Genomic DNA, 57,671 nt, shown 5'->3' with positions numbered 1-57,671 from the left:
GCCATTCGTTAAATCGAATGTCATGGCATGCGCTGGTGGCAACTTACGATAGCCATCCAAGATGCAACGATCACCAGGGACATAACCAACGCCCAGATAGCAATCCAAAGCCTCGTGATTCATCCGTCGAGGTAATTGCGGATTCGCCAAGAGCGCTTTTAATTCAGAGGCAAAATAGATTGCCTGATCAGCCGCGTAATAGAACAGAGGCTTTTCTCCCGCTCTATCGCGGGCAAAAAAGAGTTGCTTGCGGTTGACGTCATAGATGGCAAACGCAAACATGCCATTGAGTCTAGAGAGACAATCGACGCCCCATTGGTGATAAGCCGCCAGCAGCACTTCAGTATCACTGGCTGACCGAAAGACGTAGCCCTCGCGCTTGAGCTCGCTCTGCAATGCTTTAAAGTTGTAGATCTCGCCATTAAAGGTGATCGCTAACCCCAATGTCGGGTCAACCATCGGCTGATGTCCCATGGGGGATAGATCGATAATGGCTAACCGGCGCTGAGCCAACCCCACCTGACCATTCTCGGCCCACCATTGCCCAGCATCATCTGGGCCCCGATGCACCATCGCGTCTCGGCCCACTGAGAGCCACGTCCGTTGCTGCAACGGGGCAACCGAGGCAACGCCCACTATCCCACACATAGCGCCCCCTTCGGCCTAGGCGAAGCAATGGTCATTTATAAATCCGCAAGGCACAGCCAATTGGCGGTGGGCGCAGGTAATACTTGTCAGCATTCAGCACTTTAGCGCTATCGGGTTGCAGACTAGCCACCAGTTCGCGAATCTCATCGTGCGATTTGTGATGCTGAAACTCATGTGAGCCATAGCAATCGAAGGTGTTTAAACAGCCGCTCTTGTAACGTCTTTTCAAGCGGGCAAGCCACCCTTCGCCCTCAATCACGGGCACGTCGCCTTGCACCACGATGCTGAGCTTTTCGAGTACCTCACCCAAGCCAGGTACTAAGCGCAGTATCGAAACGAACTTTGAATACGCCATGATGGTGCTGAAGGACCGCTTTGAAAGCAGCGCCCTCAATGGCTCATAAATCAGATGAAACCGCACCCAGCGAAAAGCACCTTCATCATTCAGTGCATAACAATTGAAAACAAATTCGCCCTTGGGCGCAACCAGCTCAAACAAAGCTTTAGCGGTTTTTTCAACAGACGGGGTGTGCTGGATGACGTTGTGGCAATAAACGATGCCATCGATCGAGGCCGAACGCAGCGGTGGTGCATCAATCGAGCACTGAATCACATCGACATTTTTCAGCGTGGCAAGATTACGTCTCACCACATCGTCTACTGAATGTGAGAGATCAAGCAAGATCACGTGCTTGGCGCCAAACTCGGCAAACCATTTGCTCTGCGAGCCACTACCGCCGCCTGCGTCAACAATCAGCTTGTCTTTGAACGCGTCGACGCTACCGAAGGTATTGGCGACGGTGTGAGATAGCCAGTTTGTTTTAAAGTCAATAAAATTGAAGTGGTTCCACTCATCGCCAAACGAATCAACCGTTTTAGACGAAACAAAGTTCGCAAACCGCGGGACGCCATCCACAATCGGGTACGCTTTGCCTTGCGCCGTGGTCAAGGTGCCAGTGATAACATTGCCCACGCTGTCGTAGACGGCGTTTTCTAGGGTAAGAGGCGCTTTTGTGATTGGCTCACAAATAAATTGAAGCAAATAAGGCGTCATTCGTACACCATTAACTGAATAATCCGCTCATTATAGATATATCGACAGCCATTGATGAACACACGCGTTAGCGCCTCTTCTTTCTTCGCTTGGCATGCAGACTGGTTGTTCAGGCAGCGTTATCTGATCGTCGTGCTCTTTTTGTTGGGTCGCTACGCGTTATATGCCACGCTAGGGGTCTGGTCAGAGGATTTCTGGGAGCACAGTGCGGTGGTTCGCGAGTTGATGACCCATCTTTGGCATCCTCAGCACCCTCAAATTACGCTTAACGTGCCACACGCGTTTTTTTCACCGTATTCGCTGTTGGTGGCACTCTTTGGCTTAGCGTTTCATCTCAGCTCAATCAGTGCGTTAGCCATTTTTGGCATGTTTAATTTAGCGTTGTTCAGCTATGGGCTATTGCGGTTCTGCAGACGCTACGACGAGCGCAAGGGCGCCACCATCGCGGCCTATACCTTGATTTTGAGCCTGTTTTTTTGGGGCGATCATCCTTGGCTCTTCAGCGGGTTCTATAACCTCAGTATCTTCAATGATGTATTGCCCTATCCGTCGACCTTTGCCCTGGGCTTGTCTTTGCTCGCGCTGTCGCTCAACAAACGGCCCTTGATCACCTCATCGTTGGTCAACAGTACTCTCATGGTAAGTATTTGCAGCCTCGTGTTGATTATTCACTCGCTCACTGCAATCTTCTTGCTGGTGGGTCTCAGTTGTCAGCAGATTTGCCATCAGAAGATCACGCTGCGTTCACTGACAACGCTTACGGTGATGACGTTCGGGTCGTTGGCTTTGTCGTTGTTGTGGCCTTATTTTTCAATGTTGCAACTCATCCGCGTGGGTGGCGATGCCTTTCACTTCGCTAACGAAGTCATGTATCTTGATGTCATTCACCGCGTTTGGCCAACCTTAATGGTGTCGCCCCTCATCGTGTGGCAAGCGCTAAAGGCCAAAAATCGTGACCTCGCCCTGATGTTGCTCGCACTCATCGCGATTTATGGGTTGGGCTATTTTTCAACCAAATATTCTTACGGTCGCACCATCGCTTTTGCCCTGTTGATTGCGAATCTTCTGTTGGCACAAGTGATCAATCAGTTCGAACAAATCGTCGATAAATCTCGATTTTCTCAGTGGTTCAAGGCACTTTGGCTTGTCGGGCTCGCTGCCATTTTTACGTTCTGGTTGCAGCAATCGACCAGCCGATTGTTGACGGTTTTCAACAGCATTTATTTAGGGCGACCCATCTCAAGTGCGATCACCTATCGGGATCTGAATTTTCTAGCGAAATATACCGATCAGTATGATCTGATTTTTGCCGATGTAGAGTCGAGTTGGATTATCCCGAGTATTGCTGGCAAAGTCGTCGGCACTGACCATCCCCTCGCCTTCGTGCCAGGTTGGTACGTCAGAAAATGGGATTTGATGCAGTTTTATACCGTTGAACAAGATCAAGCCTATCGGCAAATGATTCTTGAGCGATATCACCCAAAGTTTCTACTCATCAAAAAAGCCTTGGGTGCCGTTGCGATCAAAATTGCAGCAGAATTCTCTGATCGAGAAAAATACCCACTGGTGTATGAGGATGACAAGTTTGTACTTTTACGTCTCAACTGATCAGCTTTGATGTTTCAGTCGAGTTAAGACGTTACCCTCTTGACGAAAAGTTGTGTATTTTTTTCGATCAGAATATAGATGAAATAAGATAAAACATAGCTAATACTTACGGTGAGAAAAAATCCCACGGCCAACGCGAGCGGCCCGATACCTAACGCAATTAAGTTCAGATAATGAATCACGAGAAAGTGAATCAAGTAAATAGCGTAAGAACGTTGTCCTAGCATTTCGATCGGTTTAAACACCAGCCCGCTCTTAATTGCAGCGTATACGAAAGCAGCTAGGCTGAGAGTCACCAACAGAAAGTCAGCACCTCGGACATGATGGAAATATCTCGCAATCAATCCAACGCCTAACCACAGCACGAATAAACCAAGCTCAGTTCGTGTCATGTAAGCGCGAATTGCAAAGTACAAATAGCATCCAATAAAAAATATCGGGGCTTGATTCAAAAAATTTAGGTATAGAAACTCTTGAATGACGCCATCGTTGTAATGCGCAGAGAGCACTGCAGTTGCTGCATCTTTAAACCAAAACTCGTTTACCAACCAGATAGCAAAACCGATACAGATATAAAAAACTTTTCGATCTGCAATAGATCGAATAATCAAAGGAAACAATAGATAAAAAAGCATTTCAACTGCGATGGTCCATCCACCTGGCACGATGCTGCTAATATCCCCGGCCGAAAAACCGTGCAAAAAAAACGCCGTCAAGGCGACTTGTCGAAAACCAACCCCGTCTGGCGCTGACTGCGATGGGCTGGTGCCGTTAATAAGTAAATACGTGGGTATCGCCAACCAGAATAATGGCGCAATGCGAAACAACCTTCTGACGTAAAACTTAAAAACCGGCTGAGTCTCGCCGTTGCGCTGATTCCACATGTAACACATCGTCCAAGCGCTGACGAAAAAAAACAGCTGAACTCCAAACTTACCTAGCCCGAACGCAACATCAATCACTCGTATGTGCGATGGAAACCCCTGTATGCAATGCACGCCAATCACACCTAAGATCGCCCACCCTCTTAGAAAATCGAGCGTTCTGAGTCGCTCTGAGGAATTGACAGACTCTAGTCTCATCGTTTTTCGCAGCCAGTTATGCGTTGATCTTGTTGAGGATGTGCCCGGCACTTAAATTAAGCACGCTTTTGATCTATGTCTAAAGCGATGTTGTTACGCCTTGCAACTAAACCACAAATCATTAATGCGCCCACAACCGCGTAAGCAGCAATCACCCATCGAATTGAATGAGCGGTCAGCTGCGAGTAAATCGCAATCGGAAATCCCAGTATTAAGACGCGGTCATAATCTCGGCGAGTCAAAAATAGCAGATAGAACAGTGCAAATATTGATGCAAAGAAATCGTAAAAAACAACGCGAGGGTTGGTCAAAACAATCAAAATAATTAGAAGCAAAAGGAGGCTTCTTTGCTCCAACACAACGATGCGGCGCTTTGCCCAAACCATTAGTAAGACAAAGAGCGAGCCTACGCTAGAAATATGCAAAAGAAAGGCCCATTGATAACCCAAGCGTGGCCCCAATAAACGAAGCGTCGAAAACCCACCCAAGTCATCCTTTGTCAATAATTGATATTGCATCGCTCGAAGAAAATCAGCGTATTGATCTGGCAGCAGGATAGAGCCACTGAACCAAAGCAAAGCGACAACGCCACAGCACATTAAAGACAACGCAATCGCCTTTTTAACGTGATGTGCTAAAAAATAGAATAGTATATATGCCAAAAAATAGGGCTTTACGATAGAGAAGCAAATGAGCGAAAAGCCGTAAAGAAAAAGAACGAGCTTCCGATTTTGAGCGCTATAGTTGAACATTAAGCTGATCAGGATCAGGTGGAAATAAGCGCTGAAGTTGCCTGAGAGTAAAGCCTTCAGTGATACGCCTCCGAACGTGAGGGCCATGACAATAATGGCAGCTATCTTCAATACACCGTTTACCTGATCTGCTAAAAATCTGGTGGATTCAAATAAGAACCACAAGACAACGGCAAGATAACAACAGGCAAGAAATAGTTTCAGACTGACAAACTGGCCGATTAATGAGAGCGCAATCAATACGAACGGGTGGTATATGAACATCGACTGATCTTTTTGCCTGTACGGGCTAACACCGACGGCATAATCCCTCACCGCTTGGATAATTGGGGATAAATCCCAAAGTGGCGTTTCGACTAGATAAGATTGCAATGCCAACACCAACGAAATAAGCACACAAAGGGCCAGTGCAGACTTAATCAAATAATCTAGGCTTTCGCTCTTATTTTTTATCAACATATTTATCGTGTTAACACGAATGATCAATGGAAACGAACGGATTTAATGTGCAAGCCCTTCCTTGTGGGATTATCACTCTGCGCAAAATTACTTTCGGTGAAGCAGCGAGATAATTGAACGCGGGCATGCCAGGGTTGAACGCGGTCAGCAACAGCAAGCGCTGAGCGCTGGGTTTCAGGTAACGCAATCGATAGACTGAAATCATTGTCACGCAGCGCAGGGTAGGTCGTCGTCGCCACCACATGACCGTCGCTATCCATCAACGTCAATGTCGCACTCAACGGCAAGTCAAGCACATGCGGCTGGCTTTTATCAATCAACAGAGATAATCCCGTCGCGCTTTGTGGCAATTGAATCGTCAAGCTGCCTCGCATCCAGCCGTCTTCGGTTTTGTCAGTTTCTTTGAAGCACTCTGCCCCCTTCAAGAAAGGGTCGCTGGTGAAGGACTGAGCCACTTCGACCCAGGCAAAATAACAGAAGCAACTTGCGCTCAACAACACCATGGTTGCCGCTAATTGGTTAGATCTGGGGCGCAAGGCAACGTACTCAGTTGGCTGCGTTGACCTTGAGTGGGCATAAAGCAGCGCCACAAAGACTGCCAAGAACAAGAGGTTCTCACGGATGATCAGCGGATGCGAGTAAATGTTGCCAATGAAGATCGCGGCAATGGCAAAAGTCGCAGCCGACAAAGCTCGCCTGTCTTTGCTAGTGAACCAAGGCAAGGCAAAGATCAACACAAATCCGACCACCCCCGCCAAACCTAGCTCAGCCGCCGTTTGTAAGAAATAGTTGTGTGCGTTTTCGCCACCGGCGGACGAGATATAGGCCGGCACTGACGACAAGTGCAGAAAATTGCCCTGCCCGACCCCCATGAGCGGGAAGGCTTCAAACATGTTGATGGCTGTACTGAACAACTCAAGACGATACACCGACAGCCGGTTGAGTGTCTGAAAATTGATCTGCTTCAACGCGATGACTTCATCGATGATGACATTGAACCAGAGATGACCGGTCAACCCCAACACCGCAACCATAGCAACGCCGACCAATGAAACCACGGCGATGCGCCTTTTTATTTGCTGGTTCTCTTGCCTGAGCAATGCGTTGAAGATGACAAAGACGGTGAACAAAATCGCGAAGATAAAGGTCGCTCTTGACTTACTCAGCATCAACGCCACCCAACTGCTCAAACACGCAGCCAGAATAATGCGCCCCCAATACTTGGCTTGAGCCCTTTGCGTTGAAAACAGATAGCCGAAAAGACCAATTGCCCCAATCAGCATATGACCTGCGAAGGCGTGGATATCAGGCTCAAACCCAAAGGCGCCGTGCCCGATGGAATCTGTTCTGTACTGAAGCGCATACGCTGGCAGGCCAAAGCCTGTCATGGCTTGAAAAATCCCCCAGGCGGCAGACAACATCAATCCAATAACGACTGGCGTAAAAACGGCATCATCCTTTTGCCGACTCGCTTTGAGCGTGGTCAACAGGCAAATGATCAGCAACGTCCCCGCACAATAGACAATCAGATCCGCCAGCACGAGGTAATCGTTTCCGACCCCCATGTGTTTGAAGCGAAACAGGTTATTAAGAAACCCAGGCACATAAAAGACGGATGCGCCAAGCCAAAGATTACGGCTGATCGTGATGCCAGTCGAGACCGTGATCACGAAAATCGTTAGGCCCACAGGCCAAGGAGGCAACACCAACCACTGACGGAGATCTTCTTTTTTATAAATCGTTCGGACGAGTTGGCCGGCAAAGAGCCCGACCACCGCGTCAACACCGGGGTAGGCAATAAAGTATTTGACCCGTGGGTGAAGGATAAACTCTGCTTGAGTTGCTAAATTGGGCAACAACGGCAGCATGAGGATCAGCAAAAACGTCGACCATTTTCTGGACCAGATAGCCAACAGCAGAAAGGTGTAGAAGTAAAATAACGACGGCCCGCGATACACCTGTTGCGCCGAAACGAGGTAGCTGCCCAACACCACCAGTACCGCAAATAGCCCGGCAATCAACCCGAACCAGGATAAGCACCTTTGCAAACGAAACAGAATATTGACAGGCATCGTTTAGTGTTCAACCTCACCAAGTAACGAATCATTTTTGACCGTCGTAATCCAGTCGACGGTCACTTCTGCCGGGATGTAACCAGCGACCAGCTGCACCAGCAACCGTTTGATTTCAGCGACATCCTGACTGATCAATGCCTCGGTCAGTTCGGCAAGTTTGGGTTCAAGTTCTGCCCACGAGATAACCTCTTCTTTAGCCTGCATGATGCGTTCATGTCTCGTTGGGCTTGGGTCGTCACCGATCAGTAACTCTTCATACAGTTTTTCACCAGGCCGCAACCCAATAATCTGGATTTCAATATCGCCATCTGGGTTCTCTTCATCACGCAACTGCAGACCAGATAGTTCGATCATCCTTTTGGCAAGATCGAAGATTTTGACGGGCTGACCCATATCCAGCACGAAGACATCGCCGCCTTCTGCCATTGAGCCCGCTTGAATCACGAGCTGAGCGGCCTCTGGGATGGTCATGAAGTAACGCTCAATCTCTTTGTGCGTGAGCGTAATCGGCCCGCCGTCGCTGATCTGACGACGAAATTTCGGCACCACCGAACCCGATGAGCCCAATACGTTACCGAAGCGCACCATTGAAAACCGAGTCGTAAGGTCATCAACTTGTTTGCGACGACTGTCATCGAACGCCTGCAAAATCATCTCAGCCAGTCGTTTGCTCGCACCCATGATATTGGTGGGCCTGACGGCCTTGTCTGTGCTGATCAAAACAAAATCTTTCACCGTAAAATTCGCCGCCGTTTTAGCAAGCATCAACGTGCCGAACACATTGTTTCTGATCCCTTCGACGGGGTTGTGCTCAACTAGCGGCACATGCTTATAGGCCGCTGCGTGAAAAATCGTGTCTGGCCGCCAAGAACCAATAATGGTCTGCATGCGCGCTGCGTCGCAGACCGAACCCAGCAAAGGCACTAGGTTGGTTTGCTGCCTCTCGGTAAGGGTGATCAGCTCTTGATGAATGTTGTAGAGCACGAATTCGCTTTGCTCGACCAACAACAAAGTGGCTGGTTTGCCCAGCATAATTTGACGGCAAAGCTCACTACCGATTGAGCCCCCCGCCCCCGTCACCAAGACCACCTTGCCCGTAATGTTTTTCTCTAGAAGCGCGGCATCTGGCTCAACCGGATCTCGACCCAGCAAGTCTTCAATATCGAGCTCTCGCAGATCTGAGGTGCTGACCTTACCCTCGACCAATTCAGAGACGCTGGGCAAGGTGCGCACAGAAACCTTGGCCTGCAACATCTGATTGAGTATTTCGTTGCGCCGCTTTCGTGTGATTGAAGGTAACGCCAGAAGCACATCACTGATGTTCAAGGTGTTCACCAGGTTCAGCAGGTCGTCAGGCGGGTAAATGGTCAGGCCATTGAGCACCCTGCCTTGCAATTTTTCGTCATCATCAAGAAAACCCACCACTTGCATTTTGCTGGCGCTACCAAAGGCACCGGCCAACTGCCGTCCCGCGTCTCCTGCCCCATAAATCAGCACTTTGGATGAATCTGCTGTTTTAAGCTGGCTCTGGTAAAGCCCACCAAGCCAATAACGTGCCAGTGCTCGCGAGCCGCCGACGACCAATAACAGTAACAACGGCTGTATCAGCCCTACCGTTCGTGGCACGCCCTCTATCCCAACTGCAGTAAAAATAGCTGCGTAAAGAAGACCGTAAACGCCACAAGCTTGCGCAACTGTCATCAGCGCCGGCCAGCCTGAATATCTGAATATGGCGCGATAAAGACCGAATACGATGAAAATGGGGAGAGCAAAGAGCAAAGCGGCAATCACTGCACGAATAGGCGCACCTGATAAAGACACAAACTCGCCCAACCGCAGATAAAAAGCAAACCACACGGTGAGAACGCACACACTCGCATCCACCGACACGGCGACGAAGCGTTTTGTGCTTCGTGGCAACGTCAGAAGCGATTGCGCTGAACTGGCTAAAGCGTTTCTCATCTCGAGCGGTGTAAATGATTAATGAGAAACCCCGCGACGTTGTATGACTTTCACCACGGTGCCCCAAAGTATCTGTAAATCGAACCAGCAAGACTGCCGGTGCATATATTCGACATCAAATTTAACCTTTTCCGAGATTGGTAACTCATCACGACCATTAATTTGCGCCCAACCGGTCAACCCCGGCAACAGCCGATGCACGCCCGCCTCGGTACGTAGCTGAATCAGATCATCTTGATTGAACAAGGCAGGCCGGGGCCCCACAAAGCTCATATCCCCGATAATAATGCTCCAGAGTTGCGGCAATTCATCCAAACTAGACTTTCTAAGAAACGAACCGATCGGGGTCATTAGGCTGGTTGGATCCTGCAATAAATGCGTCGCGACCACCGGGGCATCCGTTTTCATGCTGCGAAACTTCGGCATATTGAACAATCGGTTGTTTTGACCGACACGGCTGCTCCAGTAAAGCGCGGGGCCTTTAGAAGTCAGTTTGACTGCCAAAGCGGTCAGCAAGACAGGGATCAACAGCACCAAGCCCAATGCACATCCCGCAAGCAAATCAAACAACCTTTTCAACTTGTACCCATCCCTCTATTCACGTCGCGCTGGTCGCTGTTCTTCGCAATGCTTCGTCTACCCCGATAGGCGGTTGCCACCCTAACAACTGTTTCGTTTTGCGGATGTCCAGTTGCAGACTCTGCGTTAAGCGTTGCAGACTGGTCTCTTGACCGGCAAGCTTAGCACCCAGACGCAGGATTGACACAGGGATGGGCAGTAGCCGGGCAGATTGCCCCGTCGCCCGTGCCAATCGCCTCAGTAGGCCCGCCGTCGAGAGATCTTCGTCATCGCTCACCAGAAACACCTGATTAGCCGCGGCCGGATGTTGGGTGCAAACCACCAGCAAGTCTATCAAGTTATCAATCCCGACCATGCTTCTGCGATTCGTGCTCACACTGGCCAAGGGCAGAGGCCACCCACTCGCGACCCAACGCATCAGGCGAGCGAAATTGGCTTTTACGCCTGGCCCGTACACCAATGGCGGTCGAATAATAACGACGTCCATCCCTGTCTGGGCGCCAAGATGCAACAAGCCCGCTTCTGCCTCGCGTTTTGACTGCCCGTAAGCGTCTTGCGGGGCGGGGGTCATCTCTGCTGTAAACGGTTGACCAGCGACAGTCTCTTCCCCGTTGACTTTAATTGAACTCAAAAAGATGAACCGCCGAACGCCTCGGTCGGCCGCAAGACGAGCAAGCGCCAACGTTGCATCGACGTTCACTGCACGGTACGCCGCCAAAGGATCGGTGGCCGCATCTTGCATGATGTGTACCCGCGCGGCGGTATGAATGACCGCTGAAACCCCTGTCAGCAGGTCATCCAGTTTGGCGCGAGACGTTAAATCAATGCCGACCACCGTCTCGACCCCAGTCACGGGTTGCAGCGGAGGCGTCCGACAACACGCCCGAGTCGGTATGCCACGTCGCGCGAGTGTGGCGACCAGCGCTGAGCCCACAAAACCATTAGCCCCCGTCACCAAAATCACGGTCTACGCTCGCTCGATGACACTGCAAGCATATCTTTAGCCAACAAATCCATGATGTTGCTGCGACGAAACTTCTCGATAAATCGATGCCGAGGCGTATCGCTAAAGGTCAACGTTGTAAAAGCGTCTACGGCTGCAGCGACATCACAAGGCTCGAACAGCGCAGCATTGGAGACTTCTTCTCTGATGAATTTGGCGGGATAACCGGACACGCCCGCCAGAATGGGCTTACCCAACGCCGCATACTCAAAAATCTTAGAGGGAAGCACCTTCTCAAAGGCAGGGTAATTATTCAGATGTAAAAACAAAACATCCGCCTTCAAATAGGCCGCGATCAGACTGCCGCGATTCATGGGCGGCACCAACTGGACGTTACTCACCCCCAACTGTTCAAGCGCGGAACGCAACTGCCTGGATCGACCGCCGTCGCCAATCACCGTCAACCGCGCTCTACCCTCAAGCGCCTTGGCCAAGCCGGGCACAATATGATGCAAGCCCTGCCCTTCGCCGATATTGCCCGCGTAGAGCACCTCAATCAACGGGTCAGAAGGCGGGCCTTCAGTCTTAAGCACCTTTTCTTCAACGTCGATTGCCAAAAACTCGTCGTCAATACCGTTGGTGAAACACGCGAAGGTCTGCCTCGGGTAGCGGGCACGAAAGTAAGGTAAGAACCCCGCTGAAACCAAATTTACTCGACGTGCCGGTTGGATCGTCTTTTTTTCGAGCCACGACAGCAGGGGGCCGATCCAGCGATGCAGCTTCGCCGACAACACGTCCTGTATGGTGTCAACAAAGATATCTCTGATATCCAGATAAAGCGGCGTCGAGTGTCGTCTCGCGATCCATGAGGCCAGACTGGCCGTCATCAGACGCGATGACGTCGCAACGATCAATTGGTAGTCTTGTTGCTTGCTGAGCCTGAGAGCGTGTCTTGCAAACACAATGAACGATTTTGATTGATCCAGCATGCCGCTTTCGTGCTGTGGCAAGGGGATGCGATGAATGGTGAGTCGGGGCTGCTCTTCTAACTCGCTCAAATTAGTCGATGCGGCATCCGAGTAGGTGACGTAACGATTGGGCAAGGTGGTGATGACATCGAGGTGGTCGTCAGGACCCATATTGTTGAGCAATGCCTCTACCAAGGCCGAGGCCCGGAATGAACCGGCACACAGATCTGGTTTGTAGTAGAAGCTCAGCAACAAAAGGCGCAAGATCACATCCCGAAAAACATTCAGTGCAAACCAACACCGCAAAAATCCAACGCATTCAAGGCCAGCAGCCGAGCTTTGCAGGCGGGATCGAGAAATTGCCGGTGTTTCACGAGCACGGCAATCACGTCGCCTTGAAGCAGGGCGTCATCGAGATCCATCAAAGCAAATCGCTCGTGCGATTCGATATTGGGCTCAACGGCACTCAACTCAACCCCTTCTTGTTGCAAGGCTGATGCCACTTGCACCGCCGGGGATTCACGCAAATCATCGATATCCGGTTTGAACGCTAACCCGAGGCAGACTAGTCTGGGCTCACGCCCTAATTCAGCGCGGCGAGCCCGAAGTCGCACTCTGATTTGCTCAATTACCCATTCAGTTTTGTCGTTATTGACTTCGCGCGCAGAGCGCATCAATCGTGCGTTGTCGGGATCTCGCGAAATGATGAACCACGGGTCAACCGCGATGCAATGGCCGCCGACGCCGGTGCCGGGTTGCAAGATATTGACGCGAGGATGTCGATTGGCAAGCTCAATGAGCTTCCAGACATCGATCCCTTGGTTGGCGCAAATGATTGATAGCTCGTTCGCAAACGCGATATTGACGTCACGAAAGCTATTTTCGGTCAGTTTGCACATCTCAGCCGTTTTCGCATCGGTCTCTAAAACGGCACCACGCACAAAGGTTTTGTAAAACTGCGAGACTGCTTGAGTGGCCTCGTGCGTTAAGCCGCCCACCACTCGGTCATTGGCCACCAACTCGGTCATGATTTTGCCGGGCAACACCCGCTCAGGGCAATAGGCGACTCGAATACCAGTGACATCGACGCCCGCATCCGCCAAGACCTTTGCGATCAGCTCAGTAGTCCCCACGGGCGATGTCGATTCAAGGATGACCAAATCCCCTCGCTTAAGAAAAGACGCGATACTGCCTGCCGCTTTGAGCACGTAATCGATATTAGGCTGAGGGATGTCGGCGCCTTCGTGAAACGGCGTGGGGACACAAATCATATAAATATCGCCTGGCTGCGGGGTCGTATAAGCTTTAAGCTTGCCTGAAAACACGGCCGCTCGCACGAACGCATCCAGATCGGGCTCGACAATATGTATCTCGCCCTTATTGATTGTCTCTACCGCGTGTTGGCTGACATCAACGCCAACGACCTCATACCCGTTGGTCGCCAATAAAGCAGCCGTCGGCAAACCGATGTAACCGAGTCCAACGACGCAAACTTTCTGTTTGTGCATTCAATCATGCCTTGATATTTAATCAGCAGCCCACTCTAAGCGGACCGCGATCGTGCCAACGTTCGACGAGATCCGTAAACAAGGGATTGTCACTGAATTGCCGAACTCTTCAGCATATTTAGCATCGATCAGCGCGCCAGATCCCGATTCAATGGCTAATTTTACAGATCTATTGTCCTCTAGCGTGAGGAGGTACGTCGTCGCAGAGGTGGCCGATACCTGCACGCGAGGGTGAAAGTGATAACGAGCCACCATTTCTCGGAAGCCGCCCGTCACTCGATCTGTCACCCGCAGGCTAGCCGCGGTCATATCCCACGTTCTCTCTGGCGTGGGCTGACCTGGCAAATGCCGATAACCCGTGTGCGCACAAGCAACCCGCACCTGATCGGCGGTTTGGTCAAGTCTTAGGTCAATCGGATAGGCTCGTCGTGCCGCCCGAAACCCGCCCCAAACCTCCGAAGAACTCAGCCCGTCAAGCTCTACCGTACTGTGCGCCGCGGTTTGACGCTCGCTCAAGCGTTCAGGGCCAAGGCCGTATCGGGATGTACCACCATTGACGACGATGCGCTGACCAAACAGCGATAACTCAAAAGACAAGGTATCCGCATTCGCGTGACTGGGTAAATAATCTGGGCCAATCGGTGCCACATCAAGCAGGGCGACCGCGCTAGGCGACTCGAGGCGAATATAGCCACTGATTGGCCAATGTTTAACGCTGACATACCGGTTCGTTGCGCCCCTGTCAGATCGATCCTGTCGTTCTGCCACGGGTAAACCAAGTCGTGCGGCATAGTCGGCTAACTCGGCGGGCATGGGCGTCACGTTGAACGCTGCGTCATTGAAAAGCCCGATCTGGCCATCGGGATGGGTCATCCCAACGAGCCATTCATGCATTTTCTGTGCGACATGTCGCCAAGTATCCGCCGTGGTTACATCAATTTGCTGAGGCCATGCTTGGGCGATGTTGATGAGATCCAATACATCTTCAAAAAATATCGAGTGATACATCGGGCTGCGCTCAAAATTGCCCCCATCCTCTAACACCTGCTCGGGCAATTCACGCGCGACGATGCCCAGGCCTTTGGTCAACCATTTTTCGGCCTCGTGCCCCTCAAAGAACAGCCCCGCAAAAATCAGCGCTTTGGCATTAGCAAATAAATGATTACCTAGCAAGTGGATTTCAAGGCGCTTGCATAGCCATCTGGTTTGCATTGCAAGACTATGCAGCAAGTGAGGCGCTAACACATTGCCGGCCAGAGACCACTTAATCCAGTTGACGATTCTCAGCGACGTGGGATAGGGCTCCCAGCCGGTGCCTCGACCGGGCGGGTTCTGCGCCAGCCAGTTCTGCAATAGTGAGTGATGCCAAGCCTGACGTTCAGGCGCAGCCACCGCATTCAAATCGTCAAAGTAATGTTGGTTGTAACGCCAGAGTTTTTCAGTCGCTGCATCATCCCAACCCAGTTGCTCAAGCGATCCCGATTGATGTAGAAAATAAAACTGACCCTCACCGACCAGACTCTGCCTTCTCTGGGCTGGTTTGATCCATTGACCTGAGGGCAACCGCAAGGCGGGTGAGGGGCTAGTGTCCAAGGCAGGACGAGCGAGCCGAAACCAGAGCCGCCCATAGATCTGTACAGGCCGCAAATATTTGACCGTATGCCAGTAGAGCCCGGCGCGTCGAGTGAGGGTGTCGAGTCGCACGCCTAGGCCTGCGCAAGGGCGATCATGACCTTGGTCACTTCAAACAACTCTTGCGCCGGGATGGGCGAGGCCGCCCCTTGCGCAATTGCATCAACAAAGGCCTTAGCGCAAAGGCCCTGGCCTTTATCCTGTCGCCACAAGTTCAAGCGTTTAAAGCCAGGCCAACCAAACCCTCGAAGTTTTCTAAAATTATCGAGCTGCAGCACTCGACCAGCGGCAAACACCTCTAGCCGCTCTTTCGGAAATGATTTGCTACCGTTCGCAAAGTAATGCACGGTGCCAATTGAGCCGTCTTCAAACTGCAACTGTATCGTGGCGGTGTCATTGGTGGCTACGTCCATCCGAGCCAACTGCCACCCGACGATTCGGCAGCCCGCCAAGTGCCTGAGCAAGTCAACAAAGTGGCACGCCTCACCTAGCAGTCGCCCACCGCCAATCTCAGCATCTTGTGCCCAGTGCGAGGCAGGGACCGCCCCTGCATTGACCGTCATCACCAAGGTTTTGGGCGTGTTGACGCCAGCCAGCAACTGTTTGATTGTTTGAATTTGCGGGGCAAACCGGCGATTAAAACCAACCATCAGCAAAGGCGTTTGACCCTGCGGGGATTTGGCCGATTGCAGCGCCAGTTGGATCTCTGCCAGCTCATCCAAGGTGAGGCAAAGGGGTTTTTCAACAAACACATGCTTGCCCGCCGCGAGTGCTCTGACGGTATAACTGGCATGACTGTCATGGCGAGTCGTGACGACAATCGCGTGCGTCTCGGGCTCACTCAACAACCGGTCGGTGTCTGTCGTGGCACTAGCGAACCCATACTTGCGCCCCGCGTGAACCCCACTGACACCGGCCCCAGAAGCGACGGTATTGAGCCTGGCCCCTGTGCGTTTAAACGCAGGGATCAACACTGCCGTGGCGTAATTGCCTGATCCAATGAAACTCACCCCAACCGAAGCAGACGCACTGTCACTGGATAATTGCTTCGACCCGCCCGATTGAGCGAGGGCGATCGTCTGTTGTTGGGCTTCTGCGCGAGTCGATGGGTATTGCAACAAAATACCTGTCGAGGGTTCTGACCCACCTACCACCTCATACGCACGTTCAGCATCAGCAATGGCAAACCGATGAGAGATCAGAGGCTTTACATCGATGCGCCCGTCTGCCAGCATATCGAGAAAGGCTTCGAAGTTTCGTTGCTCTGTCCACCGCACAAAACCGATGGGGTAATCAACCCCCTTCTCTTCGTAGTCATTGTCGTAGCGCCCTGGCCCATAAGAGCAGGACACCTGAAAACTCAACTCTTTTTCGTAAAAATCAGCTCTTGATAGCTCAAGCCCTGTCACGCCCACCAAGACAATCCGGCCACGCTGACGACACATCAGCGCCGCTTGATGCACAGGTTCGCTACTTTTTGTCGAGGCCGTGAGAATCACCGCGTCTACCCCACGCCCTCTCGAAAACTGTGCGGCAACCAGCACAGGGTCTTGGCCTTGCGATAAATCAACGACCTCAGCGCCAAACTGTCTCGCCAAATCGAGTCGGTCCTTCACCGAGTCAATGGCCAATACCCGGCACCCATGGGCGCGCAGCAACTGAACGCTCAGTAAACCAATGAGACCTAAGCCTGTCACCACCACGGTTTCGCCCAGCGTCGGCTGCACCAGGCGAATACCCTGTAGCGCAATCGCCCCCAAGACGGTAAAGGCAGCTTCTTCGTCGGTCACGGTATCCGGCACTTTGGCGCACAAATTGGTCGGGACACACACCATTTCAGCATGTTTACCGTTGGAAGCAACACGATCGCCAGCGACAAATCCGCTCACCCCAGCGCCTGTCTCGACCACTGAGCCAACATTGCAGTAACCCAGCGCAATGGCCTGATCTAACTTATTGAATACCGCCTCTAACGTCGGCAACAAACCGTCTGTTTTGATCTTTTCGAGCACCATCTTCACTTTGTCAGGCTGCTGCCTGGCTTTGTCGATCCAGCCGGCCTTACCGAACTCGACCAGCATTCGCTCAGTACCTGCCGACACCAGTGTCTGGGTCGTTTGGATCAATAGTTGCCCGCGCTTTAACGACGGGCAGGGAATGTCAGCAACACACGTCTCACCGGTCTTCAAGGACTGAAGAACTTGCTTCACTTATTTGCCCGCCTGTTTCAGTTGCGCCGTTGACGCACGATCGATAAATGCCCGACACCAGAGCTCAATGGAGAGCAATGAAAACAAGGTGTAACTCGCATCAACTTCACCACGGTCATTCGCTTGAATCATCTGTTGTACGGCTTGTGGCTCGAAGAGACCACGACGCTTGAGGCTGGCGACGGATAGCACGTCACCCACCAGGCCTCGTAAATCCTGCTGCATCCAGCGTCTCAACGGGGCACCGAACCCCGTCTTGGGACGGTAAATGACGTTTCTAGGCAGGTAGGGTTCCATCGCTTTTTTAAATACCCATTTACTCTGGGTGCCGCGTTGCTTTAACTGGTCTGGGATTCGACTGGCGAACTGCACCAGATCCAAATCCAAAAACGGCACCCGCACTTCGATGCCTGCCACCATTGACATTTTATCGGTATAAGTCAGGTTGTGGTCAGGTAAAAAGAACCGCTGTTCAAGGGCGAGCATTCGATCTAGGGCTGTGGCTGTTTTCGGAAGCTGACTCAGAAACTCAGTCAGTGGCGCCTCGGCTCGGGCTTGCCCGAGCTGCGCTTTGAATTCAGGGGTATAGAGTGCGTGTAAATCGACTCGCTTCGCCCACAGAAAGTAATTGACGAGGCGAGCGTCGCCTTCTAGAGCCGCCCCACTCAACAACTTAGCCACGCGCCTGAAGCGCGGGTTGCGTTGATCTAGCCCGCCTGCCAACGAGGCTAAGCCCGCCCTCATCCCCTGTGGTAGCCAGCCCCAATAATGTTCGGATTTCAACGCCAAATGACGACGATATCCCGAGAAAATATCGTCCCCCCCCGCGCCCGACAGTAAAACCTTAATCCCTTGCTCACGTGCCAAGCGACTGATGTACAAGACATTGAGGGGGGCCGGATCCGCCAACGGCTCATCTAGCTGATAAATCATCTGTTCGAGATCGCGCGCTATTTGAGACGAATCGACGCGCACAATCGCCAGAGGCACTTTCAAATGCTGTGCCACCTGTTTTGCGTAGGACAAATCATCCGTCATGCCGGCGTCTTGCCCGCCCACAGCTTCGATCGTGAAGCACTTCACCTCAGGATTGATCTCTTTTGCAAACGTCACTACGCTGCTCGAATCCAGGCCGCCCGACAAAAAGGCACCCACGGGGACATCGGCGATCATTTGGCGATGAACAGCTTGCCGCAAGTACGTTTGAACCCCTAGCGTCGCGACCCGTTCAGTCATGGCAGCTGGCGGTTTGGTGAAAATGGGTAATTGATACCAAGTTGTTCGACTCACCACACGGCCTCGACTGACCCATAAGGCCTGACCAGGATCAAGCTTTTTCACGTTCGCCAACGGCGTGCCAGCGCCCGGGCACCACTGAAAGCTCAGGTAACGATCGATGGCAGAAAAATCCAGCGCATCTTGAGGTGGGATGAGGTGTTGCAACGCCTTAATTTCACTGGCGAAGGCAAAGCAGGGGCCGTCTTCACCAATACCCTCATAGACATAAACGGGCTTCACCCCCAAACCGTCTCTCGCCACCAGCAAAGCATCTTGACGTGCATCCCAGAGCCCAAGGACGAATATACCGTTGAGCCGGGATAGCATGGCGTCCCCCTCTGACAGATACAACTGAAGGATGACTTCAGTATCTGAATGCCCTTTGAACACAACCCCTTTGGCTTCGAGCTCAGCCCTGAGCTCGCGAAAGTTATAGATTTCACCATTGAAAACTAGCACGACTTGGCTGTCATCCGTCAGCATCGGCTGATGCCCCAGCGCGGATAACTCTAAGATAGAAAGTCGAGTGTGGCCAAGGCCGATTTGTGCGACAGGGTCGGTATACATCCCCGCATCATCTGGACCACGATGCGAGATCGCGGCGACCCCCGCCTGTAGGGCAGCCGCAGTGAAAAATCCAGATACGCCGATGACGCCGCACATGATCAGTGAGGGTACGCGTGAGCAGTTTCAGACAAGAAGGCAAGGGTTTGATCAGCGCATCGCTTCCAGGAGTAATGCTGTGATAATTCAAAACTCTTGCGCGCATGATCTGCACGTAACTCAGGTGACAACAAATAGGCGCGAATCGCTGCGGCGATTTCAACCGCACTTTCAGGGTCGAAGTACACCCCAGCATCGCCCAGCAATTCTGGCATCGGGCCACGATTCGAGCAAGCAACAGGTAGGCCAGCGGCCATGGTTTCCAATAAGATATTGGGCATATTTTCACAGCTTGAAGCAAAGATACCGAGATCGGCCGCGGCATAGTAGTCATTGAGCTGCGTGTAGGGCACTTTGCCACGATAGTGAGCCCAAGACGCTGAATCATTGGCCGTGATCATCGCCTGCTCGAAGCGACGTAAGGCGCTTGGATAGCTGGGGCCAATGAGCTCAAGTTCAACCGGAAACCCTTCTTTTCGAAGCAGGTCAACTGCTTCAACGACTTGCCACTGATGTTTGTAGACATCAATGATAGAGACATAGATCAATCGAAAGGGGTGATCCTTCGCATACTCAGTGATGGGCAACTGCGGCTTGGGGGGCCGTGCGAAGCGGATGTTCATGCCGTGCGGAATCACGGCGATCCTGCCGCGCAGTTTCCCCGTGACCTTAAGCACTGCGTTTCTGGAGTAATTTGTTAAAAAAATCATCCCGTCTGCCGCACGAAAACTAAATGACTGAAGCTGTCGCAGCACTAACAGCCGAAACGACATGAACGAAAAACCGTATCTGAAGAGCTCACGATACTGAAAGGGCAGCATGTTGCGGCTCATCGTGACAGTGGGCTGAAACCCACCCATCGAATTACCGCCGGGTACAAATAAAATATCGCACTTTGCTTGTTTGACGGCAGCGGATAAGTGCAGTTTTTGCCATAACACTCTGCGCACGTAGCCTTTATTGACAGAGCCTATGCTCACTTTGAGTAGCCACGGTCTATCTTGTAAGGCCGCTAGCGTTTCAATGCATCCCCACACCACGATTTGTTCAATGCCGTGCTTGTCGAGTTCAGCGTTATCCAAGATCTCGATCAGATGGGTCACACCACCGCCGATACGCAAATTGCTCGCGTCAATCCCGATACGCAACAAGGTGCTCACGACGGCACCTTCAAGCTCAAGATTTGTTGCGCGATTTTATTGACTTCGAAATTGTCGATCACGAACTGTCGCGAACGAGCAAGGCGTTGCTCAATCTGAGCGCCGCCCTGCATCACCTTGCTTAAGGCCTCTTCCAGTGCCGCCAAATCATCCGGTGGGACAACTTCTGCCACATCTGCATGCTCCATCTCCCAGGCGATCCCAACGTTGGTCACGATGGTGGGCTTTTGCAAATAGAGTGGTTCAACCATACTGTAGCCAAACGTTTCTGCATTCGAACAATGCACCACGATGTCAGCGATCGACAACAAAGACATCGCGTCGTCGTTTGCCAACTGGCCGACAAAATGCACCCGCTCGGTCAAGCCCAAGTGTTGCACTAATTGCTCACACGACGCTCTCTCGGCCCCGCCACCGGCCAACACCAAGTTGAAACCCGACCATTGATCGGCTAGTCGTGCAAACGCATTAATCAGCAGATCTTGCCTTTTACGCGGCTGAAACGAAGCGAGGCAGGCAATCAGCTTTCTGTTTGAGGGTAGCGCTAGCTTTGCGTAAACCTCGGCAGCTGATGACAGACGACTCGTTTGATAGACCAACCGGTCTTGATCAACCCAGTTATGCACGAGCACAATTTTTTTAGCGTGCACCCCCAGACTAGTCAAACGGCCAATTTCTAAATGACACAGTGCCCCGACGTGCGTCGTGTAGCGGTTTAACAGCGCAGCCCCGAGCAGTGGCTTCCACCAGCTGCTTCGGTCATGCCCCATGGCCGCGATCATGGCAAGGGACACTGCTTTTCTTTTGCCATACCGTCTAATCTGCCAGGCAGTCAGCGGGCCAAACGTCAACAACAGGTCAGCGGGCTCAATTGTCGAGTCGGGTTTAGCACGCAAACCAGTCAGCAACGCCTTCGGGCTAAACGAATATTGCAATGACGGCTCAACCACATAGCGCAGTGGGCTGGCTTTGATCCGATCATAGAGATCTGGATTCTGCCCCTTGGTCGTCCATGACAGTACCGTCACTTCGTGGCCCAGCGACTGAAAACACAGCGCGAGGTCAACTGGGTATTGCAACAACCCAGAAGTGGGATCACTCACCACAATCACAATTTTCATCGTGCACCTCGCAGTGCATCCACGACCTTTAACCAAGCCTGCATTCGGCTGTAGATATCGTAGCCACTGTCAACGCAACGTTGACGGCTAGCTTCAACGATCTTGGCTCTCACCGTGTCATTCTCAAGATAATAACGGGCCTTGTCTGCAAGCTCTTCTGGCGTGCTGTAGTAGACCGCCTCTTTATCTTCCTGATACAAGGTTTGCATGGTGTCTGTGCGTTGGCTTAGCATCAACGTGCCGCAGACTGGGATCTCGAATACCCGGCGCGTAAAGGTGTCTTTATTCCAGGTAGAGAAAAAGACCAGTGCAATTTTCGACCCGTTTAACGCTTTCACGTAGTCTTCACCCTGTAGCTCTGACGTATCCATGCCTTGCCACGCCATGCCCTGACTGTTTTCGGCCCAAAACGACCCATGCAAGCGGTAGGTTGCCGGCACCTGATTCATTAGAAAATTTAACTCTTGCTGACGCCGATCCGGCTCAAAATGCCCCAGAAAGCAAATATCGCTTTGCCAGGTGGCGACCTGATCGCTGGGCAACGCACGATGCAGCCAGGGTAAATAATGTGGATGAAGCACATAAGACGGCACCTTGGCGCCAAGATGTGGGACATCAGAGTCACGGTAGGCGAGATGCAGATCGTATTCAGGTATGGCTTTTTTGAAAAGTCGCCAATACGCTTTGTCACCAAGATCACCAAACGCATTGTCGTTGTTGTAGCAAACGACTAACCTACCCTTTGGGCCAGCGGCAAGGGCACGAACCGTTGCAGGTTTGAGTGGCAATGCACGGTAGCAGAGCACCACATCAGGTGCTGCCACATGAACGGCGTTGAGCAAATCAACATTGATACGATCAATCGTTGGGCCAATCATGAAACGATCTTGCACCCGCCCCCAAAGGTTTTTAGGGAAATACGGCTTCATCGGAAACTCAACAACCTCATGCCCCAACTCACGCAACGCTCTGCACCAAGCACCTTCGTGCCAGAAGGCGCTGAAATAACCTGCGATGAGGATTTTCAAGATTGCCCTCGATTCATGGCTAACCCAGCAAGCGCCATGACGCTGGAATATTTGGTGTGTAAGCTTTTCTCGCCGGGGCGATAACGATCTGCTGTTCAGAATGCCCCAACCATGCACCCCACCAGCTAAAAGAGCTATTGGCGATGATGTGATGCCCGCATTGCTGCATCAAGTGAATGTCTTCCCAATCTGCCCCTCGATCGTTGTCAAGTACCGTGGCATTGGTAAAACCTCGATAGTGCTCTTTTACCCAAGCCGGATTATCTGAAAAAATGAGATATTCGGGCATCTCGATCTCGTCTGACATCAGCCTGAAGGCTTGTTCGTAATAGCTCGGTTGCAAAACATTGGGTGAATCTTTTTGAGGGACCACTTCAGTTTGCTCGCCTTGGGCGAGTGCCTTTTGCTCGTGATTGCATCTGAGATGCACCGCAATCAGATTCGGCTTACTCTTTATGTAGGCAAGTAAGTCGCTATTTTTGGGTGAGAGCGGGCAAAGCGGCTCAAAATCCGCAACAATTTCAGAGCGAATTCGATTGAAGTACCGCTCATCTTGCCAATAGCCCACCATGCCATGATTACGACGGCGCGACGTATTCAACACCTGATCGTTGTAGGCAAAGGTTGGTTCGATAGCACCCAGCGGGCCGAAACAGAAAGCAGGCAACTTCTTGTTCTGACGCAAACCAAGCAATCTAATATAGAAACCCGCCTCGCGGGACCTGTCAATCAGCTTTGCCGCACGAGACAGATTAAAGACATCCAGACCGTACGTTCTTTTGTAGTAAGCGTCGAGAGCAAATGCCCCGGTATTCAAGGTGAAATTCAAGTTGTACTGCTTTGCGTAGGCTTTGCCTGCCGCATATTGAAACATTTGATTGCCCAAACCGCCATTTAATACGATTGAAACAGTCGCTTGCGTGGTTTGAGACACAGTCATATCAATGTAGAAATCTATTTTCGAGTACCGCAAAGATTTTGACGTTGTTTTTATTAATAGTGGCCAAATGTTCGTAAGGAACAATCGATTCAGAGGCAATGATGATGGCGTTGAACTCTTTGTTCAAGTTTTCGCTTGATAGAATTTCTTGCAAGACGGGATAACCTAGGCGTTCTGCCTCGGCCTCTTGCCCGACAACGACTAAACCAAAGTTGCGAACCGCCGAGTCAATGACCAAGTGCTGAGCCAGCGTATCTTTGTTTTGCCCGCCGCAGACGTAGCGCAAAAACCTAACCCCTTCAAAGGGCTTTTTCATCACGAATTCGCCATTTTCATAATGCGCGTAAGTATTCACATTTTTCGTTGACGTGCGATCTTCAAGAATACCTATCCTGAAGTCAAACGAGATACGTTCGTTCGTTGACAAATTGATCGGGGATCCGTGCATCATCTTCGACCCGAAAACCACGCACTCATCTTCGCTTGGCGCAACCGGATAAAAATGTTTTTTATCCTCTTCATCCAAACCAATGAACTGCTGTGTCCGTTCAATCTTTTCGCGAATGTAATCGTTCGCAGCTTCATCACACATCAGAAAAGTATTGAGTTCGTCGATGGCGCTGAGGGGTGTCCAGACGGTGTAGAACTTTTCTCCATGTCCATACCAATAATCGCAATGAAATGAAGTGCCGTGCGCCCCTGTTCTGAAGATCCGTGGGGTCGGCGTCGCCTGCACAATAAATTCGGCTTGCTGCGGCATGAGATCTCGCGCAATAGTCAACGCAAGGTTGCGATAACACTTGATGAAGGCGTCAGTCGCAAAAAAATCAAACATATGCCGTCTGAGGATGCTGGGATCGATGCTGAGCGTTTTTAAAATCCCGCGCTCTCGAAGAAAGTCGTAAAAATATGACCTCAACTCTGGGATAACAATGGATTTGACGACTTTTTGCTCTTTCTTCATAAATGATCTGTAGCTAGCGTGGCCGATACGACTGTCAAGAGGCTTGCTGAATACTATCCTTGATAAAAGATAACTTGGCCCATTTTCGATCGTAACTCGTCGTAGATATTCTTAAATAAGCTTCTTCAAGCTTCGTTTCATCCAAATCTACCCAAGACTTTATTGTAACAACCGGTAGACCGGAATAGGCGGCTGTCCAGTCTGCAGCTAGAATCGAGGGAATACAACCGAGTGACTGACGAGGTAATTTCATTGCCAATTTTCCTTCAAAAATATGTAACGCATGCCTTACCTCAATAACCGAATGAAATTTTGGCTACCATATATCAAGAAAATCGAAGTGCAAGAAAATGCAATCTTGTTACAATAAAAGCATTTATTAATTTCCTATCAATTTTTGTATATTATAAAATCATCAAAATGATTGATTTGTCTTATTTCTACAATAACAATATTAGAAGAATAATTTTTCTATTTAACAAACTCTTAAACAGAAGACCCTCAAGCGACCCTTTCGTTAGTGGTGACTCTTTTCGATCTTTAGCAGATTATAAAATAGAATCTACTAAAGATGTAGCTGATCTAAATGGAATTAATAATAATTCGATTATTTTTTGTCAATCAGATTATTTAGAAGATTTTTTTAAATTAAAATTAAAAGACATTAATTCTAAATTTATTTTGATTACTCATAATAGCGATATAGTAATTGATGAAAAATATTCAACTTTTCTTGAAAGTAAATTTTTAATTCACTGGTTTGCGTTAAACAATACTATTGCTCATAAAAAAATCACATCAATACCGATTGGCATTGAAAATCTGCATTATTTCAATAACGGACGTAGAGGGGAATTTCAACGAAACATTGTCATTCGCAAAAAACTGAATAGAATTATTAGTGCGTTCAGATGCCACACAAACCCAGTTGAACGGACACACGCCATGAACGTTCTTAAAGCCACAGGCCTTGCGGATTTTATAGAAACGCCGCCTCACTTGTTCAAAGCTGAACTCAGTAAATACAGATTTGTTGCATCCCCACCTGGAAATGGCCCCGACTGCTATCGAACATGGGAAGCGATGTATTTGGGAACTGTTCCAATCGTTATAGGAAAAGCCTTTTATTCTTTATTTCCAAATTTTCCAGGTTTGGTTCTTGACTCTTGGGAGGAATTATTTAAGTTCGATGATCAATTGCTGGATGAGGTTTTCAATAAGCACTCTAAATTTTTAAAAAATACTAAGTATTTATGGATGTCTTATTGGCGAGAAACCATTAATCAATTGAGGAACTGTGGCGAGTGACTGTACCGGTTCATTACCGTACGTATATCGGCGCGTTAGTGCGTTAGTTCAGATAGGCGTCACGTAAAGGACTCAATATATTGTCATCGCTATAGACCTGTGTAATCGTCTCAAGAGCATTTGCACCCAATTGTTGCCGTAACTCAAAATTCTGATGAAGCTCCTGCACTGCGTCGGCAAAATCTGTTACGTTCCCCGGCTCTATCACCATTGCGTTTTCTCGGTGTTGCAGCATATCTTTATGTACACCCACGTTGTAGGCAACCACTGGCTTACGCAACGCCATCGCCTCGAGAAGTACATACTCCGTAGATGTGGGCCAGAGTGACGGCAAGATAATGCCTAATGAGTTTGCGACGCGAACATCTAAACCAGATGCCCAACTGCTTTTATACTGCAAGGAAACGTTGTTATGCTCCCAAAATCGTTGCTCCGTCAAAACTTTATCTTCGCCCTCAGCAAAAAGCGTGTGTATATCGAACATTACATTCGATGCTTCGTTGACAATTTGTTTTAGTTGGAGCGCTCCTTTGAAGTCCTTAAATTGTCCGAAAAAAACAAACGATTCCTTCGTCTCGTTTATATGAGGTCGCAAGTAAGCCAATCTTTTTGGGTCAAACGGTAGTGGGCATCTTTTTATTTTTGCTCGGTCAATTCCATAATCGACCAAAATATCGTCCATGACTGAGCCAGTCGATAGAAACCTTTCTATGTCTAAAATATTGCTGCGATATAAGGCTAGGCTTGCGGTTTGAATCAACTTGGATTTTGTATCTCCGCACCTGTAGCGAATCGCGTTTTGGAAGTTATCAGGTAAGCACTTATTACAAGTTCGGCCATCCTTGTAGTTATACCCTTGCGCACAGAAAAAATTGTAAACCCACGGCTGCGCTACCAATCTAGCCTTTGCAGACTTAGCAATTTCAATTAAATAGCGTGACTTCAAATAATCCAGTGAGCTCCAATGCACAACATCCGGACTCACCTCATCGACGAACTTCTCAAAGGCTTTTGTCTGTTTTCCGTGAAACAAATGACTTAAACCGGAGAATGCTCCATAAGCAACATGCACATCTCTTCGTGTGGAAGTGTTTTCGCTTCCATTTATTGAGAACACAGCTACCCGTGCACCAGCTGTCAACAAAACGTCAATGAGTCGATTGACAGCCAATCCACCAGACGAAGAGGGGGAAATCGAGTCTGCTACCAGCAGAACTCTCAACTTATGCATAAATGAATCCTATAAGCACTGATCGAAACCAGTTACTGACTACCGCTGCGGGTTAGAATTAAACTTCAAGGCAATTAGGATCGCCACCCCAAATTGCTTGTGACTCAAACTTGCGGTTAGGAATGAGCCCACAATTCAATTTAATAGCCTGACCATTCTTGTCAAGCCATTTCTGTACTATTGAACGTAAAGATTCTGGTTTTCCGCTGCAAATATTGTACGTTCCATTTTCCCAACAGAGCGAATTCTTTATTTCATGTGCCACCGCCTTTACATCTAAATAATCTAATAACTGATCACCTGTGGACATAGGAAAGTTTTTATCCCCATCCAAGAGTGCTTTTTCGAGTGCCGCAAATAGTCCTCGTTTGTTTCCCTGTCTCGCGTAAACGTAAAAGAGCCTCAACCAAACTAAATCGAACTCGTGGTTGTGCTGTAGCTGCCTGATATATTTATGAAGACTATCTTTGGCAACGCCGTAAGGAGTGTTGGGAGTTGTCTTCGTTGTTCGATAAACTGGCCCATATTGAAGCCCATATTCAAAAAATGTACCGGTGACGATTAATCTTCTCAATCCATGTTCAACAGCATTTCTTAAAAACCTGTAGTGTGCCGAAACCTCTTCGTCAATATGCTTGCTGGACATAACATCATCCACGCTAGCCCAGGCGCAGTGAAGCAAAATATCAGTAGGATTGTATTGGAGCGTTTGATTGTTTTCAGTGACGTCGCATCTTCGGATATTTAGTTCGTCAATGTCAGATAATCGATTTTGGGTTTTCGCAACACTCCTGCTCAACAGGGTGACCGAATTTCCGTTTTGAATCAACTCTCGAACAACGTGTTCACCGATGAAGCCTGTTGCGCCAGTGACATAAATCGTTCCAGCAATATCGTTATCCATTTGATCTATGAAAACTCTTGACGTTGAGTTGAGCGAATGCGCCGTTATCAGACACCGAGTTTAAATGCAGAAAGCGTGTAATTTTCGATTTGCTTTTTACAAACTTCAAACATATCGTCAGAGTTTAGGTAGGCTCGATGCCAATCAACCACATTTATCAATGCCTTCTCAAGCGTCCAGCGCGGCATCCAACCGAGTTTATTTTGTGCTTTAGATATGTCCAGTTTTAAGCAATTAGCCTCGTGAGGGTGTCCATGCGTATCGCTACGCCAATGCCCTGAAATGCCCCAGTGGTTCATCATTGTATCCACCACCCAGCTGACTGGTTTTGCGTCGAAATCATTCGGCCCAAAGTTCCAACTTTGGGCGTATGCTTGCCCATTTTCGAAAAGACGCTGTCCCAATAGCAAATAACCAGATAGCGATTCTAAGACGTGCTGCCAAGGCCTGATAGATTGGGGATTTCTAATCAATAGCAGTTCGCCCGTTTCAAACGAGTGAAGAATATCCGGTACGAGCCTACCAGTCGTCCAGTCACCACCACCAATCACGTTTCCTGCTCTCGCTGTCGCTAACGCAGTAGATGATTTGCTAAAAAAAGATTTTGTATACGAGCTCGATACGAATTCAGCGCAGGCCTTGCTACTACTGTAAGGGTCGTGCCCTCCCAGCCGATCATTTTCCCTATAGCCCCAATCCCACTCTTTATTTTCGTAGCACTTGTCAGTTGTAACGTTAACAATTCCGATAACAGTCTGAGTTAAACGTGCCGCCTCAAGTATGTGCACCGTGCCTAACACGTTAGTCGAATATGTCTCGATCGGATCGACATATGATTGCCCCACTAATGGTTGCGCGGCCATATGAAAAATGATCTCTGGCCTTGCATCCGTCAATAAATGCTTGACTAAGGAATAGTCTCGGATGTCACCAAGTACACTTGTTATTCGGTCGTTTAAACTGGCCAAATCAAATAGACTGGGATTCGTTGAGGGGATGAGCCCTAATCCGATCACATCAGCACCTAACAGCTTCAACCAGATCGACAACCAACTACCCTTAAATCCGGTGTGCCCAGTGATAAGGACCCGTTTGCCATGCCAAAACCGGTTGTTAGCGCTCATTGTTCAATCCCAGAATTTCCAAGGAGCATTCCCTTTTTCCCATAATGAATTGAGTAATGTCTTATCGCGGAGTGTATCCATTGGTTGCCAAAAGCCTTTATGCTCATAGGCCATTAGTTCACCTTTCTTAGCTAGCTCAGTAAGCGGTTCTTGTTCCCAAACCGTAGCGTCACCTCGCACATAATTTAGTACTTTTGGTGAAAGTACGAAAAAACCGCCGTTAATCATCGCCCCATCTCCAATCGGTTTTTCCCGAAATTGATGTACCCGATTATCAATGACGTCTAGCGCACCAAAGCGACCTGGTGGGTAGGTAGCAGTTACTGTAGCTAGTTTGCCGTGGCTTTGATGGAAACCTATCAAAGCCCCAATATCGATATCCCCTACTCCATCACCATAGGTGAGGCAAAATACCTCATCATCTTTTATGTATTCTTGTACCCGCTTTAATCGGCCACCGGTCATAGTGCCATCACCCGTGTCGACTAGTGTTACTGCCCAGGGCTCAGCACGCTCTGTATGAACCTTCATCGTATTAGTTCGTAAATCGAACGTTACATCTGACATATGCAAGAAATAGTTTGCAAAATACTCCTTTATTACGTAGCCTTTGTAACCACAACAAATTACAAAATCATTGACGCCATAATGCGAGTACATTTTCATAATGTGCCAGAGGATAGGGCGACCACCGATTTCTACCATTGGCTTCGGACGATCGCCAGTTTCTTCACTTAGTCGAGTACCAAGGCCACCTGCCAAAATTACTGCTTTCATAAAATCTACCTTCAAGGCCATTCATTGAATCGCTACCAATTTCCTAGACACTTGCTAGCTTCTGATTAAACTGAACGTCGTATTTTACCGGCGACAGCCCGTCGTTATGACTGCACCGACGTATCCGGTTATAAAACACGTCGATGTAATCAAATATATCTCGCCTAGCCTCATCCCGGTTTGCATAGACAACGCACGCGCTCTCGTTTGAGCAACTGAAAAAACTCTCCACCACAGCGTTATCATGGCAATTGCCTCGCCGACTCATGCTGGCAACCAGGCTGTGCTCTTTGAGAAAATCTTGCCATTCGTTGATAGGAAATTGACTACCGTAGCGATTCAAATTAAAAATCATTCGCCATAAATATGTGGTCTAGGGGACTGATTTGTTCTACGTAGCTATAGTTCAAGTCGCTCAGGTAATTGGTGAGCTTTTCCTTATCGCGGCTTTCAATGCACATTAATTTAAATCTATATTCGCTGTGATCGACACCTTTCAGCACCTCAATTTCGGCGCCTTCGACATCCAACGACAGGAAATCGATTTTCTTTGGCGCATTGGCTTCAACTAGAAGCGCATTTAGAGTCTTCGCTATCGCACCGAAACGGAAAAGCCTCTCTTTAGGCGTAGCCAGTTCTTTGATACCGCTGTTTGCGTGAGCGTCAGGGTCAACAATATCCGACTCAAGTCCAACCGGAGTTGACATGTAATGTGAATAGATCATTTCAACGAACTTTTCGGGATAACCAAATGAAGTACATGCCGCACAAAGAACTACGTTTTTCGCTCCTCGATTTTCAACACATTTCAAATAGTTATTAGGCGCAGGCTCGATGAGTAAACCAGACCAACGACGTCGCGATTCAAAATATAGAGTGTTTGAGAGGCCGATGCCATCGACGGCCCCCAATTCAACGTAATAGCCATTGTCATAGTTTAAATATTTTTCAATTTTTTTATCAATTTCCCACTGCCCGTGATATTTCTTTACATATAAACGAATCTTTTTGGCTAAAATTCGTAAAAATGGTGGGGCAATTAATCGAAATATTATCAACAAATAATTATTAATTTGCCGAAGCATTTTCTGTCCTTAAGTCGATTCATTACTTCGGTGTTTTATGTATTTTTAAATATTTCGTTTATACGATGCGATTAATTATTAATGGCATTTTCGGTTTCTAAAAAATACTCTGAAAAAATTGGGATATCACTGATTGCGCGATGGATTCGTTCAAATGGCAGCCGAGATCGAACCATTCTTTGCTACAAAGATGTCGTGCTCTATATGCCAGACCAAATTATTTTCCTTTGCCCAGCCTACTAATACGTCTAGAGAAGGATATGTTGAATATTCCTTTTGTCGAGGGTTAAAACATCTAACGTCATCGACTAGCACACAGACTTTGTGAAAATGGGTAATATTTTCAGAAATGCATTTTAACTCTTCCATAATGGGAGTGTCCTTTGGTCCCTTGAAAGTGATTCCTGCAGAATAATGTCCATCAAGCCAGAAATTTACGTCTCCATTGATTCTAGGCAATAAACTTGGCAAAACTTGCTCACTTGTTCCGCCCAATATTTCAACGTTCTCAAATTTTGAAAAATAATCTTTAGCATTCGCATATAAAGTGGGTTCTGGCTCGATGCTGTAGACTTTTGTAGCATGTCTCGCAAGGACTTCTGTCGTTTGCCCCAGATACGTGCCTGTCTCTACCCAAACCGCTCGCGGGAAGCCATTTCTAATGACACAAGCTTGTTTAATGAAATGAGGGCTCGGGGCATAAAAGCGGCGTTTAGCCCACGCCATAACGTCACTTACAAAGCGAAATAAGCGATACAGGTAGCTATTACGTACGTAGGTTTTCAATGTCATATGTTGAATACTTTTTCTTTGATCATGTTCAATTGAAGTTTACGCCTAGAAACTCTTCAATTTTTAAAGCTACGTAATTCAACATTTGCTCTGTCAGCGATGGTTGTACTCCAAGCCAAAAGGTATTGTTCATAACGTTGTCAGTATTCTGTAAATCACCGCTCACGCGAAATGCAGCATTAACCATATATGGCTGTCTGACCAAGTTACCAGCGAACAAAAGCCGTGTGCCAATTTTATGTTGGTCCAAGTAGGTAACCAAATCTAAACGTGAAACAGGGCAATCATTTTTTAATGTAATTGGAAATCCAAACCATGATGGATCAGAATTAGACGTAGCCTCTGGCAAAGTCAAAAATTCTGTACAACTGCTTAGACGTTGCTTTAGAAATTTAAAATTATTCTTACGCGCCTGGATAAATAAGGGGGCTTTTTCCAACTGAGCTAACCCACATGCTGCTTGCATATCAGTAATTTTTAGGTTGTAACCAAGATGGCTGTATGTATATTTGTGATCATACCCACAAGGCAATTCGCCCAACTGCCAAGTAAAACGCTTACCACATGTGTTGTCTTTGCCAGGTGGGCAATAGCAATCACGTCCCCAATCACGAAAACTTTCAGCAATTTTTTTCAGCTGTAAGTTATTAGTAAAAACTGCACCCCCTTCTCCCATCGTGATGTGATGTGCGGGATAAAAACTTAATGTACCAATGTCACCAAAGGTGCCCACCATTTGATCGTTGTATTTAGATCCGAGAGCGTCGCAACAGTCTTCAACTAGCCACAGCTGATATTTCTTGCAAATCGCTGTAACAACTTCCAAATTAAACGGATTACCCAACGAGTGTGCAAGCATTATTGCTTTTGTTTTAGAGCTGATCGCAACTTCAATTTTGGAAACGTCAATGTTGTGAGTCAATGAATCGACATCGACAAACACGGGCACCGCTCCAAACTGCAATATAGGATTAACTGTAGTTGGAAAACCTGCAGCCACAGTAATAACCTCATCGCCTTTTTGGATAGCACGGTCGCCCAGCTTTGGGGAAGTCAAAGTAGAGAATGCGACTAGATTTGCAGACGATCCAGAGTTCACTGTTATTACGTGTTCAACACCTATGAAGTCTGCTAGTTTCTGTTCAAATAGTTTGTTAAACCGCCCTGTTGTTAACCACCCATCTAGTGACGCTTCGACCATATTACCCAACTCTTCCGACCCTATGAGTTTGCCCGATGGCGGCACCGCGGTCTGCCCGGGCACGAAGACCTGAGAGGCGAACTCAATGGCTGCATATTCTCCAACCAGCGACAATATTCGCTTGCGGAGTTTTTCTTTAGCAAACTGCTGATTTGGAATGATGAAATCGGTCATTAGTAACTGAATCCTTGAAATTTATAAGTTGTTCTGATCTGCCAAGAGGGTGATGGGCGAAAAAACAATGCCGTATTTGACCAATCCTTTCGCTATCAAGGTGTATTAGTCCTTTGAAGCAACGACCACATCCATTTAATGACGAGCGTTTTCAATTACATTTGGGTTTATAGCCTGCTGCAAGCGTATTGCCCACGTTGAAACTTAGTTTTATAGAGTTAAGCGGCTTGCTAAGTTTCGGATGTTCTAACATCCGCTTAGCGAACTCTGGAATTGGGCACAATCGGAGCCAATATTTTAATGAATAGGTGTTCTTAAAGCTCGCGACGTAAATATCGCTATAGCCACCTCTCAAAAACAACTCTTTAATAGATTGAGCGGAGAAAATTTGCAAATGCTCGATATCTATGATCGGAGATCGTTTGCCCAACATACGGTTTATTGGACTACGGTAATCATGCGTTACGGTCACGAATGCTCCGCCTGGTCGCAATAATTTCATCACAGAACTCATAATCCATGCAGGGTCCAACACATGCTCCATTGTCATGAAGCAACAGACAAGGTCGAAACTATTGTGTTCGAAATCATCAGGATTAAACATACCCTCCTGTATCCAATCCGCACAAGCAATTGGCGCTGCTTGGATAGCACTCGTGGAAGGCTCCACGCCAATCAAAGAGTCAAAGCCAAGTTTTTTTAAACCAAGTAAAAACACGCCTGTGCCTGTACCTATTTCTAACGCGGTTTCTTTGGTTTTAAGATTATGCAAAACAGGCGCAATCGCTTTAATATAGGCATCAGCGGCATCTTTAGCTTCCCCTGCGCTATCGTAACTTGCCCGATGATAGGCTTCGCATAGTTCACCTTCACGTGGCGGATTATCAGTATAGACAACATCACATATTGAGCATCTCGCCATGTGATGACACATATACTCAGGCCGCTTCCTAGATGAAAAGCTGTAGCCAGAGTACTTAGTCAAGTCAATATTTTCTTCTACGAAAGTTTGCGCTTTTGAAACATCTGATTGACAAACTGGGCATGAGCGAGACATCGTGAATTCCGTAAAACTTTGTCAGTGAATCTTGCATAAATTAGCGTTTTCTACTGTCGGGCAGAAGCTCCGAAGTTTTGCCATATCGTATTAACGCACTGCGTATTAATCGCGGTCTGCCTTTAACTTCCGTGAGAATCTTAGCGACGTATTCACCCAAAATACCAATCGCAAATAGGTTTAATGATCCGAAAAGTAGCACACTTATCAGTAACGTCGTTATTCCTCTGGGTGCAACATCCGGGATGAATAGCTTAAGGAGTGCAACAAGTATCGCCATTAGCACGGAGATGACGAACAACGCAAAGCCTAATGTTGTTAAGATGCTTAAAGGTGTGTTGCTGAAGGAAAAAATACCTTTTTTTGCCCAATCTAAATTTTTCAAAAAGTTATTGGTAGATCGGCCAAACATCCTTTCTGGCCGCAAATAATCTACGCCAGTTTGCTTAAACCCGACATATGCGCGCAACCCACGCATGAAGAGATCGCGCTCTGTGCAGGTTAACAGCCATCCGACTACTCTTCTACTCATAAGCGAAAAATCACCGGCGTCATGAGGTATTTGGACATAACTAAAAATAGCGAAAATACGATAAAACGCCTTGTACATTAAGCCTTGGAACCACACCATCTCTCGCTTGACACGTCTGCCGTATACCACGTCAAATCCCGCCACCCATTGTTTATGGAAAGCCTCAATCAATTCTGGCGGGTCTTGCAAATCTCCATCTAACAAAACAACACTAGCCTTTGTCGAAAGCTCCATCCCACTCCGAAAAGCCATTTGAGATCCAAAGTTTCGAGAGTGGCAAATCCCAATCACTTTTTGATCGTTAGCAGAAATAGACTCGATGATTGCCGCACTATTGTCAGGACTGCAATCATTTACAAAAATTATTTCGTAATCTACTCCAATTCGTTGAAAAGTTTCTGTCAACCGTCGATACATGTGGGGGATTGCTTGCTCATCTTTGTAACAAGCAATAATCGCACTAACACTAAATTCAGAGAGAGCGAAATTTGATTTTGTAAAGGCTTTGTATGAATCTGCAGATAGCGACCGGATCCAATCCGCAGTCAGCCTAAGCCCACTTAGCAAATCAATATCTGCAGTCCAATTAAGTTGCTGTTGAATCTTACGGGGATCACCATACCAGTCACTGACATCCCAACTGCGATCATCCATAGAGCCAAACTGCGGATCTTCCTGAACCTCAAACTCATTACACACAAGCGCAACCAATTCTGCAATCGTCGTCTTTTGTCCAGTACAGACATTAAATATTTCCCCGTATATAGCAGGCGAAATTTTTATAGCTGCCGTAACAAATGCGCAACAGACATCTGATACGTGAACAAAGTCACGAGAAACGTCCCCCCGAACGAAAGGCGGGAGAATTCCGTTAATTGCTGAATTTAAAAGAGATGGTATTAGTCTTGCTGTATCTTCTAACGCCCCGTATACAGAGTAGAGTCTCAAATGCACGGCAGGGAATTTTTTGTGCTTCCCAACAAACCTGAGATAGTTCGCAGCTGCAATTTTCGACACCGAGTAATGACTGTTTGGATCACAAAAAGCATTTTCATTGGCGAAGCTGGCATTTGTGCCATACTCAGATGAACTACCTGCATGAATAAAAGCCACAATTTCTGTATCGACAAGAGCTTCAACTAGATGAACTAAACTTTGGAAATTGGTTTCATAAATATTACCAAGCTCGTTTTCAAAGGAGTAAGCACCGTAAGCAATACAGTCAAATACTGTCTTCGGACGAATGTTATCGATTAGGTTCCGTACTGCAGAACTATCGCGCATATCCACTTGAAGTATTTGTTCATTTGAGACGTCACTCAATCTCCATGACTTTTCTCGCCTAACGACTGCATACACATCTTGACGCTCACGGGCAATTGTTTGATACAAATTGGCACCAATAAAACCAGATGCTCCAAGCACAAGTATTGGGCCGTGTAAGGATCTGATGTTCTCGATATTAATGTTCACCCGTTATCTCGATAAGTGAATTAATGTTGGTCGATAAGCTATCTAAGTCTAATAGAGAAAGTGCGCGTAAATACGTCTGAGACCCATAAGTTTCGTATGTATGGGACTGCGCATGCATATGTTTAAACCTGCCTACCGATAGTCCATTTGTAACTAAGAACAAGGCAATCTCAGCGCCGAAACTACCTCGAACTACATGTTCTTCTACAACACATAGACCACGTTTTCGCTGCAACTGATGAAGCAATTTTGGCGGCATTGGGTTTTCTGACATTGGCATCTGACAAACGACCCATAAATTCGCCCGAACCTTCCATGGGGCGGCTTGAATAGCCGACCAATAAACACCAACTAAAGGGCCAACTACTATAACTACAGGTCCGTCCCCTTCGGTTAACTGTCTCCACGCCGAATACAGTGGCACCGGATACCCTTTGGGCAGCTCCCCCCGTCCCAATCGCAGGTAGCTTGGAGCGCGCCTTTGTCCTACCAAAGGAATTACAGAAACTAAATCTTCATCAAAGGCAGGGACAAACACTCCCATCCCAGGTAGTGTCAATAAAACGCCATAGTCTTCAATTGCATGATGAGTTGGCCCCATGACACCATAGCCGTATCCGCCCCCATTGCCAATCAGTTTCACCGGCAAACTATGAAAACATATGTCGTTACGTATTTGTTCAAATGGGCGTGCATAGCAAAAAGGTGCGATGCTGTACACCCATACGTCAAAGCCCTCGTGAACCAAGGCAGCAGATACGCTCACCATATTTTGTTCAGCAATGCCGGCATTTACAAATCGATCGCCCAAACAATCCCTCAAGGGTTCAAGGGCCTTAAATCCAAGATCTCCTGTGAGGAATACCATGGTTCGGCTTAAACCAGCGTGCTGGATCAGCGCGTCGCAAAGCTGTGTTCTCAAAATGCATCAACCTCTCTGACAGCTTGCTGGTATTGACTCGAGGTCAACGGAAGATAATGCCACTCCATCTTATTTTCCATGAAACTGATACCGTTACCTTTTGTCGTCTCCAAAACTATTATGCTGAATTTGTTTCGCGAGTTCTCTAACGCGCCCCTAATAGCATGATGGTCGTGTCCATTTATACAAAAAATCTCTACATCAAATCCTGCCATCCTTTTGCTGAGGGCCTCCATCGATGCAACCTCATCAGTTGAACCAAACCCTTGCAAATTGTTCTTATCAATGAGAACGGTGAGGTTATTTAGCCTGTTGTGGCACGCAAAAATAAATGCCTCCCAAGTTGACCCCTCCTGCCATTCACCGTCAGAAGTAATACAAAAAACCCGGTCAGTTTTGTTGGCAAACCTCTTCCCCAGCGCTAGACCACAGGCGAGGGATAGACCATGGCCTAAGCTACCCGTTGCAAAAGGTATGTTCGGCAATCCAGTTGACGGAGGATGCCCCGGCAGTCGCGTCCCATCAAGATGAAACGTATTCAAGTCTTCATCTCCAACTAACCCTACGGTCCAAAGCGCTATATACAAAGCCCCAGCAGCGTGCCCTTTAGATAGGACAACTTTCGCTTCTTCCTGAACGTACTCAATAAAGATGAGGATCAATGCATCCAACACAGATAAATTACCACCGATGTGGCCTACCCCGGCGTCATAATGCATTTTTAAAAGACGAAGCTTCGCTCTCCTAAATGTTTCAGCAGTTAGTTTCGACGGTTTAATTACCTCTATTGTCATTATCGCTCGTCCATCAAAGAGTTAGTAACGAGATAGTGATCGTTGATCAAACCACAAAAATAGTTCAGTTCTCTATATACCTCACGAACTGCACCAAAATTTAACGACAAATTCTACTTCATATGCCCAAACTACTGATCGGCAGGTGTATGGCAAGTCGTGGGGACAAATATCAATAGAGACGAATGAGACGGGATGAATATCATCTCAGGTGTTCGATATTTTTTGAAAATAAAATAGCCAGATGGTGGATGAATATTGGCCACCTCATCTACGGAAAACATGCGGAACAAAATCATGTCCATATCAGATGTTTTTTCTTCAACCGGTATAATATCGGGCCTGAGCGGCAGCCAATCTTCTTCAGGCAGAAAAGGTGAAAGAGAATAGTTTTTAAAAGGACTCAGAACACTTAAAAATGTGTCTTTAGTCTGATTTTGATGGTAGTTAATCTTACACTCTCGCTGATTTAAATCCTTTAAGTCGGTGGCAATCCGATAGTAATAATTCCGTATTTCTGCACTCCATTTTTGATTCTGAAATATTGAGGGCGTATCTACCTGCACTGCACTTAGCCTAATATCGTTGCCTGGAAAAAAATTATTCCCTGAAGCTTCACTTGAAATATTGCAAGCTAACAACGTACCGACTACAGAAAAAATTATCATCTGCAAATTTATTTTGCTCAACAGATGGTAAAAAACAATGATCGCAATTGAGCTACCGGTTGCCAGCCGAAACACCTCTGGACTGTGTAACGCACTACTCGTCAAAAGACACGCTGCAATTGAAATTTGTAGAACTGAAAAGTTAACGGCTCGCGGTTGAATCAAAAACCTGAGTATTACGCTCACAGAACAGATTAATGACAGCCCTAATACAATCCAATTAACAATGAGCTCTTTGGAATTAATCCAAATAGTTGCCATCAGCTTGTCAAAAAGATGTGGGCCAGACATGTGGGGCCACCATTTAATATAAACCCTAGGCAGATCCCAAGCATAGATCAACCAATAACTCAATAAATTATTGAGATATAAAAAACAAATAAATAAAATTATTGGCGTAAAAAAACCAATAGAATTAAATATAAAATTATTTAATCTGAATTTATATTTTTTTTCTAAATAAGCATAGGATAAAAAATTAAAAATACAAATTAATAATAACGCAGGTGCAAGACCTTCTCTTATTAAAACAGCTATGCCAAATGATAGTCCTGTGAGAACGGACCGTATATTACTAGATGGACTGATGAGTAAGTTATATAATCCAAAAGCAATAAGAGGAAATGCTAAGTAATTTGACCAAGGATAAACAACAATTGGATGAAGGCCTACACAAGTCAAAAATACGCACATAGACCAAACACGATTGCCACTGACGAGAAGGCTGATTTTGTAAATTAACCACAAGCCCGAGCAATAAAAAACCACAGTAATGATAAGTATTGACTGCAAGCTCTGATTAATTGAGAAGGCAAATGCATGTATTAAAGTTGTACCAAACCCATACTGGATGAATATATCCTTGTAAGGCAATCGACCATCATATAAATCTTTGGCATTACTTAACATTAATCCCCAGTGATGAGGGTCAATGCTATAAGTACCTTGCCATATGGAAGCTCCACCACTCGCAATAAGGGTGACTATAACGACCACACCAACCCAATTTATTCGCTGAAACATATGAGTTCATTTGTAAGACTGGAATATCGGAAAGGGTCATTAGAAATCATCTTTAGCCCACCTTGGTTGTTTCTCAATAAATCAGCATTTATGAAGATTCTAGAGGGAACATCTGAATAACGGCGTTTGAACGAAATAATTTTCACTGCAAACGTCGGGTATTAAAAATTTGCGATCACGATGACGGTAAACGATCATTTTTTAGGCGATTTCGCTCCAAACCCACCCCTTTCAGGGGTTGTGCGCCCATTTCGGACGGCACCTATCCTGTCGCGCTCATCAACCGTCGCCGTACCATCCACAAGTTACTCAACGCAAACAGCGTCACAATCTGTGCCGTGTTCTTGACCAGTCCGCGGTACCGCACCTTGCGGTACCCAAACTGGCATTTGATCAACCGGAACTGATGCTCGACTTTGGCACGGACGCTGACCTTCAATTTCTCAATGCGCTCAACGGACTTTCCAATACCTTTATTGGCAATCGCGCGCCGTTGACTCGGCTTCATCGCCACGTGCCATTGCGCCTTGCAACCATCATTCTCAACTCGCTTGTCGGCGCCAAGATACCCAGAATCACCAAAGACCGCATCTTCCTCGCCGTGCAACAAAGCATGCGCCTTCATCCCGAAGTGCCAGTTGTTGCCCTTCTTGGTCTGATGCATGTCCGGATCGCGCTCCCCGAGCATCGCGTTGACCTCGGACATCAATCGCGTGGCCAGGTCGTTGCGCTCAAGCAGATGACGAAAGTTCAGGATCGTGGTCTCGTCCGGCAGGCTGCCGCGTGTCAACGACAACCCCGCAAACTGCCTCATCGATTGACTGTCGTACAACGATTCTTCCATCGCCGGATCGCTCAGTGCAAACCACTGCTGCATGAAGTGAATGCGCAGCATCTTCTCAAGTGGATACGGCGGGCGTCCGCCTTTGCCCTTGGGATACGTGGACTCAATCAACACCGTCAGACGAGACCAGGGAATCACCTGGTCCATCTCGGTGAGAAACTTCTCGCGCCGCGTCTGCTTGCGCTTGGCAACGAACTCTGCATCGGAAAAATCCAAGTTGGCTCATGTCGATTCAATCAGTCAGGTTCTGGCAATATCTATCAGACAACAATTCGGTCTCGAAGTTCGTAAATCTCGAGGCTTTTCAGAGTTTCCCTCGGACGACTTTCAAGAGACGGTGTTGGTCACATCTTCGTATGTTCCCTGGACAAGACATTTTCTGTCAGATATCTTCACAATCATATCGGAGTGGCGAAGAGTGGTCAATCTATGAGCTACAGTGATGATAGTGATGTCTTTTGCCAAGGCATCTATTGAGCGAATAATAGACTCTTCGGTTTCAAAATCAAGAGCGCTCGTGGCCTCATCAAAAATAATAACCTTCGCTTGCTTATATAGTGCCCGGGCAATGCCGATCCTTTGCCTCTGTCCACCAGATAGTCTCACACCTCGCTCGCCAACTACTGTGTCATATTTGAGAGGCCAACTTTCTATTGTTTCGACGAGTTCTGCCTGTGAAGCAGCCATTTTCATGCGATCAAAATCAATCAAAACCCTTGGGGTGCCAAAGGCGATATTTTCCGCAATTGTTAAGTCAGCCAGAAAAATGTTCTGTGGCACATGGGCAATTAAAGACTGCCAGGATCTTCTATATTCTTCGTCGATAATTTTGCCATCAACCGATAGATGTCCTCGTGTAGTTGAAAGCAACCCCATCAAGAGGTCCAATAGCGTGCTTTTCCCGCCGCCAGTTGGCCCTATAATCCCCAACCGTGAACCTTTGGGAATAGTTAAACAAAGATTTTCTAATACCCAATCAGCACTCGATTGATAACGAAAATAAACTGAACTTAATACAATATTTCGTTCATATGTAAGCTTTTTTAATGGCTGATCCACGTAATTAGGTAAAGGCTGCTTAAGTAAACTCATTGCGTCAGCCAGCGTGCCCAGACCACCCTGCACTGACGCCCAACTCGCGTAAGCATTTTGCAACAAAGGTAGCAATCGTTGAGCACTCAGCGCGATGACTCCCAGTACTGGTAGAGCTGCGCCAAACCCATTTGATCCCGTAGACAGAAGGTAGGCAATCACAGCTATCGAAACGACACCAAATGCTTCAATAATAAATCTAGGGCAATTTCCAATGACAAAAATGGTGGCCTGGGCGTGTCGAAGTTTGTGATCAGCGTTGCTATAAAGATTTGTAAAGATAGTTTGCGAACCATCTAATAAAACGTCTCTGATACCGCCGAGCCCTTCTTGAACTGCTTTGATAACTTTAGTTTGTTCTGTACTAACTCTAATTCCGTTATCTAAAAGGCTTTTTTTGGTCATGCCGTACACGAGCATATAAATAATTGCAAAGAATCCAAACACTGCCACGGTCGCTTTTGGCTCAATACAAATTAACGCTGCTGTAATAGCGGTCAACATAAGTCCAGAACTAACTAGTAGTAGAGTTGGATTTACGGCGTTAGAAATTATATTATTCACCTTTAGAGTAATGCCAGATATGAATTCACTACTATTTTGATTCAAGTGAACTTCGTAAGGTTGGTAAAGCGTTCTTTTATATATTTCAACGCTAAACTCTGCACCAATTGCATAACTCAATTTAGTTTGCACAAACAAAAGTATTAATCGTAAGGTCGCAGAGAGAATCGCGAAGAAAATAAATAACAATGTTATTGGCAGTAACAAACTCTCGAACTTAAGAAAAGCAAATTGGTTAAATATGGGTTGCAATAGCTGAAATTCAGTAAGATTTTTCGGTGTTGCGAGTATGGTTAAAAAAGGTACTACGGTACCTATACTGATCACCTCCGCTACAGACACAATCAACATTAAAAACAGAAGCAAATAGATTTGGAATCGCCGCCTCCGCGAAAGATGTTGCCATACTTGAATTAATAAATCTAAAGCTTTAGGTTTAAATAACATGCTGTTGGTTCGATTTAAGAAATCTCAAGGTTTGAGACTTTACATATGTTGCACGGTGAAGCTATTTTGTATCCATACGAATTTATGTAGGCGTCCCTTATCGAGTAGTTCGATACTGCAAGTACCAAGCTACAAATGCAGCTACCCCATCCTGCACCTTAGTAGATGGGAAAAAACCAAACTTTTTAGTCAATTCAGTAATATCCGAATGCGTGGCAGGTACATCCCCTGGCTGTACAGTCAACCATTCTTTTTTTGCAGTTTTGCCAAGAGCAGTCTCGAGCGCTTCAATATATTCCATCAGTGTTACAGCGGCCCCACTTCCAATATTGTAGATTTTGTAGGGTGCTTCACTTGAATTAGGGGTTGGCGTCACACCGCTCCATGCGGGATCGGGTGACGCGGGGTGATCTAAAACGTTCAACGCTCCGAGCACAATGTCGTCGATATAAGTGAAATCTCTTCTATGATTTCCATGGTTATAAATCTGAATTGGCCTATCTTCGAGAATAGCCTGAGCAAACTTAAACAATGCCATGTCAGGCCGACCCCAAGGGCCGTACACGGTAAAAAAACGAAGGCCAGTGGTTGGCAACCCGTACAGATGGCTATACGAGTGGGCCATCAGTTCATTCGATTTTTTCGTGGCTGCGTAAAGACTCAACGGATGATCGACGTTTTGATCAACTGAAAACGGATAGCTTGTATTCGCGCCATAAACGCTTGAAGAACTGGCATAAACAAGATGTTCAACTTGGGCCTGGCGACAACCCTCTAATACATTGGCAAACCCAACAATATTTGAATCAATATACGCCTGAGGATTTTCGAGAGAATATCTTACCCCTGCCTGCGCGGCTAGATTGACGACCTTGGTCGGTTTTTGCACCTCAAACAGACGGGCCATGTCATCACGATTGGCAATATCCATTCGAATATGGGTGTAATTCGGATGCTGGATAAACCGTTGAATACGCGCGTCTTTGAGGGCGGGATCGTAATAGTCATTGTGATTATCAATGCCGACCACCGTATCCCCTCGTTGCAGTAACGCATGGGTAAGAGCTGCCCCAATAAATCCTGCAGAGCCAGTAACTAGAATTTTCATGAAAGCGTCAGCGTTGTCGAGCCGACAGTTTACTACCAAGCCGTGGCCAGCTTCAGGCAGGCACTTGCCACCGCAGCAGGATCAACAGCCGCAATACAGGGGACGGTTTGCACATCAGTTGTCAAGAATTTGCAATGCCAATTGCAGCCGTAGCAGTCCAGTTTTTGAAACATGACCGTCGGTTTCGGCCTTTCTGTCTCTCGCTCGGGTGAATATGGCAAGAAACGCCCAAAGTGGCCGCCCCCAAAAATACAAACAGACGGGGTCTGGGCAGCCGTCGCAAGGTGAATGGCAGCTGATTCGTTGGCGATCAACAGTTTCGCACCCCGTATCACTTCAACCAGTTCATTTACGGTAGTTCGCCCAGCCAAATTGATGGTTGGCACTTGCGCCAACTGTTCAACGTCGTCGCAGAGCTGGCTTTCTGCCCCTGTGCCACACAAAACCATTGTCAACCCTAGCTGCTGACAAATCGTTTGGGCGGTCGCTGCAAAGTGGGCCGCTGGCCATCGTCTGAGGGCCCACGACGCCCCTGGGACGACGACAAAATACGCCTCAGCAATCTGAAGTTCACGCGGCAGCACATGGCGTTGATCGATACGCGGCAAGGTACTTTTAAACGAGCTGTGCCCAAGGGCTCGAACAAACGCGGCATTCAGATTGAGCTCAACGATCGCCTGTTGGCCCAAATCCACCAGTTGGGTGTACCAACGATCTGACACTTGTTTTTTGTCAGGGGCGATATTGCTCAAATTGCCCAGGTGCCCAATACGCTCGGGGGCATTGGTTGCTCTGACACACAGGTCGGCTACGTACTCTCTCGAGTAAGTCGGTTGAATCGCCACTGAAAACCCACGTCTGCGCAGCTTAATCAACTGTTTCAACCGATACCCGTCGTGGGACCTGAGCCTCGGTACATCGACGGCAATCACCTCATCCCAACAGTCGAAGTTTTTCGCCAAATCTGCCCAAATCGAGTTGGCATAGAGCACCATTCTCTGGTTTGGATAGAGCATCCGATAGGCTTGGGCTGAATCCAGCCAAATCACAAAATCACCCACCAGATCGAGCCTCACCAGCACAACAGACCCCTGCGCTGCCTTCTTTACTGGCCACTTGTCAATGAGCCAGAACCTTTCAGTCAACCAACTGACCAGCACAGCGACCACCCGCGCACGCGACGATTGCACCCGGCGCCTGGCTCGCACCCGTGCGCTATTGAGCTTTCTGAGCGGTACCGTCAGCAGGGTCATGAACGTTGATCTAATACTGAGTGATGTTTATTTAGGGATGACGGAGAAGTAGTACCTGCCACCCAAGGGTATCGACATGTGGGGCAGTATCATCAGCACCTTGTGCAAGTTACCATCAAAATAAGGTGAACACGGCAACGGCGCAGACCAACAAGGGCCATAGGATTTGGCAATATTCACGTCTAAGCCGTAGTCTGTTCGTCGCTGAGTGATCGCTGCATTCGGGATTGTGTGCCACCCGGTAAAACGCGTGGTCGTGATCCCACTTAGCTTTAACATCACAACGCCTACCACCACCAACAAGACCCGATTGGTCGCGGGATGTTTGAACAGGCGCAGTAAGAAGGTGTCGCCATAGTGGCCCCACTGATTCAGGGCAAACTGCCACGCACCCAAGGTCAGCAACAACGGCAATATGGCGCCAAGAAAACGGGGGTCTGGGGCGGTAAAAAACCAGAATACCAAGGCGCTGACCAAGGGTACATATAACCAGTAGGTTGCCGTGATAGCGTTGTTATGTGATCTTCTGATTAAAGAGACAAGATTCAGACCGCCAAACAGCACTGCCACACCAAAGGTCAGACGGGTAAGCCGCGTCAGTCCGTGAAACCAAGGCTCAAGCCAATCCCAACTGCGAAGCACGCTATAGGGCGTCAGCACCCCAGGCGTTCTCGCCCAACTGTAAATGATGAGCGACTCGTATTGCGCCACACCGGGCTTAACCGCCCAGGGCAACCCCCATTGGCCCAACAGCGGGCTCGGAAAGAACGGGGCCCCTGACAGCAGCACGCTACGTAACAGGTGAGTGACCACAATCAATACCAGCGTCGACAAGAGCACGCACCAGGTCAACCGTGCGAGGTAACGGTATTGACAACACAAGATCAGCGCAAACAGGCCACACGTGCTTGCAAACACGACCGTACTGAGTTTGATCGTTAACGCTGCCGCACAAAGCGACATCACAACCACGGCATCCTGCGCACACTGGCTTCGGTTGTTTGCCTGCAATAGCCTGAACAAAAAGACAAAAATAGGGATCTCAATCAGATAAACAGCGATATCAGGGCTGGGATTTTCAACAACCGACGCGCTCGTGGTGATGTAGACAAACAGGCAGGGCCAGAAGACGTAACGCCACCGCTTTGATTGAGCCATGCCAACTTCGATCAATGTCGCGCAGGTGAGAATCAGCAAGAAGAACCCACCCGTCGCATAGCCTTTGTTCCATAAAGGCGCCATATTGCACAGCGCCAAGAAGCCAAAGTAACTTTGATTAAAACCAAAGCGCATGTGTACATTTGCGAGCCCCGGGATCAGTGGCGCTTCGTTGAGCCATTTGATTGAACCGAAATGATAGAGACCAGAATCAAAATTGCCGGGCGTTTGCATCGCGCGAAAAGCCCAAATCACGGTAAAAAACAACCCAACCAGCACGTATAACCAATGGCGCCGCAAAAAGTCAGCAATCGCTCGACAGGTTGCATATTCGGATTGAATGAAACCTCGAAAAAAACTACTGCACCCGATACTCGCCACGAGAAGGCTGATGACCCAGTCAATCGGTCTGAAAAAATGAATCAGTTCAACCAGCGCGAGGATGACTGCAAACCCCAGCCACATGGATGAGGTGCTCAGTCTTGAAGGAGACTGAACCCCGTACAGTCGAAAGGCAAATTGCCCCCAACCCGCCAAAGTCGGGATTAACACCGCAACCAGTGCGGTGATTTCAGTGAAACTCGCGAGCGCGTTGACTGTCGCAGCCAGCATTAATGCCCTCGGATCAGTTTGCGCTGAATTCTCAGCAGCCCTGTCAGAACGCGGTCGAACCAGCCTCGCCGTCTGCCGACATGTTTTAAAAATAAATGGTCTAGGTCTTTAAAGTACTGCTCTTCTAAACGACCAGATCCTGATATCGACCCTTCGTAGAGACGAAAAACCGCAAGGTCTTCTTTCAACACCTCGTGCCGTGCCCCCTTGATGAGGAAGTTTAAAAACAACTCATAATCCCAGCAAGTCGTGTTGTTGGTGTTGAATCCACCCACCTGTTGATAAAGCACGGCGGGGAAAAACGTCGTCTGCTGAAACATCACCGCTGAACGATTAAGCATGGAAAATGAGGTGAGGGCGCTTGGATAAATGGGGGTTCGTTGCGCCGAGCCATTTTCTGTGTAACCCCCTCCGGTCACAAAGACCTGACCGGGATGCTGCAAAAAAAACTGTGTGATCTGCTTGAGCGCCCCGGGCAATAAATAATCGTCAGAGTTGATAAAGCCATAGATATCGCCCGTCGCCACGGCGAACCCTTTATTCAATCCATCCGCAGGGCCATTGTCGCGTTCAAATACTCGCACAATGCGATCACCATAGGATTCAATCAGCGCGCGGCTACCGTCTGTGCTGCCAGGATCGACCACGATATATTCAAGCTCGCAGTCCGTTTGCGCCAAAATAGAGTCAATGCAGTGACGCAGATATTTTGCTTGATTGAACGAAATCGTGACGATCGATATTTTCATCTTAATGTTTCGCGCCTTGGTCTGCGACATATTGCCAGGTCTGCGCCAGGCACTTCTGCCATGAATAGTTTGTGGCGAGCGCTTTGGCTTTAGCTGCGAGAGATTCTCTCATGTCCTTGTTGTCGATCAGTTGCTCGATCGCATCAGCAATTGAGACATCATCCTGAGGGTCAAAATAAACACCTGCCTCTCTGAGCGTTTCTGGCAGACTACTGCGATTTGAACACGCGATGGGCAAACCAAGCGTCATCCCTTCCAATAAAGTGATACCGAATGTTTCCACGCTTGACGCAAAAACAAAGATGTCCGCACTAGCGATCAGCGCGGGTATGTCGCCATGCGAAACAAAATCTAACAACTGAACAAATTGATGGCTTGGGTCAGTCTGGCTGATCTGTTGATCGACGATTGCTTTGCCCTCAGGGTTACCCCCACCGGTTAACGTCAAGGTGACGTCGTATCCCCGATCTCTGAGTCGCTTGATCGCTCGGATAACCTCGGCCTGATGCTTGTACTTCCACAAGGGCGAGATATACAAACAGCGAAGTGGTCGTTCACGGTCGGTGGGCCAAGCTACTTTAGGCAATTCGCCTTTAAATGCCTCGTCAACACCGTGGGCAATACAGCAGATGTTTTTAAGCTGACCTGTAAACAATTGCGTACGGTCTGCTGCGTAGTGCGTCAAAAAAATCACGGCCTCAGCACGTTTGAATGCTCTGATTTGCACTCGCCTCAAGACGCGCTGGTGGATGTCACCCAACCCGAAACCGTACAGCTCATCAAACCCCTTTTCAAAAGGAATCATGTTTTGATGCAAGACGACCATCGGGTGAAACCGGCAAAAGGTGGTGGCATCCACCGAGAACAACACTTGGCACCCGGTCGCCTTAATCTCTTTCGCCAGTTTCGTCGCTTGCCAGACGATTTGATGCAGTAATGATTTTGTAGTGACAGCCGGGCAATGCTTGATCAGCCATGGTCGGTCGGGCAATTGATCAAGCAGCTCACGATAACTCCAGACGTGTACCTCACCTATCCCGTAACTGGTCAGATCATCGACGTGCAAGATGGCTTTCAGATGGGCGATCCCGCCCCCCGACTTAATACGGGAGGCATCGACGGCGACTTTGATCTTGGCCTTCATCATCGGGCTTTGCGATGCAACACAGAAATCAGACTTGCCGCCGTCACCTCAGGGCTCGTCTGACTGGCGAGCTGCATACTTCGTTTACCCATCATGACCAGCGCATCATCAGACAATGACGACATCAAGTGCATGGCACGTGCAAGGGATTGCGCAGCATTTTGGCGAAAGGTAAAACCATTAAACCCGTCAACTAAATATTGCTGTCTGGCCCCCACATGTTCGGACAAGATCAAGGGCAATCCGGCGCAAGCAAATTCGTGAGCAACAACGCCCCAAGGTTCATAGCGGCTAGGCAGCACAAAAGCACCCGATTGACTCGCTCTGGCGACCAATTGCGCTTGCGGCAAGAACCCCTCGACAGAAATATTTGCATGGCGCGTTGTTGCCCTTAGCAATTGATCCATCAACGGCCCATTGCCTATACAACTCAGCCCCCAACGCCCCTGATATTTCGCTTTATAGATTTCAAACGCTTCAAGCAAAATATCCACCCCCTTTTGCGAGGCGAACCGACCCACATATAAAAACTTCTGGGGATACTTTTCTTGTTTGACCGTCTCTAAGGTTTTGCCCGCCTCTGTGAAGAGGGTCGAATTGCCGCTCAACAAGTTAGAAATGATTTCGGCTTTAGTAAAGCCGAGTCGAGCCGCATATTCGTATTGCAAGGGGCCTGGCACCCAGAGATAGTTGTAATACGGCTTTTTGTAGAACCAACGCATCACCAGGCAAGCCAAGTACTTGCGCAACGAACCCGTCCACTGGCCGTCCAAGCCCGCAACCACCGGGATGCCCAACGCTTTTAACCGGCGTAAGGCTGGAAAATACCCCTTGTCCATCCAACCCGTCACATAGACGAGATCGGGACGCAAATCCATCGCAAACTCGACAATCTGGGCGCTTGAATGGGCAGAACGATCATGAAATCGAAGATTCGGATGATTCGTATGACTGGTTGGGATAAAGGGGGTGAGCTTGTTTTGAGTCCAGTGAAAGACGTCGACAGTCGCGCCGTAATCTGTGGCTAATCGCTCAAAGACAGGGATGTTGTGCCCTTGCAGTTCTGTGTAGAGATATAAGATTTTCATTCGAAAGCCCTGCCCGAGTGCAGGCGTTGATAGACTGCCAAGGTTTCTTGGGCACATCGTTGCCAGGTAAATTGCTGAATACGCTCGGCCCCAAGGCCGACTAACTGTCGGCGACGACTTTCGTCAGTGATCACTTTTTCGATGGCAGCTGAGATGGAATCCACCTCGTTTGGATCAAAGTACTCTGCGGCAGTACCGATCACCTCGGGCATCACGCTGGCCTGACTGCTGATGACGGGGCAGTTTCTGGCCATCGCTTCAAGCGGTGGCAAACCAAATCCCTCGTAAATCGAGGGATAAACAAAAGCGATTGCACTTCTGTACAACTGATCCAAGGTGTGATCATCGCCACTCATTTGCCTGATTTGATTTGCTCTGAAATTAAGCCTCTGAATATGCTGAGTTTCTTGCGCGGTAAATGCACCACCCCCAAAAGCGATCAAATCGACGCCCGCTCGCAAGGTAGGCGAATGGGCAAGCCCCGTCAACAATCGATCAAAGTTTTTATAGCCCTCTCTGAGACCCACATAAAGTAAAAACGGGCGGTCATTGTTTTGAACCGTCGAGGGCCAAGCCCCTAACGATCTCGACGGCGCTTGGTCACACCCCAAATGTATGACAGAGATCTTGTCCTCTGGGATATCAAAGAGGCGAACCAAGTCGTCTCGCGTTTGATGTGAAATACAAATCACGCGGTCGGCTCTGGACACGGCTGCGTATTTTTTCGACCTTTTTCTATCGTTGGTATCGGCACCGTCGGTACCAAAAAGCTCACCGATCATGTCAAAAACGGTGACAACACGTGGGGTCTTTACCGGTGCAGAGGGTTGGTTTGAAAAATAGGTTTCGTGCACAACATCCGGTTGCCATCGCTTGATCTGCTGCCTACTTAACCAAGCGTTAGCCAGCACCATCGCTGAGGCTGCTTTGGGCGGATATCGCTTGACACCGAACCCGTGGATGAGCCCCTCGTTCAGATCTCTGGCGTATTGATTGCGGTATACCGGGGCAAAAATCGCTACCGCTTGTTCTTGCGATGCCAGTATAGGGGCGAGGCTGCAAAAATAGCGTGAAATACCCCCGGTCGTTTGAAGACAGAATGCCTGATGATCAAACGCGATTCGCATTTAGCGCATCCGTAAGAGATGTCTTTTGATACGACGCCACTGGCGTTTGGCAAAAGACGGTGCGATTTGATCATCGGCAATGAATTGATCGCCTTTGCGATCTTGTAAAACCGCATCAGGGTGAATCAACGGGAAGATCATCGGTTCGGTCGCCATATTCGCATGGATGCCAACCACCTGGGTGTGTGTCGCCTCAGGCCCAAAACCGATGTTAGAAATCAGATTGACATTGGGAGCAACCTGCAGCATGCCCTTCAACAGACAGGTGAACGTCCAAGAGCAATCCCACGTATCCAGGCTGCCATTGTGAACCGCCTCAAAAGAATTGCGCCAGTAGGCCTGCTCGCCCTTACTTGAGAAGCTTGCCTCTAGCCAACCTTCATCCCGGTACTTTGGCCACAGGGTGAGGTCGCGATCATAGTGCTTCCAGGCTCTGCGCCATGACGCCCAACCCCAGATATGGGTGTAACGCGAGAAATAGTAACTTGCCGAGCCTCGCTGACGACCAAACTGCAAATTGCCGCCTGACACCATACTGACACGTTCATCGTGACGATAGCGGCTCAGCATCTCTTGGCAAAACCGAAAGAAGGTCGGCTCAGGTAAACAATCATCCTCAAGGATAATGGCCTCTTCCACCATTTCGAAAATCCAGTCGATACCACTCGACACTCGCATCTTGCAGCCCATATTGGTATCTGCGAAATTGGTCAATACCTCACAAGGCCAATCGACTTGCTCGATGATGGCACGGGTTTGCCGACATCTTTCTGCTTCGCCGACCCGGTGATGACGAGGCCCATCAGCCACCACCAGTAGTTTGGGGGGCTTGGCCTTCGCAATCTCGTTAAACACCCGTGCCGCCGTATCGGGGCGATTAAAAATAATGAGCGCAACGGGCGTCGTAAGCTGAAATTCTGACATCATGCCTTTGTATCTGAAACCGCGCGTCTAGCTCGCAACACCCGCTTGAATGAAACGCGACAATCGTTGCTGGGCCACATCAAGATTAAAGTCTTGTCGGTAGGCTTCGAAATGGTCGGCAAGATCGGGGATCGCGCTCAGTTGAGCCAAACCTTCGCAGATACTGTCGACGCTGTTTTCTTCTACCGCTAGCCCGATTTTATAACGGCTGACACGTTCACCCATTAAGTAGGCCGCTGAGACAAGAATGGGCTTCTTGAAATAGGCGGCCTTAGAGAGCATGTTGCTGCTTCGCGCAAAGTCGCGGTAAACAGCAAAAATAATATCCGCTGCTGCGATCACATCGTTGAAATGACGTTCATCCGGCAAATAATCCGGATAAATCAATAAATTGACAGGGGGGTCAGCCACCATCGAATCCAAGGCACGTTGATCCGCTGGGGTGAGATTATTGCGATTAATCCGGCCGATCTGCACAAAGTACCAAGCTTGCGAATCGGCACGACGAATCACCTCACACCACAGCGCAAGGTTTTTCTGCTTGCCGATTGAGCCGCCCAGAAACACAATTTTGCGGCCTGCCGCTTGGGCGATGATTTGTTGAGTTAACGCAGTGCGCGTCGCTGGCAAATCGACATCGGCAATATCAGGCATATATTCAAAATGCCGGTCAGGTAGTGTCTGCTGATAATGTTCGCAAACCAGTTCATCCAAAAAGCAGGTGCCGCGGTAGTTTGGTTTTTGGTAATACGCCTCGACCGGATCTGCCCCTGGCGTGATGCAAACCGCTGACCACGGCGTCGATTCGATGAAGTCGACGTCGCGCCAAGCCTCTTGATCGATCCGGTAGGCGTCGATATACATATTCAGTACGTGACTCACCTGCCCAGGATATTGAGCAAGAACCTCGTTCACAGCAGCGGCAAACTGCGCCGGATGCAAGACGGATTCAGTTCGAGGCTGAGCCTGGGCCGAGGATGGCAGGGCCTGTCGACTCAGGCGAACGCGCCGATAGATGCTGTGAGCGAGCTCAACCACATGATACGCAGCAACCACACCCAGGCGATGACCGTACTGCGCCAAGGTCTTGGGTTTGGTTTGATACCGCACTTTGTCGTAAGCGGTATTCAAGGCTTGCCAGGCCTGTCGGCTCAATGAGGGTTGGGTTGCGTGGTGTTGCTTTGCTTCAAAAACAATCAACGCATCCGACGGTTCGAGCCCTTTTGCTAATAATTTTGCTCGCAAAGCACGCGGATCGGTCGAGACGGCAATGACACGCCATCCGGCTTGTCGCAACATGTCGACAAACAGCACGTGCCATGAATCCAGATGCCCTTCGTTCGAGATAGGGTTATAGACAAGGATATAGCCGTTGGGGTTCATCGATGCTCGGGCAACTGCTTCGCGTGACGGGTGACAGCCGTTTGATAGACATCGAGATACTGACGCACCACAACCTCGGGGGCAAAGCGTTGCTCAACCAGCTGACGCGCATGAGACGATAGCTGCAACCAGCGCGCCGGGTCCTGAAGTATCCAGGTCATCCCTTGCGCCAAACTGTCAGTGTCAAAGGCAGGCGCCAACCAACCGCTTTGCTGATGCTCAACGATATCCGGTAACCCACCGATGTTGAAAGCCACCACGGGTATGCCACAGGCATGCGCCTCGATCGCCGTGTTGGGCAAGTTATCCAGCCGAGACGGCACTGCCATCACATCCGCGGCGGCGTAGATCAACCGCATGACATGATCGTCATGCACTCGGCCTAGCCAGTGCACCTCGCACGGCCACTCCTGTGCAAGCGCCGGACGACGCTGACCAAAGATCAACAAATCTGGCACCACTTGCCCTGTCTTTTTTAACGCGATCAAAGCATCGCGCAGCAAGTCTTCGCCCTTGAGCTGTGCCATCCCGCCCGCAGAACCTGACAACACGTACTGCTTGTCTTGCGCCAACCCTAACACGGCCCGAGCAAAGGTCTTATCAATCGGGTGCCAGAGGTGTTCGAGCTCGAGCGGGTTAGGGATCACACACACCGGTTGATGCCCTAACAAGGCACTATCACCGACGCACTCTGCCATCCAATGACCTGGGGTGACAATGTGAAACGTCTGGTTTGCCCAGGCCTTGCGCTTGCGCTCCCAGGTCTGGCGATTCAGATCAGGGCCAGACTCACCCCTTGGCCGGTTGTCAGGCCGGTAACCCACCCTGAAACGAGCATCAGGCTGTTCATCGAACACCACATGCTCACCACCACAAAACGCCCACATGTCGTGCAGCGTCCAGACAATCGGTTTGCGAATGCGGCCGATATCTTCAATGGAAAGCAGATTGGCCACCCAGTGCAAGTTGACGACGTCGGCATCGCTCTCATTGATCTCAGCCACGATGCAAGCACTTTCGTCACCAAACGAATGCATGATGGTGTTACTGCTCTTAAATTGACGGCGGTCAAAGTCGCGCCACTTCTGCTGTAATTTGTTGTTGACCTTCTGACTGAAACTGCGCGGCCCTTTGCCTGCAATCACCCGGTCATTCGCCGTCTGGCGGGTCAATACCCGCATGCGACTATCAACACCACATTGCAACAACGCCGTGTGCAAGCGGTAAGCGGCCCGCGAGGCGCCTCCACTAAAATCATCGGTCGAGAGTTGCAAGACTTTCATCTGTTTATCTAATCAGTGATCAGGTTGGTTTGTGCATACAGTCGGTTAAAAACTTCATCAAGTGCTGACCCAAGGCGTCGCTACTGAAATCTTTTCGATAGGCATCGAACTGCGCCTGACGACGAGGCGACTGGTTAACAAGTGCTACCAGCGCCGCTTGCATGGCGGACACGTCGTTCTCGTCAACCGTCATCCCGATATCATATTGCAGCACTCGCTGACCCATTAAATGCCCACTCGCCACCAATATTGGTTTATCAAACGCAGCGGCTTTGCCGGGCATGTTGCTGCTGATGGTGAAATCGCGATAAACCGCAAAGATCACGTCACTCGCTTGCATGATTTCGTTAAAGTGCGCTTCGTCTGGCAAATAGGCAAGCTTAATGAAAAGATTCTCAGGACATTGCACCTTGATCTTGGCAAGTTCTCGCGCATCCTCTTCGGCGAGGGTGTTTTCAAACATCTCGCCGATCTGCACAAAAAACCACTGCTCGGCATCCATGACCGAAATCAGTTGATACCAGCGGGCCAAATTTTTGTTGCCCCCGAGGGTACCCCCCAGAAAAACAATATTGCGACCTCGGGCGCGTTGCTTAATGTCAGTCAAGAGTGCGGTCTGCACCTCTGGCAGTTTGCTCTCTGTGATGTCTGGCAAATAGGCGAAGCACTTGCGTGGCAAAGCTTGGCAGTATTGGTCGCGGACGCGCTCATCCAAAAAGCACATACCCGCAAAGGAAGGCAAGTCGTAATAAGCTTCGCTGCCGTCGACGGTTGGCACGAAACGAATCCCCGCCCAAGGCAACATACGAGCTGTGTCAAACCGCTGCCAGCTTTGGCGTGTCGTCGGGTACATGTCCATATACATGTTGAACACGAGAGTGGGTGACCAGCGACATTGTCTTCTGAACACCCGCAGCCGGTTAGCGAAATCATCGGGGTTGAGATATCTCGGGTCGTGGCCGGGGGTGTCTTGATCGGCACCCAACAAGTGTTTCAACCGCGCATTCAAAAGAGGCTTCAACGCGCGAAGCACGCGACCCCAAACTCGCTCGCTCAAGGTGCGCGGTGAGACTGCCCAATCCAGCACCTGCAAGTTGGGTGAATCCGCTTGCCCCTTGATCTGCAGCCTGGCGATTAAATCAGCCGTATCCGGGGTGGCTGCGATAACCCGCCAGTCAGCCTTGAGCAAGAGCGACACAAAGAGAGCGTTCCATGAATCGAGATGCCCGTGTCCAGAGATCGGGTTGTAGAGCAAAATAACCGGTGCAGATCGGTTCATCGAGCGACCACCTGCTGGTACCACATCTCAAGCAGTACCAATTTATAAGTGAAAAACAAGCCATGCCAGCCCTGCGCCTTCGTCGTTGCCAGCAGGTCATCCACTTTGTCGCGAAGAAGGACACCGCACTCAACGAGCTGCCCTGTGCGCAATTGATCACCATAGGCCTGGATTACGCCCGTCAGCCATTGATGCACCGGTGGCTGAAAACCCGCTTTGGGGCGCGATAACACCGCATCCGGCAAAACGCCTTTGAGTGCTTCACGCAGCCAGGCCTTCTGGCCTAGCGCTTGGTCAGGTTCAACCGCTCTGAGTGACATGACGGTTTTAATCAAGTTAGCATTGAGAAACGGCATGCGCGTTTCTACCCCGACGGCCATGCCGACCCGATCACCTAACGACAAGCAGTTTGACGTCAACCAGGTATCAAACAATAGGCGGATGATCGCTGCGGGTATTTGATCTCGAGCGGGTTGTCGGTGTGCGGTGGGTTCAAACAAAGTCTGCTGATTCACAGCACGCATCGCCTGACCGTAAACAGCTTTGGTTAAGGGATACGCCCCGGCGAAATCGGGATGCAAGAGGTAATACAGCAATTGCTCAGGCGGCTGGCGAGGGTCACCCAATTTCTGCAAGATATCCGCCCAATGCCGAAGGGCTGGACGCGCCCGAGGGTAATAAGACAATTTCAATAAGAATTGATGCGCCCCGGCCGAGCCTAGCCAGCGGGCAAAGCGAAGCAGTGTCGGATGATCAGCAGCCAACTGGTTAAGCCTGACCGCCTCGGTCACATAGGGATAGCCCCAGAACAGTTCGTCGCCCCCAATCCCCGACAGCAACACTTTGATGCCTTGATCGGCAGCTGCTTTAGGCACAGAGTAATGCCCAAAAGCGGCCGGATCAGCAATCGGCTCATCCATGATGCTCACGAGTTCTGGGAAGAAATCAACAAAGCTCTCGACGGGCAACTCGACCTCGTGGACAATCATCCCCAGCGAGGTTGCCAATTCACGAGCCTGCGCACGTTCATCATAATGTGGGCGACCTGGATAGCCAACACAGAAGGCGTGCATTGGCTGTGGGTTACTTTGTTGAGCGAGCGCTGCAATTGCCCCTGAGTCAATCCCACCTGACAGCGCGACACCTACAGGCACATCGGCACGCAACGTCATGTTGACGGCAGACGTCAGACTGGCTTTGATTTCAGCAAGAATATCTGTCTTGCTTTTTGGTCTGACAATTGGTTCAGCGATCGCCTCGACATCCCAGTAGCGCTGCGGGTCGACTCGCCAGTCAGCGAGCGACAAGGTCATCGTGTGCCCTGCAGCTAGTTTATGCACACCGTGCAACAAGGTCGCAGGCTCAGGGATGTACTGATAGTGCAGGTACTGGTCGATGGCAACCGGGTTGAGCGCTGGTCGCTCGGCGAGCAAAGGCAAGAGCCCTTTGAGTTCAGAGGCAAATGTTAACCGGTGCTCGTTGAATTGATAAAACAAAGGCTTTTCGCCGCAGCGATCACGAGCAATAAAAGCGGTTTGTGCCTGCTTATCCCAAATGACGAAAGCAAACATGCCCACAAACCGCTTGACGCAAGCCGACCCCCACGCCTCGTAAGCGGCCAGCAGCACTTCAGTATCAGAGTGGCTGGTAAAGCTCACCCCCTGCGCTTCAAGCTCGCCTCTTAATTCAAGGTAGTTATAGATCTCACCGTTGTAGGTCACCACGTAGCGTTCATGATGACTGAGCATGGGCTGATGGCCGGCAGCCGTCAGATCGATGATAGAGAGGCGAGTATGGCCAAACTGAACGTGATCATCGCTATAGGTGCCCGAGTCATCAGGCCCGCGGTGCGCCAGCTTGGCCACAAGCCGGTCAGACAGTAGCGGGCGAGACTCAGCTTGGCGATGGATCAGACCG

47 protein-coding genes and 1 pseudogene (2 of these 48 running past the window's edge) are annotated in these 57,671 nt (G+C 48.9%); 2 read left to right on the top strand and 46 right to left on the bottom strand.

Annotated features, from left to right (window positions below):
• Both asnB (AC1W8Y_RS07380) and AC1W8Y_RS07375 read right to left on the bottom strand, forming a co-directional pair.
• Positions 1–648 carry the 5' portion of an asparagine synthase (glutamine-hydrolyzing) gene (asnB, locus tag AC1W8Y_RS07380; RefSeq protein ID WP_482013831.1) on the bottom strand. Its footprint begins 1,221 nt before the window's first position, so only the first 648 of its 1,869 coding nucleotides appear in the window; its start codon is at positions 646–648; the stop codon falls past the left edge of the window.
• A 31-nt stretch (positions 649–679) separates the two neighbouring features.
• Positions 680–1,702, bottom strand: coding sequence for a methyltransferase domain-containing protein (locus AC1W8Y_RS07375; protein ID WP_482013830.1), 1,023 nt, complete (start codon positions 1,700–1,702; stop codon positions 680–682).
• A 54-nt stretch (positions 1,703–1,756) separates the two neighbouring features.
• Between AC1W8Y_RS07375 and AC1W8Y_RS07370 the strand changes: the two genes are divergently transcribed.
• Positions 1,757–3,310 (top strand): hypothetical protein, encoded by a 1,554-nt coding sequence (locus tag AC1W8Y_RS07370; protein WP_482013829.1) that lies wholly within the window; start codon positions 1,757–1,759, stop codon positions 3,308–3,310.
• Between the two features lie 23 nt (positions 3,311–3,333).
• On the opposite strand, the gene AC1W8Y_RS07365 is transcribed toward AC1W8Y_RS07370, so the two are convergent.
• Genes AC1W8Y_RS07365 through AC1W8Y_RS07285 form a run of 17 tightly spaced genes read right to left on the bottom strand, consistent with a single transcriptional unit; the run spans position 3,334 to position 24,887 of the window.
• Positions 3,334–4,392: an acyltransferase family protein gene (locus AC1W8Y_RS07365; protein ID WP_482013828.1), complete on the bottom strand. Its 1,059-nt coding sequence runs from the start codon at positions 4,390–4,392 to the stop codon at positions 3,334–3,336.
• Between the two features lie 56 nt (positions 4,393–4,448).
• Positions 4,449–5,603, bottom strand: coding sequence for a hypothetical protein (locus AC1W8Y_RS07360; protein ID WP_482013827.1), 1,155 nt, complete (start codon positions 5,601–5,603; stop codon positions 4,449–4,451).
• A gap of 23 nt (positions 5,604–5,626) precedes the next feature.
• Positions 5,627–7,675, bottom strand: coding sequence for an O-antigen ligase family protein (locus AC1W8Y_RS07355; protein WP_482013826.1), 2,049 nt, complete (start codon positions 7,673–7,675; stop codon positions 5,627–5,629).
• Positions 7,676–7,678: 3 nt separating this feature from the next.
• Positions 7,679–9,640, bottom strand: coding sequence for a polysaccharide biosynthesis protein (locus tag AC1W8Y_RS07350; RefSeq protein WP_482013825.1), 1,962 nt, complete (start codon positions 9,638–9,640; stop codon positions 7,679–7,681).
• A gap of 18 nt (positions 9,641–9,658) precedes the next feature.
• Positions 9,659–10,219 carry a sugar transferase gene (locus tag AC1W8Y_RS07345; RefSeq protein WP_482013824.1) on the bottom strand — a complete coding sequence of 187 codons (561 nt, stop codon included), beginning with the start codon at positions 10,217–10,219 and terminating at the stop codon, positions 9,659–9,661.
• Positions 10,220–10,238: 19 nt separating this feature from the next.
• Complete coding sequence (locus AC1W8Y_RS07340; protein WP_482013823.1) at positions 10,239–11,183, bottom strand: UDP-glucose 4-epimerase family protein; 945 nt, start codon at positions 11,181–11,183, stop codon at positions 10,239–10,241.
• Positions 11,180–12,394, bottom strand: a complete 1,215-nt coding sequence (locus tag AC1W8Y_RS07335; protein WP_482013822.1) for a glycosyltransferase family 4 protein — start codon at positions 12,392–12,394, stop codon at positions 11,180–11,182. Before AC1W8Y_RS07335 ends, AC1W8Y_RS07340 begins: the two co-directional genes overlap by 4 nt.
• A 20-nt stretch (positions 12,395–12,414) precedes the next feature.
• Positions 12,415–13,638, bottom strand: coding sequence for a UDP-N-acetyl-D-mannosamine dehydrogenase (wecC, locus tag AC1W8Y_RS07330; RefSeq protein WP_482013821.1), 1,224 nt, complete (start codon positions 13,636–13,638; stop codon positions 12,415–12,417).
• 18 nt (positions 13,639–13,656) lie between these two features.
• Positions 13,657–15,342, bottom strand: a complete 1,686-nt coding sequence (locus tag AC1W8Y_RS07325; RefSeq protein WP_482013820.1) for a heparinase II/III family protein — start codon at positions 15,340–15,342, stop codon at positions 13,657–13,659.
• Positions 15,343–15,344: 2 nt separating this feature from the next.
• The gene (locus AC1W8Y_RS07320) at positions 15,345–17,480 is read right to left on the bottom strand and encodes a bi-domain-containing oxidoreductase (RefSeq protein ID WP_482013819.1); all 2,136 of its coding nucleotides are present in this window, start codon (positions 17,478–17,480) and stop codon (positions 15,345–15,347) included.
• The gene (gene asnB, locus AC1W8Y_RS07315) at positions 17,481–19,421 is read right to left on the bottom strand and encodes an asparagine synthase (glutamine-hydrolyzing) (RefSeq protein ID WP_482013818.1); all 1,941 of its coding nucleotides are present in this window, start codon (positions 19,419–19,421) and stop codon (positions 17,481–17,483) included.
• A gap of 2 nt (positions 19,422–19,423) precedes the next feature.
• Positions 19,424–20,581, bottom strand: coding sequence for a glycosyltransferase family 4 protein (locus tag AC1W8Y_RS07310; RefSeq protein WP_482013817.1), 1,158 nt, complete (start codon positions 20,579–20,581; stop codon positions 19,424–19,426).
• Positions 20,578–21,702, bottom strand: coding sequence for a glycosyltransferase family 4 protein (locus tag AC1W8Y_RS07305; protein WP_482013816.1), 1,125 nt, complete (start codon positions 21,700–21,702; stop codon positions 20,578–20,580). The genes AC1W8Y_RS07310 and AC1W8Y_RS07305 overlap by 4 nt, the downstream gene beginning before the upstream one ends.
• On the bottom strand, positions 21,699–22,730 hold the full coding sequence (locus tag AC1W8Y_RS07300; protein WP_482013815.1) for a CgeB family protein: 1,032 nt from the start codon (positions 22,728–22,730) through the stop codon (positions 21,699–21,701). The genes AC1W8Y_RS07305 and AC1W8Y_RS07300 overlap by 4 nt, the downstream gene beginning before the upstream one ends.
• 19 nt (positions 22,731–22,749) lie before the next feature.
• The gene (locus tag AC1W8Y_RS07295; protein ID WP_482013814.1) at positions 22,750–23,670 is read right to left on the bottom strand and encodes an alpha-1,2-fucosyltransferase; all 921 of its coding nucleotides are present in this window, start codon (positions 23,668–23,670) and stop codon (positions 22,750–22,752) included.
• Between the two features lies 1 nt (position 23,671).
• On the bottom strand, positions 23,672–24,634 hold the full coding sequence (locus AC1W8Y_RS07290) for a phytanoyl-CoA dioxygenase family protein (protein WP_482013813.1): 963 nt from the start codon (positions 24,632–24,634) through the stop codon (positions 23,672–23,674).
• A 34-nt stretch (positions 24,635–24,668) separates the two neighbouring features.
• A complete protein-coding gene (locus AC1W8Y_RS07285) occupies positions 24,669–24,887 on the bottom strand; it encodes a hypothetical protein (RefSeq protein ID WP_482013812.1) in 219 nt (72 codons plus the stop codon).
• 167 nt (positions 24,888–25,054) lie between these two features.
• On the opposite strand from AC1W8Y_RS07285, the gene AC1W8Y_RS07280 reads away from it, so the two are divergent.
• Positions 25,055–25,942 carry a hypothetical protein gene (locus AC1W8Y_RS07280; protein WP_482013811.1) on the top strand — a complete coding sequence of 296 codons (888 nt, stop codon included), beginning with the start codon at positions 25,055–25,057 and terminating at the stop codon, positions 25,940–25,942.
• Positions 25,943–25,985: 43 nt separating this feature from the next.
• On the opposite strand, the gene AC1W8Y_RS07275 is transcribed toward AC1W8Y_RS07280, so the two are convergent.
• From AC1W8Y_RS07275 to asnB (AC1W8Y_RS07145), 27 genes and pseudogenes are all read right to left on the bottom strand, one after another.
• Positions 25,986–27,173, bottom strand: a complete 1,188-nt coding sequence (locus AC1W8Y_RS07275) for a glycosyltransferase family 4 protein (protein ID WP_482013810.1) — start codon at positions 27,171–27,173, stop codon at positions 25,986–25,988.
• A 58-nt stretch (positions 27,174–27,231) separates the two neighbouring features.
• Positions 27,232–28,077, bottom strand: a complete 846-nt coding sequence (locus AC1W8Y_RS07270) for an NAD-dependent epimerase/dehydratase family protein (RefSeq protein WP_482013809.1) — start codon at positions 28,075–28,077, stop codon at positions 27,232–27,234.
• Between the two features lie 47 nt (positions 28,078–28,124).
• Positions 28,125–29,201 carry a CDP-glucose 4,6-dehydratase gene (rfbG, locus tag AC1W8Y_RS07265; protein ID WP_482013808.1) on the bottom strand — a complete coding sequence of 359 codons (1,077 nt, stop codon included), beginning with the start codon at positions 29,199–29,201 and terminating at the stop codon, positions 28,125–28,127.
• Between the two features lie 3 nt (positions 29,202–29,204).
• Positions 29,205–29,978 carry a glucose-1-phosphate cytidylyltransferase gene (rfbF, locus tag AC1W8Y_RS07260; RefSeq protein ID WP_482013807.1) on the bottom strand — a complete coding sequence of 258 codons (774 nt, stop codon included), beginning with the start codon at positions 29,976–29,978 and terminating at the stop codon, positions 29,205–29,207.
• Positions 29,979–30,021: 43 nt separating this feature from the next.
• A pseudogene (locus tag AC1W8Y_RS07255) lies at positions 30,022–30,309 on the bottom strand (IS3 family transposase); the annotation flags it as partial.
• Positions 30,310–30,322: 13 nt separating this feature from the next.
• Positions 30,323–31,063 carry an FkbM family methyltransferase gene (locus tag AC1W8Y_RS07250; protein WP_482013806.1) on the bottom strand — a complete coding sequence of 247 codons (741 nt, stop codon included), beginning with the start codon at positions 31,061–31,063 and terminating at the stop codon, positions 30,323–30,325.
• A gap of 150 nt (positions 31,064–31,213) precedes the next feature.
• Positions 31,214–31,855: a class I SAM-dependent methyltransferase gene (locus tag AC1W8Y_RS07245; protein ID WP_482013805.1), complete on the bottom strand. Its 642-nt coding sequence runs from the start codon at positions 31,853–31,855 to the stop codon at positions 31,214–31,216.
• Between the two features lie 28 nt (positions 31,856–31,883).
• The gene (rfbH, locus tag AC1W8Y_RS07240) at positions 31,884–33,230 is read right to left on the bottom strand and encodes a lipopolysaccharide biosynthesis protein RfbH (protein WP_482013804.1); all 1,347 of its coding nucleotides are present in this window, start codon (positions 33,228–33,230) and stop codon (positions 31,884–31,886) included.
• A gap of 151 nt (positions 33,231–33,381) precedes the next feature.
• Positions 33,382–34,287, bottom strand: coding sequence for a class I SAM-dependent methyltransferase (locus AC1W8Y_RS07235; protein WP_482013803.1), 906 nt, complete (start codon positions 34,285–34,287; stop codon positions 33,382–33,384).
• A gap of 40 nt (positions 34,288–34,327) precedes the next feature.
• A complete protein-coding gene (locus AC1W8Y_RS07230; RefSeq protein WP_482013802.1) occupies positions 34,328–36,292 on the bottom strand; it encodes an NAD-dependent epimerase/dehydratase family protein in 1,965 nt (654 codons plus the stop codon).
• Positions 36,282–37,214 carry a transketolase family protein gene (locus AC1W8Y_RS07225; protein WP_482013801.1) on the bottom strand — a complete coding sequence of 311 codons (933 nt, stop codon included), beginning with the start codon at positions 37,212–37,214 and terminating at the stop codon, positions 36,282–36,284. The genes AC1W8Y_RS07230 and AC1W8Y_RS07225 overlap by 11 nt, the downstream gene beginning before the upstream one ends.
• Positions 37,211–38,008, bottom strand: a complete 798-nt coding sequence (locus tag AC1W8Y_RS07220) for a thiamine pyrophosphate-dependent enzyme (protein ID WP_482013800.1) — start codon at positions 38,006–38,008, stop codon at positions 37,211–37,213. The genes AC1W8Y_RS07225 and AC1W8Y_RS07220 overlap by 4 nt, the downstream gene beginning before the upstream one ends.
• A 131-nt stretch (positions 38,009–38,139) precedes the next feature.
• Positions 38,140–39,699: a hypothetical protein gene (locus tag AC1W8Y_RS07215; protein WP_482013799.1), complete on the bottom strand. Its 1,560-nt coding sequence runs from the start codon at positions 39,697–39,699 to the stop codon at positions 38,140–38,142.
• Between the two features lie 262 nt (positions 39,700–39,961).
• Entirely contained in the window at positions 39,962–40,759 is a 798-nt protein-coding gene (locus AC1W8Y_RS07210) for an IS5 family transposase (RefSeq protein ID WP_482013798.1), read from the bottom strand.
• 111 nt (positions 40,760–40,870) lie between these two features.
• Entirely contained in the window at positions 40,871–42,646 is a 1,776-nt protein-coding gene (locus AC1W8Y_RS07205) for an ABC transporter ATP-binding protein (protein WP_482013797.1), read from the bottom strand.
• Positions 42,647–42,743: 97 nt separating this feature from the next.
• On the bottom strand, positions 42,744–43,754 hold the full coding sequence (locus AC1W8Y_RS07200) for an NAD-dependent epimerase (RefSeq protein WP_482013796.1): 1,011 nt from the start codon (positions 43,752–43,754) through the stop codon (positions 42,744–42,746).
• Positions 43,755–43,786: 32 nt separating this feature from the next.
• Positions 43,787–45,007 carry a glycosyltransferase family 9 protein gene (locus tag AC1W8Y_RS07195; RefSeq protein ID WP_482013795.1) on the bottom strand — a complete coding sequence of 407 codons (1,221 nt, stop codon included), beginning with the start codon at positions 45,005–45,007 and terminating at the stop codon, positions 43,787–43,789.
• Between the two features lie 27 nt (positions 45,008–45,034).
• Positions 45,035–46,777: an LIC_10190 family membrane protein gene (locus AC1W8Y_RS07190; RefSeq protein ID WP_482013794.1), complete on the bottom strand. Its 1,743-nt coding sequence runs from the start codon at positions 46,775–46,777 to the stop codon at positions 45,035–45,037.
• Positions 46,777–47,526 (bottom strand): glycosyltransferase family 2 protein, encoded by a 750-nt coding sequence (locus AC1W8Y_RS07185; protein ID WP_482013793.1) that lies wholly within the window; start codon positions 47,524–47,526, stop codon positions 46,777–46,779. The genes AC1W8Y_RS07190 and AC1W8Y_RS07185 overlap by 1 nt, the downstream gene beginning before the upstream one ends.
• A 1-nt stretch (position 47,527) precedes the next feature.
• Entirely contained in the window at positions 47,528–48,673 is a 1,146-nt protein-coding gene (locus AC1W8Y_RS07180) for a glycosyltransferase family 4 protein (RefSeq protein WP_482013792.1), read from the bottom strand.
• Positions 48,670–49,758: a glycosyltransferase family 4 protein gene (locus AC1W8Y_RS07175; protein WP_482013791.1), complete on the bottom strand. Its 1,089-nt coding sequence runs from the start codon at positions 49,756–49,758 to the stop codon at positions 48,670–48,672. Before AC1W8Y_RS07175 ends, AC1W8Y_RS07180 begins: the two co-directional genes overlap by 4 nt.
• Entirely contained in the window at positions 49,755–50,885 is a 1,131-nt protein-coding gene (locus tag AC1W8Y_RS07170) for a glycosyltransferase family 4 protein (RefSeq protein WP_482013790.1), read from the bottom strand. The genes AC1W8Y_RS07175 and AC1W8Y_RS07170 overlap by 4 nt, the downstream gene beginning before the upstream one ends.
• Entirely contained in the window at positions 50,886–51,812 is a 927-nt protein-coding gene (locus tag AC1W8Y_RS07165) for a glycosyltransferase family 2 protein (RefSeq protein WP_482013789.1), read from the bottom strand.
• A 24-nt stretch (positions 51,813–51,836) separates the two neighbouring features.
• Positions 51,837–53,192 (bottom strand): glycosyltransferase family protein, encoded by a 1,356-nt coding sequence (locus tag AC1W8Y_RS07160; protein ID WP_482013788.1) that lies wholly within the window; start codon positions 53,190–53,192, stop codon positions 51,837–51,839.
• Complete coding sequence (locus tag AC1W8Y_RS07155; protein WP_482013787.1) at positions 53,189–54,475, bottom strand: glycosyltransferase; 1,287 nt, start codon at positions 54,473–54,475, stop codon at positions 53,189–53,191. The genes AC1W8Y_RS07160 and AC1W8Y_RS07155 overlap by 4 nt, the downstream gene beginning before the upstream one ends.
• 19 nt (positions 54,476–54,494) lie before the next feature.
• Positions 54,495–55,754 (bottom strand): glycosyltransferase family protein, encoded by a 1,260-nt coding sequence (locus AC1W8Y_RS07150; protein WP_482013786.1) that lies wholly within the window; start codon positions 55,752–55,754, stop codon positions 54,495–54,497.
• On the bottom strand, positions 55,751–57,671 hold the 3' portion of the coding sequence (asnB, locus tag AC1W8Y_RS07145; protein WP_482013785.1) for an asparagine synthase (glutamine-hydrolyzing). 14 nt of this gene lie beyond the right edge of the window; only the last 1,921 of its 1,935 coding nucleotides appear in the window; its start codon lies beyond the right edge, outside the window; the stop codon is at positions 55,751–55,753. The genes AC1W8Y_RS07150 and asnB (AC1W8Y_RS07145) overlap by 4 nt, the downstream gene beginning before the upstream one ends.

Source organism: Jezberella sp. (assembly GCF_964834465.1).
Note: the sequence above shows the minus strand (reverse complement) of the source record. Positions and strands in the feature narration are given on the sequence as shown.

Excerpts from the sequence above, each read along its gene's own strand:
- AC1W8Y_RS07375 (WP_482013830.1), bottom strand. The coding sequence starts at position 1,702 with ATGACGCCTTATTTGCTTCAATTTATTTGTGAGCCAATCACAAAAGCG.
- AC1W8Y_RS07370 (WP_482013829.1), top strand. The coding sequence starts at position 1,757 with ATGAACACACGCGTTAGCGCCTCTTCTTTCTTCGCTTGGCATGCAGAC.
- AC1W8Y_RS07365 (WP_482013828.1), bottom strand. The coding sequence starts at position 4,392 with ATGAGACTAGAGTCTGTCAATTCCTCAGAGCGACTCAGAACGCTCGAT.
- AC1W8Y_RS07360 (WP_482013827.1), bottom strand. The coding sequence starts at position 5,603 with ATGTTGATAAAAAATAAGAGCGAAAGCCTAGATTATTTGATTAAGTCT.
- AC1W8Y_RS07355 (WP_482013826.1), bottom strand. The coding sequence starts at position 7,675 with ATGCCTGTCAATATTCTGTTTCGTTTGCAAAGGTGCTTATCCTGGTTC.
- AC1W8Y_RS07350 (WP_482013825.1), bottom strand. The coding sequence starts at position 9,640 with ATGAGAAACGCTTTAGCCAGTTCAGCGCAATCGCTTCTGACGTTGCCA.
- wecC (WP_482013821.1), bottom strand. The coding sequence starts at position 13,638 with ATGCACAAACAGAAAGTTTGCGTCGTTGGACTCGGTTACATCGGTTTG.
- asnB (WP_482013818.1), bottom strand. The coding sequence starts at position 19,421 with ATGTGCGGCGTCATCGGCGTATCTGGATTTTTCACTGCGGCTGCCCTA.
- AC1W8Y_RS07305 (WP_482013816.1), bottom strand. The coding sequence starts at position 21,702 with ATGAAAATTGTGATTGTGGTGAGTGATCCCACTTCTGGGTTGTTGCAA.
- AC1W8Y_RS07295 (WP_482013814.1), bottom strand. The coding sequence starts at position 23,670 with ATGACTGTGTCTCAAACCACGCAAGCGACTGTTTCAATCGTATTAAAT.
- AC1W8Y_RS07290 (WP_482013813.1), bottom strand. The coding sequence starts at position 24,634 with ATGAAGAAAGAGCAAAAAGTCGTCAAATCCATTGTTATCCCAGAGTTG.
- AC1W8Y_RS07285 (WP_482013812.1), bottom strand. The coding sequence starts at position 24,887 with ATGAAATTACCTCGTCAGTCACTCGGTTGTATTCCCTCGATTCTAGCT.
- AC1W8Y_RS07280 (WP_482013811.1), top strand. The coding sequence starts at position 25,055 with ATGATTGATTTGTCTTATTTCTACAATAACAATATTAGAAGAATAATT.
- AC1W8Y_RS07275 (WP_482013810.1), bottom strand. The coding sequence starts at position 27,173 with ATGCATAAGTTGAGAGTTCTGCTGGTAGCAGACTCGATTTCCCCCTCT.
- AC1W8Y_RS07270 (WP_482013809.1), bottom strand. The coding sequence starts at position 28,077 with ATGGATAACGATATTGCTGGAACGATTTATGTCACTGGCGCAACAGGC.
- rfbG (WP_482013808.1), bottom strand. The coding sequence starts at position 29,201 with ATGAGCGCTAACAACCGGTTTTGGCATGGCAAACGGGTCCTTATCACT.
- rfbF (WP_482013807.1), bottom strand. The coding sequence starts at position 29,978 with ATGAAAGCAGTAATTTTGGCAGGTGGCCTTGGTACTCGACTAAGTGAA.
- AC1W8Y_RS07250 (WP_482013806.1), bottom strand. The coding sequence starts at position 31,063 with ATGCTTCGGCAAATTAATAATTATTTGTTGATAATATTTCGATTAATT.
- AC1W8Y_RS07245 (WP_482013805.1), bottom strand. The coding sequence starts at position 31,855 with ATGACATTGAAAACCTACGTACGTAATAGCTACCTGTATCGCTTATTT.
- rfbH (WP_482013804.1), bottom strand. The coding sequence starts at position 33,230 with ATGACCGATTTCATCATTCCAAATCAGCAGTTTGCTAAAGAAAAACTC.
- AC1W8Y_RS07235 (WP_482013803.1), bottom strand. The coding sequence starts at position 34,287 with ATGTCTCGCTCATGCCCAGTTTGTCAATCAGATGTTTCAAAAGCGCAA.
- AC1W8Y_RS07220 (WP_482013800.1), bottom strand. The coding sequence starts at position 38,008 with ATGACAATAGAGGTAATTAAACCGTCGAAACTAACTGCTGAAACATTT.
- AC1W8Y_RS07215 (WP_482013799.1), bottom strand. The coding sequence starts at position 39,699 with ATGTTTCAGCGAATAAATTGGGTTGGTGTGGTCGTTATAGTCACCCTT.
- AC1W8Y_RS07205 (WP_482013797.1), bottom strand. The coding sequence starts at position 42,646 with ATGTTATTTAAACCTAAAGCTTTAGATTTATTAATTCAAGTATGGCAA.
- AC1W8Y_RS07200 (WP_482013796.1), bottom strand. The coding sequence starts at position 43,754 with ATGAAAATTCTAGTTACTGGCTCTGCAGGATTTATTGGGGCAGCTCTT.
- AC1W8Y_RS07195 (WP_482013795.1), bottom strand. The coding sequence starts at position 45,007 with ATGACCCTGCTGACGGTACCGCTCAGAAAGCTCAATAGCGCACGGGTG.
- AC1W8Y_RS07190 (WP_482013794.1), bottom strand. The coding sequence starts at position 46,777 with ATGCTGGCTGCGACAGTCAACGCGCTCGCGAGTTTCACTGAAATCACC.
- AC1W8Y_RS07185 (WP_482013793.1), bottom strand. The coding sequence starts at position 47,526 with ATGAAAATATCGATCGTCACGATTTCGTTCAATCAAGCAAAATATCTG.
- AC1W8Y_RS07180 (WP_482013792.1), bottom strand. The coding sequence starts at position 48,673 with ATGATGAAGGCCAAGATCAAAGTCGCCGTCGATGCCTCCCGTATTAAG.
- AC1W8Y_RS07175 (WP_482013791.1), bottom strand. The coding sequence starts at position 49,758 with ATGAAAATCTTATATCTCTACACAGAACTGCAAGGGCACAACATCCCT.
- AC1W8Y_RS07170 (WP_482013790.1), bottom strand. The coding sequence starts at position 50,885 with ATGCGAATCGCGTTTGATCATCAGGCATTCTGTCTTCAAACGACCGGG.
- AC1W8Y_RS07165 (WP_482013789.1), bottom strand. The coding sequence starts at position 51,812 with ATGATGTCAGAATTTCAGCTTACGACGCCCGTTGCGCTCATTATTTTT.
- AC1W8Y_RS07160 (WP_482013788.1), bottom strand. The coding sequence starts at position 53,192 with ATGAACCCCAACGGCTATATCCTTGTCTATAACCCTATCTCGAACGAA.
- AC1W8Y_RS07155 (WP_482013787.1), bottom strand. The coding sequence starts at position 54,475 with ATGAAAGTCTTGCAACTCTCGACCGATGATTTTAGTGGAGGCGCCTCG.
- AC1W8Y_RS07150 (WP_482013786.1), bottom strand. The coding sequence starts at position 55,754 with ATGAACCGATCTGCACCGGTTATTTTGCTCTACAACCCGATCTCTGGA.